This window comes from Flavobacterium daemonense (assembly GCF_007341385.1).
Lineage (GTDB): Bacteria > Bacteroidota > Bacteroidia > Flavobacteriales > Flavobacteriaceae > Flavobacterium > Flavobacterium daemonense.
The window spans coordinates 346,029-403,699 of sequence record NZ_VJYD01000003.1 but is presented as its reverse complement, the minus strand read 5'-3'; the positions used below and the strand labels follow the sequence as shown (position 1 = coordinate 403,699).

Annotated in this window: 47 protein-coding genes and 1 other annotated feature (2 of these 48 cut by a window edge); of the genes, 14 read left to right on the top strand and 33 right to left on the bottom strand. The window is 34.1% G+C overall.

The features are described from left to right. The 22 genes from FND99_RS06220 to FND99_RS06115 form a co-directional block, all read right to left on the bottom strand. On the bottom strand, positions 1-283 hold the 5' portion of the coding sequence (locus tag FND99_RS06220) for a YMGG-like glycine zipper-containing protein (RefSeq protein WP_144337099.1). 146 nt of this gene lie to the left of the window's left edge; the window shows 283 of its 429 coding nt (coding positions 1-283); the start codon lies at positions 281-283; its stop codon lies beyond the left edge, outside the window. A gap of 398 nt (positions 284-681) precedes the next feature. Then, positions 682-1,956, bottom strand: coding sequence for a kynureninase (gene kynU / locus FND99_RS06215; RefSeq protein ID WP_144337098.1), 1,275 nt, complete (start codon positions 1,954-1,956; stop codon positions 682-684). A 335-nt stretch (positions 1,957-2,291) separates the two neighbouring features. Continuing rightward, entirely contained in the window at positions 2,292-3,341 is a 1,050-nt protein-coding gene (queA, locus tag FND99_RS06210; RefSeq protein WP_144337097.1) for a tRNA preQ1(34) S-adenosylmethionine ribosyltransferase-isomerase QueA, read from the bottom strand. Between the two features lie 350 nt (positions 3,342-3,691). Beyond that, positions 3,692-4,921, bottom strand: a complete 1,230-nt coding sequence (locus tag FND99_RS06205; protein ID WP_144337096.1) for a 3-phosphoshikimate 1-carboxyvinyltransferase — start codon at positions 4,919-4,921, stop codon at positions 3,692-3,694. 132 nt (positions 4,922-5,053) lie between these two features. Beyond that, complete coding sequence (locus FND99_RS06200; protein WP_012022600.1) at positions 5,054-5,380, bottom strand: nucleotide pyrophosphohydrolase; 327 nt, start codon at positions 5,378-5,380, stop codon at positions 5,054-5,056. A gap of 2 nt (positions 5,381-5,382) precedes the next feature. After that, entirely contained in the window at positions 5,383-7,374 is a 1,992-nt protein-coding gene (locus FND99_RS06195; protein WP_144337095.1) for a DUF3857 domain-containing protein, read from the bottom strand. Between the two features lie 3 nt (positions 7,375-7,377). After that, on the bottom strand, positions 7,378-9,387 hold the full coding sequence (locus tag FND99_RS06190) for a DUF3857 domain-containing protein (RefSeq protein ID WP_144337094.1): 2,010 nt from the start codon (positions 9,385-9,387) through the stop codon (positions 7,378-7,380). A gap of 28 nt (positions 9,388-9,415) precedes the next feature. Next, positions 9,416-11,323, bottom strand: coding sequence for a DUF3857 domain-containing protein (locus tag FND99_RS06185; RefSeq protein ID WP_144337093.1), 1,908 nt, complete (start codon positions 11,321-11,323; stop codon positions 9,416-9,418). A gap of 63 nt (positions 11,324-11,386) precedes the next feature. Continuing rightward, positions 11,387-11,839, bottom strand: coding sequence for a D-aminoacyl-tRNA deacylase (gene dtd / locus FND99_RS06180; protein WP_144337092.1), 453 nt, complete (start codon positions 11,837-11,839; stop codon positions 11,387-11,389). A gap of 114 nt (positions 11,840-11,953) precedes the next feature. After that, complete coding sequence (rsgA, locus tag FND99_RS06175; protein ID WP_144337091.1) at positions 11,954-12,931, bottom strand: ribosome small subunit-dependent GTPase A; 978 nt, start codon at positions 12,929-12,931, stop codon at positions 11,954-11,956. Between the two features lie 138 nt (positions 12,932-13,069). Beyond that, complete coding sequence (locus tag FND99_RS06170) at positions 13,070-16,714, bottom strand: VIT domain-containing protein (protein WP_246074183.1); 3,645 nt, start codon at positions 16,712-16,714, stop codon at positions 13,070-13,072. A gap of 299 nt (positions 16,715-17,013) precedes the next feature. Next, a complete protein-coding gene (locus FND99_RS06165) occupies positions 17,014-18,096 on the bottom strand; it encodes a bifunctional 3-deoxy-7-phosphoheptulonate synthase/chorismate mutase type II (RefSeq protein WP_035653393.1) in 1,083 nt (360 codons plus the stop codon). 13 nt (positions 18,097-18,109) lie between these two features. Beyond that, entirely contained in the window at positions 18,110-18,967 is an 858-nt protein-coding gene (locus tag FND99_RS06160) for a prephenate dehydrogenase (protein WP_144337090.1), read from the bottom strand. Between the two features lie 90 nt (positions 18,968-19,057). Further along, positions 19,058-20,203, bottom strand: coding sequence for a pyridoxal phosphate-dependent aminotransferase (locus FND99_RS06155; protein WP_144337089.1), 1,146 nt, complete (start codon positions 20,201-20,203; stop codon positions 19,058-19,060). Between the two features lie 167 nt (positions 20,204-20,370). Then, positions 20,371-21,198 (bottom strand): prephenate dehydratase, encoded by an 828-nt coding sequence (locus FND99_RS06150; protein WP_144337088.1) that lies wholly within the window; start codon positions 21,196-21,198, stop codon positions 20,371-20,373. Positions 21,199-21,746: 548 nt separating this feature from the next. Then, positions 21,747-22,916 (bottom strand): DUF1501 domain-containing protein, encoded by a 1,170-nt coding sequence (locus FND99_RS06145; protein WP_144337087.1) that lies wholly within the window; start codon positions 22,914-22,916, stop codon positions 21,747-21,749. Positions 22,917-22,928: 12 nt separating this feature from the next. Next, positions 22,929-24,326 carry a DUF1800 domain-containing protein gene (locus FND99_RS06140; RefSeq protein WP_144337086.1) on the bottom strand — a complete coding sequence of 466 codons (1,398 nt, stop codon included), beginning with the start codon at positions 24,324-24,326 and terminating at the stop codon, positions 22,929-22,931. Positions 24,327-24,681: 355 nt separating this feature from the next. After that, on the bottom strand, positions 24,682-25,326 hold the full coding sequence (locus tag FND99_RS06135; protein ID WP_144337085.1) for a hypothetical protein: 645 nt from the start codon (positions 25,324-25,326) through the stop codon (positions 24,682-24,684). A gap of 136 nt (positions 25,327-25,462) precedes the next feature. Next, positions 25,463-27,853 carry a ribonucleoside-diphosphate reductase subunit alpha gene (locus FND99_RS06130; RefSeq protein WP_144337084.1) on the bottom strand — a complete coding sequence of 797 codons (2,391 nt, stop codon included), beginning with the start codon at positions 27,851-27,853 and terminating at the stop codon, positions 25,463-25,465. Positions 27,854-28,119: 266 nt separating this feature from the next. Further along, a complete protein-coding gene (locus tag FND99_RS06125; protein ID WP_144337083.1) occupies positions 28,120-29,097 on the bottom strand; it encodes a ribonucleotide-diphosphate reductase subunit beta in 978 nt (325 codons plus the stop codon). Positions 29,098-29,433: 336 nt separating this feature from the next. Further along, positions 29,434-30,003 (bottom strand): DUF3109 family protein, encoded by a 570-nt coding sequence (locus FND99_RS06120; RefSeq protein WP_026728413.1) that lies wholly within the window; start codon positions 30,001-30,003, stop codon positions 29,434-29,436. A gap of 286 nt (positions 30,004-30,289) precedes the next feature. Further along, positions 30,290-31,072, bottom strand: a complete 783-nt coding sequence (locus FND99_RS06115; protein WP_144337082.1) for a hypothetical protein — start codon at positions 31,070-31,072, stop codon at positions 30,290-30,292. A gap of 291 nt (positions 31,073-31,363) precedes the next feature. On the opposite strand from FND99_RS06115, the gene FND99_RS06110 reads away from it, so the two are divergent. The 3 genes from FND99_RS06110 (at position 31,364) to FND99_RS06100 (ending at position 32,853) form a co-directional block, all read left to right on the top strand. Next, complete coding sequence (locus FND99_RS06110) at positions 31,364-31,942, top strand: MarC family protein (protein ID WP_144337081.1); 579 nt, start codon at positions 31,364-31,366, stop codon at positions 31,940-31,942. 102 nt (positions 31,943-32,044) lie between these two features. Next, positions 32,045-32,245 carry a hypothetical protein gene (locus FND99_RS06105; protein ID WP_026728410.1) on the top strand — a complete coding sequence of 67 codons (201 nt, stop codon included), beginning with the start codon at positions 32,045-32,047 and terminating at the stop codon, positions 32,243-32,245. A gap of 2 nt (positions 32,246-32,247) precedes the next feature. Next, positions 32,248-32,853, top strand: coding sequence for an FAD-dependent oxidoreductase (locus tag FND99_RS06100; RefSeq protein ID WP_144337080.1), 606 nt, complete (start codon positions 32,248-32,250; stop codon positions 32,851-32,853). Between the two features lie 209 nt (positions 32,854-33,062). Here the strand turns inward: FND99_RS06100 and FND99_RS06095 are convergent, their stop codons facing one another. Genes FND99_RS06095 through FND99_RS06075 form a run of 5 tightly spaced genes read right to left on the bottom strand, consistent with a single transcriptional unit; the run spans position 33,063 to position 36,474 of the window. Further along, positions 33,063-33,434 carry a hypothetical protein gene (locus tag FND99_RS06095; protein WP_246074182.1) on the bottom strand — a complete coding sequence of 124 codons (372 nt, stop codon included), beginning with the start codon at positions 33,432-33,434 and terminating at the stop codon, positions 33,063-33,065. Between the two features lie 48 nt (positions 33,435-33,482). Continuing rightward, positions 33,483-33,848 (bottom strand): nuclear transport factor 2 family protein, encoded by a 366-nt coding sequence (locus FND99_RS06090; RefSeq protein WP_144337079.1) that lies wholly within the window; start codon positions 33,846-33,848, stop codon positions 33,483-33,485. A gap of 12 nt (positions 33,849-33,860) precedes the next feature. Continuing rightward, entirely contained in the window at positions 33,861-35,444 is a 1,584-nt protein-coding gene (locus FND99_RS06085) for a S41 family peptidase (protein WP_144337078.1), read from the bottom strand. Next, entirely contained in the window at positions 35,444-35,875 is a 432-nt protein-coding gene (locus FND99_RS06080) for a deoxycytidylate deaminase (protein ID WP_132987561.1), read from the bottom strand. The genes FND99_RS06085 and FND99_RS06080 overlap by 1 nt, the downstream gene beginning before the upstream one ends. Before the next feature lie 5 nt (positions 35,876-35,880). Further along, positions 35,881-36,474 (bottom strand): HupE/UreJ family protein, encoded by a 594-nt coding sequence (locus tag FND99_RS06075; RefSeq protein WP_144337077.1) that lies wholly within the window; start codon positions 36,472-36,474, stop codon positions 35,881-35,883. A gap of 169 nt (positions 36,475-36,643) precedes the next feature. Between FND99_RS06075 and FND99_RS06070 the strand changes: the two genes are divergently transcribed. Then, positions 36,644-37,075 carry a TerB family tellurite resistance protein gene (locus FND99_RS06070; protein ID WP_144337076.1) on the top strand — a complete coding sequence of 144 codons (432 nt, stop codon included), beginning with the start codon at positions 36,644-36,646 and terminating at the stop codon, positions 37,073-37,075. A gap of 371 nt (positions 37,076-37,446) precedes the next feature. Here the strand turns inward: FND99_RS06070 and fbp are convergent, their stop codons facing one another. Next, positions 37,447-38,451, bottom strand: coding sequence for a class 1 fructose-bisphosphatase (fbp, locus tag FND99_RS06065; RefSeq protein WP_144337075.1), 1,005 nt, complete (start codon positions 38,449-38,451; stop codon positions 37,447-37,449). Between the two features lie 171 nt (positions 38,452-38,622). On the opposite strand from fbp, the gene FND99_RS06060 reads away from it, so the two are divergent. From FND99_RS06060 to FND99_RS06035, 6 genes are all read left to right on the top strand, one after another. Then, the gene (locus tag FND99_RS06060; RefSeq protein WP_144337074.1) at positions 38,623-39,123 is read left to right on the top strand and encodes a GNAT family N-acetyltransferase; all 501 of its coding nucleotides are present in this window, start codon (positions 38,623-38,625) and stop codon (positions 39,121-39,123) included. 131 nt (positions 39,124-39,254) lie between these two features. Beyond that, the gene (locus FND99_RS06055) at positions 39,255-40,514 is read left to right on the top strand and encodes an aspartate kinase (protein ID WP_144337073.1); all 1,260 of its coding nucleotides are present in this window, start codon (positions 39,255-39,257) and stop codon (positions 40,512-40,514) included. Between the two features lie 604 nt (positions 40,515-41,118). Then, on the top strand, positions 41,119-41,703 hold the full coding sequence (locus FND99_RS06050; protein ID WP_144337072.1) for a hypothetical protein: 585 nt from the start codon (positions 41,119-41,121) through the stop codon (positions 41,701-41,703). Between the two features lie 106 nt (positions 41,704-41,809). Continuing rightward, positions 41,810-45,241 (top strand): hypothetical protein, encoded by a 3,432-nt coding sequence (locus FND99_RS06045; RefSeq protein WP_144337071.1) that lies wholly within the window; start codon positions 41,810-41,812, stop codon positions 45,239-45,241. 75 nt (positions 45,242-45,316) lie between these two features. After that, positions 45,317-45,916 carry a hypothetical protein gene (locus FND99_RS06040; RefSeq protein WP_144337070.1) on the top strand — a complete coding sequence of 200 codons (600 nt, stop codon included), beginning with the start codon at positions 45,317-45,319 and terminating at the stop codon, positions 45,914-45,916. Positions 45,917-46,160: 244 nt separating this feature from the next. Beyond that, on the top strand, positions 46,161-47,231 hold the full coding sequence (locus tag FND99_RS06035) for a glycosyltransferase (protein ID WP_144337069.1): 1,071 nt from the start codon (positions 46,161-46,163) through the stop codon (positions 47,229-47,231). Positions 47,232-47,386: 155 nt separating this feature from the next. Here FND99_RS06035 and FND99_RS06030 read toward each other — a convergent pair whose 3' ends face one another. The 3 genes from FND99_RS06030 to FND99_RS06020 all read right to left on the bottom strand — a co-directional run bounded on the left by FND99_RS06030 (position 47,387) and on the right by FND99_RS06020 (position 50,846). Continuing rightward, positions 47,387-48,697, bottom strand: coding sequence for a porin (locus FND99_RS06030; RefSeq protein ID WP_144337068.1), 1,311 nt, complete (start codon positions 48,695-48,697; stop codon positions 47,387-47,389). Between the two features lie 162 nt (positions 48,698-48,859). Next, on the bottom strand, positions 48,860-49,939 hold the full coding sequence (locus FND99_RS06025) for a sensor histidine kinase (protein ID WP_144337067.1): 1,080 nt from the start codon (positions 49,937-49,939) through the stop codon (positions 48,860-48,862). Between the two features lie 223 nt (positions 49,940-50,162). Next, the gene (locus tag FND99_RS06020; RefSeq protein WP_144337066.1) at positions 50,163-50,846 is read right to left on the bottom strand and encodes a response regulator transcription factor; all 684 of its coding nucleotides are present in this window, start codon (positions 50,844-50,846) and stop codon (positions 50,163-50,165) included. A 231-nt stretch (positions 50,847-51,077) separates the two neighbouring features. On the opposite strand from FND99_RS06020, the gene FND99_RS06015 reads away from it, so the two are divergent. The 4 genes from FND99_RS06015 to FND99_RS06000 all read left to right on the top strand — a co-directional run bounded on the left by FND99_RS06015 (position 51,078) and on the right by FND99_RS06000 (position 56,993). After that, on the top strand, positions 51,078-53,870 hold the full coding sequence (locus FND99_RS06015; RefSeq protein WP_144337065.1) for a TonB-dependent receptor: 2,793 nt from the start codon (positions 51,078-51,080) through the stop codon (positions 53,868-53,870). 58 nt (positions 53,871-53,928) lie between these two features. After that, positions 53,929-55,287 carry a hypothetical protein gene (locus tag FND99_RS06010; protein ID WP_144337064.1) on the top strand — a complete coding sequence of 453 codons (1,359 nt, stop codon included), beginning with the start codon at positions 53,929-53,931 and terminating at the stop codon, positions 55,285-55,287. Positions 55,288-55,502: 215 nt separating this feature from the next. Then, the gene (locus FND99_RS06005) at positions 55,503-55,841 is read left to right on the top strand and encodes a T9SS type A sorting domain-containing protein (RefSeq protein ID WP_144337063.1); all 339 of its coding nucleotides are present in this window, start codon (positions 55,503-55,505) and stop codon (positions 55,839-55,841) included. Then, positions 55,840-55,999: a sequence feature (Phe leader region), on the bottom strand. It overlaps the preceding gene by 2 nt. 13 nt (positions 56,000-56,012) lie before the next feature. Next, the gene (locus FND99_RS06000) at positions 56,013-56,993 is read left to right on the top strand and encodes a LuxE/PaaK family acyltransferase (RefSeq protein WP_162615540.1); all 981 of its coding nucleotides are present in this window, start codon (positions 56,013-56,015) and stop codon (positions 56,991-56,993) included. Between the two features lie 50 nt (positions 56,994-57,043). Here the strand turns inward: FND99_RS06000 and FND99_RS05995 are convergent, their stop codons facing one another. Continuing rightward, on the bottom strand, positions 57,044-57,391 hold the full coding sequence (locus FND99_RS05995) for a hypothetical protein (protein WP_144337061.1): 348 nt from the start codon (positions 57,389-57,391) through the stop codon (positions 57,044-57,046). 178 nt (positions 57,392-57,569) lie between these two features. Then, positions 57,570-57,671, bottom strand: the 3' end of a protein-coding gene (gene tyrS, locus FND99_RS05990; protein WP_144337060.1) for a tyrosine--tRNA ligase. 1,194 nt of this gene lie beyond the right edge of the window; only the last 102 of its 1,296 coding nucleotides appear in the window; its start codon lies beyond the right edge, outside the window — the gene reads right to left on this strand; its stop codon occupies positions 57,570-57,572.

The following is a 57,671-nucleotide window of genomic DNA, read 5'->3' as shown; positions in this document are numbered from 1 at the left end:
CAGCGCCTTTAGCAGTTGCACTCCAGCCTTTCTTTTTAGGTGTTTCAGCGGTTGCTGTTCCATCTTGTTGATGAACTACTACAACTTTTTGCTCTTGAGCTTTTGCTTTTTCTGCTTCTAAATTAGCCATTTGTGTTTTCATTGAGTCTATAACACGTTGTTTGCTAATTTCAACTTTCATAGAATCAATACTGGCTTGTTTTGCTATATTGATATCTTTTTTTCCTTGATTTTGACAAGAAACTATAGATAAAGCGGCAAATAATATATATAAGGCTTTCATGATTGTAGTTTTAAAAATTATTACACTACAAAATACGGAATATCTGGTATAAAGTTTATTACAGAATTTTTTGGAAAGTTTATAAGATTAGAAGATTTGGTTGAAATCTCGGAGCGTTTTTATTAAAAGTAGAATATATTAATCTCGCAAAGACGCAGAGGCGCAAAGTTTAATGTTTTAAGTTTAATAGCTTACAGCTTTAGCTGAATAAAACAAATAGTCAAATAAAAGGCTTTAGCCAAACTAGTATAGTTCGGCTAAAGCCTCCTTAAATTTCATCTTTAACATCTCCAGCCAAAGCTAGAGGCAATTCAGAAAAAATCTTTTTAATCCTTATAATCCGTGGCTTTAAATAAAAAAACTTTGCGTCTTCGCGACTTTGCGAGATTAATTCACTCTTACTTCCCTAAAATTCCTTTTTTCAAAATTTGCCCAAAATCATACATATCTTCATATGAGCAATACAAAGGAACTGGTGCCAAACGAATAACATTGGGTTCACGCCAATCTGTAATTACTCCGTTTTTCATTAAATAATCGAATAAACTTCTTCCTTCACCATGCAAGAAAACAGAAAGTTGCGAAGCCCTTTCTTCAGGATTTGTCGGCGTAATGATTTCAAAAGTGCTTTCTACTTCTTTATCAATTTCATGCAGAATAAATTCCAAATAAGAAGTAATATGATCGCGTTTTGCAATTAATGCGTCCATTCCAACCTCAGCAAACATTTCAACAGAAGCTAAATATGGCGCTAAAGACAAGACCGGAAGATTACTGATCTGCCATCCTCCTGCCCCATGAACGGGATCAAAATTTGGCTCCATTTTAAAACGACGCTCTTTATTATGTCCCCACCAACCGGCGAATCTTGGCAAATCGGCATTATGATGTTTTTCGTGAACAAAAACTCCAGAAGCATTTCCTGGTCCTGAATTCATGTATTTATAACTGCACCAAGCAGCGAAATCAACATTCCAATCGTGAAGTTCTAATTTAATATTTCCCGCTGCGTGCGCTAAATCCCAGCCTACTTTTGCTCCGGCTTTTTGCCCTGCTGCTGTAATCGTTTTAATATCGAAAACTTGTCCTGTATAATAGTTTACGCCACCAATTAGAACCAAAGCCAATTCGTCGCCAACTTCTTCAATTTTTGCCAAAACATCTTCAAGACGAATATTATGTTCTCCTTCACGGCGTTTGATTTCTATAATCGCATCTTCTGGTTTGTATCCGTGAAAATTTACCTGACTCTGAAACATATATTGATCTGACGGAAAAGCTTTTTCTTCGCAGATAATTTTATAACGTTTGCCTTTTGGCTGATAAAAAGAAACCATCAATAAGTGAAGATTCACAGTCAAAGTATTCATCACAGTAACTTCTGACGGAAGCGCTCCGACAATTTTACTTAACGGTTCAGCAAATCTTTCCTGATAATCCCACCAAGGTTTCTCTGCATAAAAATGACCTTCAACAGCCAATTCTGCCCAGTCATTCATTATTTCATCCACATAAGCTTTAGTACGTTTTGGCTGTAATCCTAATGAATTTCCTGTAAAGTAAATTACTCGTTTATCATTTACTTTAGGGAAAATAAATTCTTGTTGGTAATGGTTTAATGCGTCTTTCGAATCTAGCTCTCGTGCAAATTCGCGTGTATTTTGAAAAGTCATTGTGTTTTTGTTTTGGGTGCTAAAATAACAAAATTTGTTTGTTTTGTTTCAGATTGATATGCTTTGTGCGTTTTTTAACGCAAAGAGCGCAAAGTCTTTTTTTATCAAGGCTAACGTTTATAAACGCTAAGTTCGCAAAGCTTTGCGTTCTTTTGCATTTGGCAAGCACAAACTGAGCACAAAAACCTTGCGAACTTTGCGTTTAAAATTTCTCAACGAATGTCAAACTTGATCCCGAAGCTTCGGGAGAAACCTAAAACTTGAAACCATTTAAAACCAGAAAACCCGACAGGTTTTTAAAACCTGTCGGGTTTGGATCTGAAAATAATCTCAGATTATAATATTAACATCGCGTCTCCGTAAGAATAGAATTTGTATCCTTCTTTGATTGCTTCTTCGTATGCTTTTTTCATTAGATCGTGACCACAGAAAGCAGAAATCATCATTAATAATGTTGATTTTGGCGTGTGGAAGTTTGTAATCATACAGTTTGCAATACTGAAATCGTGAGGAGGGAAAATAAATTTATTTGTCCATCCTTCGTAAGGATTCAAAGTATTAGCAGAAGAAACTGAACTTTCGATGGCGCGCATTGAAGTTGTTCCTACAGCACAAATACGTTTTTTCTTCGCTTTTGCTTCGTTTACGATATCACAAGCTTGCTGATTGATGATCAATTCCTCTGAATCCATTTTGTGTTTAGACAAATCTTCAACCTCAACTGGGTTAAAAGTTCCTAAACCAACGTGCAATGTAACCTCAGCAAAATTCACTCCTTTGATTTCTAATTTTTTCAAAAGGTGTTTAGAGAAGTGCAATCCAGCAGTTGGCGCCGCTACAGCTCCTTCTTCTTTTGCGTAGATTGTTTGGTATCTTTCAGCATCTTCAGCAGTAACTTCTCTGTTGATGTATTTAGGAATTGGAGTTTCTCCAAGTTCTGTCAATTTGTTTCTGAATTCTTCATAAGATCCATCGTATAAGAAACGTAAAGTTCTACCACGAGAAGTTGTATTGTCGATTACCTCAGCAACTAACGAATCGTCATCACCAAAATAAAGTTTGTTACCAATACGGATTTTTCTAGCAGGATCAACTAGAACGTCCCATAAACGTTGCTCAGAATTTAATTCTCTCAATAAGAAAACTTCAATTCTCGCTCCCGTTTTTTCTTTGTTTCCGTACAAACGTGCCGGGAAAACTTTTGTATTATTAAGAATCAAAACATCTCCATCATCAAAATAGTTGATAACGTCTTTAAACATTTTGTGTTCGATAGTGTTTTTTTTACGGTCAATTACCATTAAACGAGATTCATCTCTGTTTTCTGCTGGAAATTCAGCCAAAAGTTCTTTCGGTAAATTGAAATTGAAGTGTGATAATTTCATATTTGAATTATTGATTTTAGAGTGTAGATTTTAGATTTTTTATCTAAAATTTTAAATCGCTTGCAAATATACGATTGTGAAATAGGCGTTGTCAAGTGTTTTGGCTTTTATTTTCAAAAGTCCTTGATTTTGTGAGGTTTCGAGATGAGTTAAAAAACGCTTTTTTTACCATATAAGTTATATAAGTTTATTTTAGCTGGGTTTTATATACAATTTTAAACCCGACAGGTTTTAAAAACCTGTCGGGTTTGCTCTTAGATGCGCATAAAAAAACCTCTGGCTGAAACCAGAGGCTATGTTTTATGCGCTTTTATTTAATTGAACATATCATTTATATGGTTCAAAAAATTTTATAATTCTGAAATTTGAAAGTTTAAAGCTTTTAAATCATTCCAAAAATCTGGGTATGATTTTGAAACTACTCCTGCATCTTCAATAATAATTGGAACCTTAATTGCTAATGGAGCAAATGCCATCGCCATTCGGTGATCATTGTAAGTTCCGATTTTCACATCGTGGTTAATAGTTGAAGATTTCACTAAAGTCAAACTGTCATTAGTAACCGAAATATTAGCACCTAATTTTGTCAATTCAATTCTTAATGCTTCAAGTCTATCAGTTTCTTTAATTTTTAAAGTATGAAGACCTGTCAAATGACATCCAATTCCTAAACCTAAACAAGTCACAACAATTGTCTGTGCAATATCTGGTGTATTATTCAATTCAAAATTTACATCTTCATATTTAAAATCGGCTACTTTTTCCAAAGTCATTTTATTGTTTTGGAAACTCGTTTTTACTCCCATTTTTTCATAAAGAGAAACTAACTCCGAATCTCCTTGAAGACTATTTTCTTTGTAACTGCTCAACGTAATTTTTGCAGCATCGGCCAAAGCCACAAGACTAAAGAAATAAGAAGCCGAACTCCAGTCTGATTCCACAACCATTTCTTTTGATTCAACAGCTTCTTTAGGGAAAACTTTAATTACGTTTCCTTCAAAACTTGTTTTAATATCCAGATCCGTCAGCAAAGCCAAAGTCATTTTGATATATGGAATCGAAGTAATTTCTCCTTCTAAAGTCAGCTCTAAACCGTTTTCTAGTTTTGAAGCTACTAATAAAAGAGCAGAGATATATTGACTGCTCACATTTGCAGCCAAAGTAACTTTTGAAGCCGTAACTTTTTTTCCTTTAATTCGAATCGGTGGATAACCTTCTTCTTTTTCATAAGAGATTTCAACTCCCAATTGTCTTAAAGTATCAACCAAAATTTTTATCGGACGCTCCTGCATTCTGCTTGAACCTGTCATTACCACTTCTCTGCCTTCGTTTACAGCAAAATAAGCTGTTAAAAAACGCATTGCGGTTCCAGCGTGGTGGATATCAACAATTTCATCATTGCCAATTAATGCTTTCTGCATTACCTCGCTATCGTCAGAGTTTGAAGTATTGGCTAAAGAAATATTTGGAAATAAAGCTTTTAGTAGCAATAAACGGTTCGTTTCGCTTTTTGAACCTGTAATATTTAGTTGCGAATCATCAATTGTAAATGGTGAATTCGTGCTTAATTTTAAATTCATTTTTTTAATTGTAAGTTGTGAATTGAATTATGAATGATGAGAAACATAATTCAGCCCCGCAATTTACCACTCCCCATTCATAATTCAAAATTCAAAACTCATAATTCAAAACTTATAATTGAAATTTCACAATTATTTCAATTTATCATTGTTTTTGTGACGATCTTTATCTCTAACCGATTTTAAATCCATCTTTTTATCAAAAGCCGCTTGCAAATCGATTCCCGTTTGATTCGCCAGACATAAAACCACAAAAACAACATCGGCTAATTCTTCGCCTAAATCTTTGTTTTTATCGCTTTCCTTTTCAGATTGTTCACCGTAACGACGCGCAATAATTCTTGCTACTTCGCCTACTTCTTCTGTAAGCTGTGCCATATTTGTCAATTCGTTGAAGTAACGAACGCCGTGTTCTTTTATCCAAGTATCAACGTCAAGTTGTGCATTTTTCAAATCCATTTCTATATTTTTTTAAGAACAATTTTTTCATTTTGACTGGCAATCATTTTCTGAAAAAGATCTTTCAGTCCGTTGTAATCGCCAGCTGCAAAAATACTATTGTTTATTTCTTTCATACAGACAATCTGAATTTTATTTTCCAGTTTTGAGATGTTTAAAGTAAATGTGATTTCTTTATTTTCTGATGTAATGCGAATTGGGTTTGGCATTGCGGTTACTTCTAATCCTTCTGGAAGCTGTAAATTCAGGCTGATTTTCTCCTGAGTTGGATATCCAAAATAAATTCCCATCTGCCTTTTTTCCTGATTAAAAGGATTTTTCGAACTCGTAAAAAACAAAAGCGGATTAATAAACATTTGTCCTCCAATAATTTCAACCATATTATCAGATGCAAAATCAAAAGTTTCTGTTACCGGATCTGAAAAATTGGCTTTAGCATTTTCGATTTTGTAATTCGAAATTTTCAAATCACCTAATTGTTCTTCATATTTCTCAAGATAATTTTCTTGATTTTTTTCTGAATTTTTTATTCTGAAATAATATGCATCATAATCTGTTCTTTGAATTCTGATCTTGCCGTCAATTTTTCCGTTATCGTCCATTTTAGCCAAAACGCTAGAGGTTTCTCTTGACAATGTTGTTGGATCTAAATTGATTTCCTGCGAAGATCCATCAATTTTGATCAATCTTCCTTTCCAGTTTAAAACGTTCAATGGTAAAATATTCGGACTTGTATATTTATGTGTGGCATCTAGCAAAACTAATTTTCCGTCTATGAGTGCGCCCGCAATTACATAATTAAATCCAGTTCTTGTTGGGTAAACCGGCACGCCATTTTCAATCGTACTTACCAAAACCGGATTTGCGTCAATACCGCCTAATTTCAGCATATTGATCAAAATAAAATTAATTTCGGCTACATTTCCTGTCTGATCACTATATGCTTTTACGACTCCTTTATCTGTATAATAATCATTTTCTTCATTCCAATGCATTTTATTCTGAACATATTTGAAAATGATATTCATTCGATCATTCTGCGATTCAACGCCAGTCAATAATCGTTTGACATCTTCAACAAGAAAAGTCTTTTCGTTAAGTTCTTTTCCAAAATGTTCATTTTTGAAGATATTAGTTGCAACACCTTCCCAAGTTACAGAATAATCTTTGTCTGGCTTATCAGGATAACGAATTCGCTCGATCTCAAATTGAAGAGCACCTCTGTAATTATCCACATTATTTACATAAGGTTCTTCAGTCAAAGCAGGAACATCTTTTCCTTTATAAAAAGTATTGATCTGCTTATAAGAAAGAATTCCAGATTGATTATGCTCATTCTCATAACTTTGACTTTTTCCTACCAATTTAGAATCCGTTTCTATTGGATAATTTCCAATTGAGATCGACTTATAAATGTAATACTCCGGAATTTCTGTTTTGTATTCGAAATAATTGACAGGAATATCGTATTGAAATTCAAAATCAGGCAATTTTAGAAGATTCTCGGATTTCAAAACGTATTTATATTCAATAACCGAACCCACTTTTACATTCGGAAGTGTTATTGTTTTTTCTTTCCAAAATTTATTTACCTTGTTCTTGAACGCTCCCTGATTATCGAGTTTTGTTTTTACAATTGCGCCATTTTCAAGATTATAGGTTATAGCGTTTGAAAACTCTAATCGATCTTCGTTTAAGTTCTCATAACCAATAAAAAATCTCACTTTCTGATCGGCCCATTTAAGCCCCTCTTTTTTATAGATTTTGATTTTAAATTCGTAAACATGATTTGCTGAAAAACCTTTATCGTTACTATAAGTAAAAAAAGTTCTTCCTTTTTTAAACAAAATAGCGGCCGGAGCCGCTGTATCTTTTGGACATGCTTTTTCCTGAAGTTCGGCAATAGTAACTTTTCCCAGTTCGGAATTTTGAGCCTTGACTTTTGAAATTCCCAAAATCATGAAAACCGAGACAATCATTAAACCTAATTTCATTCTTTATATTCTTTTTAAAACTATTTTCTCTGTTTCTTTTGCAATCATTCCTTTGTAATATTCTTTCAGCATTTCATATTTTTCGGCAGAAAAAATAGCTTCATTAATTTGGTTTGCGATGCTTACTTGTAATGTATTTCCGTTTGTTGCAACGTTGAATTTAAAACTTCCCGCATTGTCTTCCATATTTATGATTGCTGGAGCAGGCAATGTTTCAACTGTGAAACCTTCTGGAATTTGGATAGTGATATTGTATTTATCCAGTTGCGGAAATCCAAAATCAACTGGATATTCTCTAACTTCCTGCTTAAACGGATTTTTGTCATTTGCAAAAAACAACATTGGATTAACGTATATTTTACCACCTATAATCTCGCACAAATCATTTCCTGTAAAAGCATATGTTTCTACTGCAGGCAGTAAAATTTCTTTTTCATTAGTTCGAGTATAATCACTGATTTCGATTTTTCCGCTTTTATTTTCTAATTTTTCAAGATAATCTTCCTGCTTAACGCCGTCAATTCTTTCTCTGGTAATCATTGCCATGTGATCTGTGTATTGTCTTCTGGTTTTTCCAGAAACTTTTCCATCAGCATCTATGCTATAACTCAAAAAGACAATATCATTTGATGCTTTTTTTGGTGTAAGCTCAATTTCTTCAGAAGTTCCATCCTTGCGAATCAATCTTCCCGTCCAGTTAATCGTTCTGAAAGGAAGAATATTTGGTGTTGAATATTTATTTGAAGCATCTAATAACAAATTCCCTTGTGGTGTTTCAACAGCCGCTACAACGTAATCAAAAGCAGTTCTGTTAGGAAATAAAGCAATTCCGTTTTCGCGCGTACTCAATAAAACCGGATTTGCAGTCAAACCTGCGTAACGAAGCATGGAAGTCAGCATTAAATTTATATCTCCAATGTTTCCTGTTTTTTCTTTGTATGCTTTTTTAACGCCATTATCGCAGTCATAACCGGTGTAGCCATTCCATTTTACATTTGCTTTCACATGATTTAAGATTGCCCAAATTTTTTCCTCAGGAGTATTTTTATCAGCAAGAAGCACTTTTAGATCATCTTCATAATAGCCAGTTTTATTCAATTCAGGTCCAAAAGTTTCGTAATTGTAAATTGTTTTCACAACAGATTCCCAATCTGTAGAATATGGTTTCATGGGCTCATTTGGAAATTTCACCATAGCTAATTCGTGCTGAATACTTGAAACGTAATTATCCATATTATTCACAAAAGCTTCTTCTTTCATTGCAGGAAAATCTTGTGCAACGTAAGTGGTTTGATTTTCAAAATAATCAATTTTATCACTTGTAAACTCTGTTTTTGAAATATAAAAACCGCTTCTTTCTTTACTATTAATAGTAAATGATTTGTTATTTTTAGTTGTAGAAACTTTTGGTGAAAGATATCCTTTTGCTCTAGAATTAAAAACATAATACTCTGGAATACAAGTAACAAATTCTGAGTAATTTACAGGTATAGTTTCTTGAAAATCCCATTCTCTAATTGAACGGCTAGGGCTTTTAATAGTATAACTGTACTCAATTACAGAACCTTCTTTTACATTTGGCATTGTAATTTTCTTTTGAGCTCTGTATTTATTCAAAACTTCATCAAAAGTTCCTTCAGATTTTAATTTTGTTTTTTCGATTTTACCGTTTACTAAATTATACGTGTAAGCATCCGAAAAAGAAACTTTTTCAACAAAGTTTGGCTGTTTATAATACCAAACGGCTTTATTAGCCCAATCATATCCTTCTTTTTTATAAATTTTGATACGCGCTTCAACATCGGTCACGGTAATAAATCCTTCTGTTGGATCAAACTCAATTCGTGCTTTTCCTTTTTTATACAAAATAGCGGCCGGTGCTGCTGAATCTTTAGGATGCATTTTCTGTTCTAATTCCGCAACAGATACTTTTCCTAATTTAAACTCTTGTGCGGTTGCTTTTGAAACAACTAAAAGCACAATCGAAAGGCTTAAGATTTTAATTAATTTCATTGGGGTTAGGTCTTGGTTAATTTATTGGTTAGTTTTTGGTCAATATAATTTTTGCGTTGTCGTTTTTTGAAATCTGTTCCATAAAAAGACGATATTCATCATATTCTTTATTTGAATATTTTCCTTTGTTTAGAAACATACTTCGTTTGTAGATAAGCTTATTGTTGTCTTTTTTAATGATTTCGGTTTTGTATTCACCAAATTTTCCTTTCAGCTCATAATTTTGAGGAAGAAACTCGATAGCAAAACCAGCAGGAAGATTTACTTCGATTTCATCAGAATCTAAATAACCACGCTGAATCTGGAATGGATTTTTTCTGTTTCTGATACGCTTTACGCTTCCCGTATTTTGATTAAAAGCGTCAATAGCAAAAATCATTTTGTTAGCTGAAATTGAAGCATAATTTATAGCGCTCAACTGTACGTCTTCGGTAAAACGGACATTTTCCTTATCATTTGAAAATGTAATTTTACCTAATTTCAAATTATTGATGTTGTCCCAATATTCTTTATAATGCGCTTCTTTTTCTGTTGGCTGATAATTTTCAATTCTGTATTTCAAACTGTATTGAGAACCTTCAGAAGTTATCGAAATTGAGCCCGAAAAATGTCCATTTTCGTCAATTGTGTAAGTTCCTTTATCTTTTTGGATATTGCCTTTATCATCGTAAATTTTTGTACGAACAATTTCACCGCCATCCGGTTTTATGATCAAAACATCTCTATCGTCAGTAAAAGTTCCTTGGTAACCAAAAGGATTATCTTGACTTGTGCATTCTAGAAAAGTATAATTACCGCCATTTGGAATTGCCAATATCATATGATTTCCCTGCATAGAAACAAAATCTGACTGAATATTAGCCTTATCCGGATCGCCATATAAAATTGTGTTGTAAGAAGGTACATCAACAGCTTGCAAAAGTGCTTTTGTATAATTTGACAATGCCTTGCAATCGCCATATCCTAAACGGTCAACATCGCTGGCCAGCATAGGTTTCCAACCTCCAATTCCGATTGCGATATTTACATACCTTGATTTTTTTTGAACATAGTCATAAATAATTTTCGCTTTCTTGATCGGGTCTTTTTCATCACCAACAAGAGCTTTCATTTTAGATACGGTTTCTTCTGGCAAAGTTGTAGTTCCAGTTAAGATTTTTTCTCCGTACCATTTTCCAAATGCTTCCCACGTAGTTGCGGTTCCATCAACGCCTTCTAGATGAAATTTCTCCAATCCCATCATAACTCTTGGAAACAAATCATCTGAAGATGGACTTAAATCTTCTGATTTCTGAACCAAAATATTTTCGGCCGTATAACTAAGTTTTGTAGCTGATTCTTCCGCTTTTTTTATGTTAAATCCAGCAAACTGAAATTCCTTTTTCTTGAAACCCAAATCGCTTGGAAAAGAAACATTCAGCGCACATTTTTCCACGCTTGTATTATAACCGCCCAAAAAGTACCATCTTGGAATAAATGCCGTATTTGAAGTTTCGGTTTCGCACGTATAGGCAACCGTAAACGGATATGCAATTGGAGTATAATTTAAATAAACGACACGGCTGTCTGAAAAAAGCGTACTGCCGCTTACAGCGCTTTGATCACTAAAATCTTTTCGTTTGATTTTTTTAATTTCATTTCCGGCACCATCATAAATTACTGCTTCAATACTCGTTATCGAAGTAGTTTTATCATAATGTTGGTAGGCATCAATATGACCAAGTCCCTTTTCATTTAAGACTGTAACAACTCTTTGAATTTTGGTAGTCATGCTTCGTTGAGAAGCAATATTAATATCCATTTGATCTAATCGAACAACGGCATTTGCATTTTGTTTTAGACTGTCTGCAATTGAAGTGGCATTATAATTAACCTTTTGCGCAAACGAATTAAGGGCAATTAAACATAAAAATAACGAAAAAAAAGGGCTTTTCATTGGTAAGTAATTTCTTCAAATATATATTTTTTTTAGAAATTCTTAACATTTGTGAAACTTTTTTTAGTCTCGATTTTTGCTGTCCATAACGATCGTTACAGGTCCGTCATTTAAGAGTCTGATTTTCATATCCGCCCCAAAAATTCCGGTTTGTATTTTTTTATTGAACTCTTTTTCTAAAGCTTCAACAAAGCGTTCATACATTGGAATAGCAAAATCAGGTTTTGATGCTTTTATATAAGATGGACGGTTTCCCTTTTTTGTAGAAGCGTGAAGTGTAAACTGGCTAACAACAATTATTTCGCCGTCAATATCCTGAACCGAGCAGTTCATGACATCATTTTCGTCGCCAAAGATTCTCATTTTTATGATTTTACCAGCAAGCCAGTCAATATCTTCCTGAGTATCGGCATCTTCAATTCCAACTAAAACCAATAATCCTTTTTGAATAGCAGCTACTTGATTTCCTTCAACGGTTACTGATGCTTCTGAAACTCTTTGTAAAACAATTTTCATTCTTATTTTGATCTAAATGTAGCATAATTAATTAGCCGCAGATTACACGGATTAAACAGATTTAAAATTCCGCTTCAGATTGGGAATTTATAATTAACCATTTTCAATTCACAATTATTTACGTGTTTCATCACTCGCAGCACGATCTTCACCATAAGTATCAGTTCGATAATGCTCTTCGTCGCCTTCGAGGATTTTTAAGTAACTATTGTAGCGCGACCAAGCGATTTCATCTTTTTCTAAAGCTGCTTTTATCGCACAATGTGGTTCTTCTTTGTGTAAACAGTTGTTAAATTTGCATTGATCTTTTAATTTGAAGAATTCCGGAAAATATCCACTGATTTCTGACGGCTCCATATCAACAATTCCGAAACCTTTAATTCCCGGCGTATCGATAATTCGTGCATCAAAAGACAAATCGTACATTTCGGCAAAAGTCGTTGTATGTTGACCTTGTTTGCTTTGTTCTGAAATTACAGTCGTTTTTAAATGAAGACTTGGTTCCATCGCATTGACCAAAGTCGATTTCCCAACTCCAGAATGTCCTGAAAACATACTCACTTTTCCGATCATCATTTCTTTCAGTTTATCAACGCCTTTATTTTCTGTAGATGAAATTCGGAGACACTTATATCCAATTTCCTGATAAATATGCTGCAAGTAAAGCTGATCGTCTAAAGTTTGATCGTTCAGCGTGTCAATTTTATTAAAGATAAGGATTGCTTCAATTCCGTATGCTTCGGCAGTTACCAAAAAACGGTCAATAAAACTTGTTGTTGTTGGCGGATTATCAATAGTAACCAATAAAAAAACCTGATCAATATTGGAAGCAATAATATGAATCTGCTTAGACAAATTAACCGATTTACGAACGATATAGTTTTTTCTTTCGTGAATGTTATGAATCATTCCGGTAACAGCATCCGATGTTTCCTCCAATTCATAATCAACAATATCGCCTACAGCAATAGGGTTGGTACTTTTTATACCTTTAATTCTAAATTTCCCTTTCATACGGCATTCTATAAAATCTCCTTTTTCAGATTTTACAGTGTACCAACTTCCTGTAGATTTATAAACGGTTCCTGTCATTCTTTAATTTTAGATTGCTTATTTCAGATTTTAGATTGCTCTTTAACCTGAAAAATAAAAGGCAAAATTACGTTTTTAGAATTGAACAACGCAATTTCGCCTTTTAAATTTGAAAGACATTCTCTTAATTGGCAGACTTTACCAGATAATTTCGGCTAAAACTTCATTCTCTTTAATTTTCCCTATCTGAATTGTTTTCAAAGTTCTGGATGTTTTTCCGGCTCTAGTCGTATAAATTTCGACCATAATTGTTGCCGGACCGTTTTCCGTCAATTGACTTTCGCCAAAGAAATTCGTTTTAATTTGATATTTCCCTTTTACTGCATTTCGAATTAAATATTGTTCTGGGCCATAACCTTGCGTAAAATCTTTAGAAAATCGGCCACCAATTGCAGTGCTTTTATGGCTGTAATAACATTCTTCACCCGTTGGTTCAATTACGTGCAAATCCAAATCAACATCCATTTGATTCCAATTCATGATGATTCTGATATCAACAGGCATTTTTTCAATATATTTTTTGTCCAATTTTCCGGTTTTCAATCCTGGATGCGCGGCCATTAGTCGGTTAATATCCATCAAAACAATATCTTCAACACCTTCATATTGTCCGCTCATTTCTCCATAATAATTTACCTCAAGCGATTTTACCAATTCATTAAACGCTTCTTGGTACTTTCCTGCATCTTCTAGCGCCAAGGCATAATCTCTCAAACTTTGCGGTTCATGTTCTCTCCATTTTGCAACTTGTTTTGCTGTAAAAAGTGCATCATTAAAATCTTTCCATTCACGCAAAGTATAGGTTAATGTTTTATAAAGCTGATGATTTTCTAAGCCTAGATCAGCAACATTGCTAATGATCAACAACGCTTTTTTCATATCTCCTTGATTGTAGAAAAAGTGCGCCACATCAAAATAAAAACTTGGATTTCTTTCCTGTGCTTTTCTTAATTCTAAATACAAATCATATTGTTTTTCTTTTGGTGCCGATGCCAAAGCCTTTAAATACAAACGATCTGGATTCCAACTTTTTGTTTGGACAACTCCATTATTTGAAGACTTCTTTTTTGTTGTTATAATAATAACGCCATTTGCTCCTTTTGGGCCATAAGCAGCAATTCTCGAGGCATCTTTCAAATCTTCTACGCTTTTGATATCATCTGACTCTAGATCAGTCAGTTCACCTTCATAAAACTGACCATCAACTATAATTAAAGGCTTTCTCGAATCTCCTGTTGAATATCCTCTTTCTAAATTTGCATTTTGCAAAAGATCTTTATTTTTTGAAATACTTTCCGAAAGTGCACCAACGACATCAGATTTTTTTTGAGTTCCAGGTCCAACAACAGCAACTACTTTTACTTCTCCAGAACTTTCATTTATTACTTCACTTCCAACTTTTTTATCTTTTATATCAGTAATTACTGGTATATCTTCGGTAACTTCTTCTGATTTTGCTACTACTGGCGCAACAAATTTTACCTGATCAACTTTTGGTGCTGTTGGCGGTGGTGGAGTATTATACACATTGTTGTCTTCTTCAATTACAGTGGTAGCTGTTCCTCTGCCAACAGGCTCATCAACCGTCAGTACGGCATCAGGATCTCCCTTTATAGTGCCGTAGCCAAAAGTAACTACTTCCTCTAAATTCTGTGAATTCTCTCTCAATCTTATAGAAACTAGATTATTTCTGCCAACATTAACACGAGCAGGTTCGAAACCAATATAGGTGATATCAAGAACAGTGTTCTGAGGTGCTTTTATGCTAAATTTTCCATCAAAATCAGTTTGAACTCCCGATGTTCGCCCACTAATAATAATACTCGCTCCCGGCAATGGCTGACCATTTACATCTAAAATTACTCCAGAAATAAATCCAGCTGGGACTGTTTGACTAGTTCTTAAAATTGTACTTGCAACATTATTATTATTTGCTCTTTGGGAATTCTTGCCCTTAGATTTTGATGCTAATTTAGATGCCGAATATTTTGTATCTTTTCTCCACCAACTATTTATGCTCGCAAAATAACTTTCAATGCTTTCCCAATTGTTCTTTTGCTGTGCCAATCTAGAATCATGTTCCTGTTTTTTAATTCGGTCATACTCGGCGCGCAATTCTGCCGGCGGTACAATGTCGTATAAAATATAATCACTCACATTTTCAAGAACAATCAACGAAGTATTTTTAGTTACAATCCCAAATTTCTTTCCAAGAAGTTCGATTTCATCTGCATTTTTCGTGTACTGCAATTCAAGATTGGCGATTTTTTTCTGTGCCCAAAGTTTTTCCACATTTATGTCTCCAGCATTTTGGGCAGCAACATCAAGCGTAATTTTTCGTTCCAAAACTGCTTCATTTCCATAACCAAAAAGAAGCGTAATCTCATTTTTAGGATTCAAGGAAATACCCGAAAAACTGAAATTTCCCGAAACTGAAGTTCCTTCCATCGGAAATAAATCAGTCACAGTCAAATTCTCTTTTATTCCGAGAAATTTCAAACTAGAATTTGTCAATTTATCTAAAGCTGTTTCCGAATTTACCTGATTTAAATTGATGAAATTTCCACCGGTTTTTGTTGAAGAAAAATTCAGAAAAGCAAAATCTGCAGAAACTGAAGACGTAATGGTGTAAAGAGGTTTTCTAGTTTTTGGTAACAAATTTTCACTCAACGAAGATAATCCGTCAGAGAAAAATAAAAATTCATCCTGATTTTCAAAGCTAATTTGCGAATAACGCGTTCCGCCATCATATTTTGTGTTTTCTAAGACCGTTTTCAATTCCGACCAATTTCCGTTAGAAATCACAAATTCTTTTTGTTTTTCAAAAGTGTAGTTCAAAAAGTACAAAGTCACTTTTGTGTTTTTTATTTTTTGGAAATAAGCATCCAGCAAATCCAATTCTTTTTTTAAATCACGGTTTTTACAGCTCAAAGAATTATCCCAGATCAAACCAATTGAAGCTGGCGTTTTTTTAGCAACTTTGTTTCCTTCGACAAAAGTATTTCCATAAAAATAATATTGACCTCCGGCATTCTGCATCACAACACTTGGACTATTTTGCTGAATTGGAATTTTAAAAACCAATTTTTCTTCAGGCTGATAATTATCTTTTTTTACCGAAGCTTGAAAAGATTGATTCCACTTCGAAAAAGCAATTTCGTTGCCCGAATTCTCTGTAACAACTGGCGCTGTTGAAGTTCCTAAAACCGAAACATTAATTTCAAAGTGATCTAATTTCTTCGGAAATCGGCTCACCAATTGATACACCAAATTATCCTTGTCAAAAGCCGAAAGTTCTTCTTCATAACCAATAACAACAGTGCGTTCGCCATTTGGCATCAACGGATAAATTCTCGTTTTAAAATTATTTCCATCCACTTTCTCCAATAATCCCGGATCAACACGACGATGTTCGATGGCCTCAAAAACCTGTTTTCCTTTATTTTTATTCACCGGAACCGCTTCACGCAATTTCCCGTTTATGTCAATCGCGTATCGAGAAACCGAAACATTTTCTGGCAACGGAAAAATAAGTTCTGCTTCCATTTGTCGTGTCCCCGAATTGAAAAAATGCATTTCGGCAGTTGTATAAGCAATATTGCCCACCACTTTTACATTGACAAAAAGTTTATTCATTCGCACTTTTTCAGCTTCTTCTCCTTTTACGGTTAATTCTGGACTTTGTGCAAAAGTTTTTGTTCCAATAAAAAGCAGACAGAAAAACAATACATTCAAATTCATTTGAAAAATACTCGGCGCTGACGAAAACAATTTTAGTTTCATGACACAAAAAATTAAGGTTTATATTGTTATAGAGAACAAAAAACTTCAAAAGGTTGGGAAGATAATTATTTTATTTTTATCTGTTCAATCTTCAAAATTTGCTAGCGATTATTTTTCTCGCAGATTAGCAGTTTTATTTTCTATTTAAAAGAGCATAAAAAAATCTCCAAAGCCCGAAAGCAATGGAGATTTAATATAAAAAAACAATCTAATTTTAAATTCGTGATATAATAAAATTTGAGAACTACTTTAAGTCATGCTTAAATTCTCTTATATCACTTATATGGTTTAAGACAAAATTATGCGTTGAAAATTTTCTCTTGGTGACCAATACTTTCTTGGTGAATTGCTTTGAACATTCTCAAAACAAACTCTTCCGTAAGACCTTTTTTCTCACCTTCTAGAATCATTTTCCCTAAGATTTCATTCCAACGGTTGTTTTGAAGAATCGCAACGTTCGCATCTTTTTTCACTTGACCAATTTCGTCAGCTACTTTCATACGTTTTCCTAATAACTCTAATAAGTTAGCATCAAGAACATCGATGTTAGCTCTTAGTTTTTTCATTTTTTGACTGTACTCATCTGTAGTATCATCCGTTTTTCTGATAGTCAAATCTTTGATGATTTGTTTCAAAGCGTCTGGAGTAACTTGCTGAGCAGCATCAGACCAAGCGTTGTCCGGATCGTAGTGCGTTTCGATAATCATACCATCGTAATTCAAATCTAAAGCTTCTTGTGTTACTTCGAAAATCATTTTACGATCTCCAGTAATGTGAGATGGATCGATGATTAAAGGTAAATCAGGGAATTTATTTTGCAATTCGATAGCAATTTGCCATTCTGGAATGTTTCTGTATTTTGTTTTTTCGTAAGTAGAGAAACCTCTGTGGATAACTCCTAATTTCTCGATTCCAGCCATGTGTAAACGCTCAACACCACCTAACCATAAAGCTAAATCTGGGTTTACAGGGTTTTTAACCAAAACGATTTTATCAGTTCCTTTTAAAGTATCCGCAATTTCTTGAACTGCGAATGGATTTGCCGTTGTACGAGCACCAACCCATAAAACATCGATATCATGTTCTAAAGCCAGTTTACAGTGCGCTGCAGTCGCAACTTCAGTTCCCATTAATAAACCAGTTTCAGCTTTTGCTTTTTGTAACCATTTTAATCCAATTTCTCCAACACCTTCAAATCCTCCTGGACGTGTTCTTGGTTTCCAGATTCCAGCTCTGAAAACACTAACTTTTGAATCTTTTAATTCGTGAGCAATTTTTAATACTTGATCTTCCGTTTCTGCACTACACGGTCCAGCTATCACAAGTGGGTGATTTAAATTGAAATCTTCTAACCACTTTCTCATTTCTTTCTTATTTTCCATTGTTTTATAGTTTTTACTTTTTTATTGTTAATCCGTTTAATATCTCTTTTATTTTATTTGTGCTTTCCATTTCTTCAAAAATGGCATTGTAATTTTCGTCTTTCAACAAATCCCTAAACCGACTGAGATTTGAAATATATTCTTCTAATGTTTCCAGAACGTGTTCTTTGTTTTGCTTAAAAATCGGCGTCCACATCGCTGGCGAACTTTTTGCTAAACGAACAGTACTTTCAAATCCACTTCCCGCCATATCAAAAATATCCTGTTCGTCTTTTTCTTTATTCATTACCGTTTTCCCGAGCATAAACGAACTAATGTGCGACAAATGCGAAACGTAAGCAATGTGTTTATCGTGCGAAGTCGGGTCCATATATCGAATTCTCATTCCGATTTCGCTGAAAAGCTTTAACGCCTTTTCCTGCAATTTAAAAGTGGTTTTTTCCACTTCACAAATAATGTTTGTTTTTCCTTTAAACAAACCTTTTATCGCCGCCGAAGGTCCTGAAAACTCTGTTCCTGCTATCGGATGCGTGGCAATAAAATTTCTTCTTTTCGGATGATTGGCAACGGCATCACAAATTGGCTTTTTAGTTGAGCCCACTTCAAAAACAATTGTTTTGTCTCCAACCAAATCCAGCACTTTTGGCAAAACCGTCAGCGCCACATCAACCGGAACCGAAACGATCACAAAATCGGCTTCAGCCAAATCTTCAAAACTTCCGGCTTCATCGATAACTCCTAAATCAATGGCTTCCTGCAAATGTTTTTCGTTGCTATCGATTCCAAAAATCGTTGAATCAGGATGTTGGTCTTTGATGTCCAGCACCATCGAGCCGCCTATTAATCCTATTCCTATTACGTATACTTTCATATTTCTTTTTTTTTGTCATTGCGAGGAACCAAGCAACCTCATTAACAATTGATTCAGCAACTGAGATTGCTTCGTTCCTCGCAATGACTTCTAAAATCGGTCAATTGCTTCCTGTACTTTTTCTTCCTTCACACACAATGAGAATCTGATATATCCTTCGCCGTTGCTACCAAAAATGGTTCCCGGTGTAATGAAAATATGTTTCTCATATAATATTTCGTCAATGAACTTTTCTGCTGATTCGATTCCTTCTGGCAATTTTGCCCAAACAAAAAGACCAACTCCTTCTTTATATACTTTACAGTTTAGCTTTTCAGCTAATTTCTCCGTTAATTCTCTACGGCGTCTGTAAATTTTGTTTTGGTCTTCGAACCACGATTTGTCACATTTTAAAGCTGCAATTGCACCTTTTTGGATTCCGTAATACATACCGCTGTCCATGTTGCTTTTTACTTTCAGAACCGCATCGATAATTTCAGGATTTCCTAAAACCATTCCGACTCTCCAGCCAGCCATGTTGAATGTTTTACTTAATGAATTCAGCTCTAAAGCCACATCCTTCGCGCCTTCAACCTGCAATAAACTCATCGGATTATCATTCAAAACAAAACTATATGGATTGTCGTTGATCAATAATATATTGTGTTTTTTAGCAAAAGCAACCAATTTTTCAAATAACGCTAAACTTCCTCTCGCCCCTGTTGGCATGTGCGGATAACCCAGCCACATTATTTTTACTTTCTCCAGCTCCAGTTTTTCAAGAGCTTCAAAATCTGGTTCCCATCCATTTTCTTCTTTTAAATCATAATAAACCGGAACTGCCTGAACCAAATTGGTTACCGAAGTGTAAGTTGGATAACCCGGATTCGGAATTAAAACGTGATCGCCTTCATTTAAAAAAGCCAGCGAAATATGCATAATTCCTTCTTTTGAACCCATCAAAGGCAAAATCTCATTATTCGGATTCATTTCAACACCAAACTGATCTTTATAAAAATCGGCCATAGCTTGTCTCATTTCTGGCAATCCCTGATAGCTTTGATAACCATGCCCGTTTTCGTCTTGAATTGCTGCGGCAACCGCTTCAATTACTGCTTTTGACGGACTCAAATCAGGGCTTCCAATTCCCATATTGATGATCGATTTTCCTTCAGACATCAGCTGTCTCACTTCTCTCAACTTTGATGAGAAGTAGTATTCTTCAACTGTATCTAATCTTTTTGCTGTTGTAATCATTTTTTTTTATTTTTTACTTTAAGCTTTAAGCCTTAGGCTCTATGCTTTTTCTTTTTTGATTTGTCACCCTGAGCGAAGTCGAAGGGCTTTCCAATTGGAACGTGGGCTTCGACTTCGCTCAGCCTGACAATTGGAATTTGGAATTTTAAAAAATTGAAATTTCCTCTTTATGGCTTTGTATTCTTATATTCTCCCAACACTTTAAAATATTCTGCCATGATGTTTAATAACGTTTTGGCTTTTGCAAAATCTTCATATTTGTCAAATGTTACATCTACGAAGAATGAATATTTCCAAGGTGTTTCAATTTTTGGAAGCGACTGGATTTTTGTCAAATTCAGTTTGCAGTCGCTCATTACATTCAAAACTGCTGCTAAACTTCCTCTTTTGTGATCCAATTCAAATTTGATTGACGCTCTATTAATTTCGTTTTCTGGCAAAAATGAATTTTGCTTTTTGATAATCACAAAACGAGTCATATTATTTTTGATCGTTTGAATTTCTGGCGCGATGATTTCTAAATCATACATTTCAGAAGCCGTTTTGCTTGCGATTGCTGCAATTCCGGTTAATTGTTTTTCCTGAATTCTTCTGGCAGTTTCAGCTGTATCTTTATCCTCAACCAATTTGATATTTGGATATTGTTTCAAGAAATCCATGCATTGCAAAATGGCCATTGGGTGCGAATGAACTTCTTTTATGTCTTCAATTTTCTGACCTTTTAGAGCCATTAAATTTTGATGAATGCTTAAATAATGCTCTCCAATAATGTGTAAATTATTCTTGTCAATCAAAGCATAATTCGGGATAATTGGGCCTGCAATCGAATTTTCAATCGCCATAACTGCCTGATCAGATTTTCCTGAAAGAAGACTGTCGATTAATTCTTCAAAAGACAAGCATTCATCAATAGCCACATTTTCAGAGAAATACTCATTCACAACTTGATGATGGAAAGATCCTTTTATACCTTGTATTGCAATTTTCGTTGTCATATATTCAAAAAAAAATCCTGATTTGCATCAGGATTGTATATTAGTTTTATTTGTCTTAAAATTTTTCTCAAATAACCATAGCACAATCCTGACTTCTACTAAAGAAGAAATAAAAATTGTTGCTAAAATAAAAACGGTTACTTGCCATTTTGTTTGTATTTTGTTTTAAATTCTCTGCGAATGTATAAATTATTTTTAGCGCACCAAAAAAAAGATTGCATTTTATGAAACAAAAAGGGATTTCTTAACAAATTTAGGACGATTTGTATGATAATATAAAAATATCGGCTTAAAATGAGATATTTACAATGGCAATTTTTAGATTCTAAGGTTCTGAGATACTAAGGCGCTAAGGTTTTTTTGCCACGAATCCACGAATTGGTGTAAATCATTGTGGTTATTTAATTCGAATTACACAGATTACTTAGTGTAATTGTCATTTAGACCGAAGGTAGAAATCACACTCGTAAATCGACAAAGATTGGCGATATACTATGTGGAATTTCTAGTGCGATTTCTCCTTTCAGTCGAAATGACAAAGATTGTGATTATGAAAACAGTCCAGAAACCGGTTTATTCACAATTCCGATTTTAGTATAATCGAAGTTTAGTTTCTCTTTTAATAGAGAAGCATAGACACTTCTAAAGTCAATTTGGTATTTTAAATCGCCATTATCTAAGTCGGATAAATTTGGATTGTTTCCTAAAATCGTTCCTTTATTATTTCCTCCAATGATGAACATTGGCGCCGCAGTTCCGTGGTCTGTTCCGTTTCCGTTGTCTTTAACACGTCTTCCAAATTCAGAAAAAACTACGATTGTAACATTCTGTAATAATTGCGCTTGTTTTAAATCTTGATAAAAACTGTATAAAGCGTCGTTCAAATCAGCCAACTTTTTCTCGTGAATTGCAATTTGGTTGTCATGTGTGTCAAATCCGCCGAGCGAAGTATAATAAACTTTCGAATTCAGATTTCCTTTTATCAATCTTCCAATCCATTCCAAGTTTTTGGACAATTCAGTTTTCGGATAGCTAATTTCACTTTTTGATTTTGCCAAAGCTTTCTGAATTTCATCTGAACCTTCGGTAACCGAATTGGCAATTTTTCTAACAAAATCCAAATGCGGATTATCAGACAAGGTTACATTTTCTTCTTTATCTGATTTTACCTTAAATCGATTTGGATCTTTTACCGTTATAAAATTAGGTTCAACACCTTTTAAAGCCAAATTATCAATGGAATCCAAATTGATTCCGGCTGTCGCCTGATGTCCGTTGCATTGAAGATCTAAATATCTTCCGAGCCAGCCTTCATTTATATATTTATTTGAATCGGTTGCTGTCTGCCAAATTTCCTGACTTCTAAAATGCGACCGAATCGGTTCTGGATATCCCACATTTTGAATTACCGTCAAATCTCCGTTTTGCTGCATTTGGGCAAAATCTTTCAACGAAGGATGAAAAGCCATCCCTTTATTTTTACTTATAACCAAATCTTTATTTAAAGCTATTTTGGTTCTATAATTATAATATAAAGGGTCGTCGTACGGAATAAAAGTATTTAGTCCGTCATTTCCTCCGTTCAATTGTACAAAAACGACACATTGTTCACCAATTACCAAATTATTCTGTGAACCAAAAGCGTGTAAAAAATCAGGAAGCACAAGCATTCCGCCTGTAAAAGTTCCTGTCAATGTTAGAAAATCTCTTCTGTTCATGATTTCTCTTTTCTAAATTAATTGATATTCTGGCAATTTTGTAATGTAATTGAAGAGTCTCGTTACGGCAAAATTGGCGTGAGGACTTTTTGGATCAAAATCGTATTTGAGCAAATTCTCCATATCTTTTTGCATCGAGTCATTTACATCAAATAACAATCGGTTTGACAATTCGGCAATGATTGTTTTGTTGTTTCCTTCGGTATCAAAATCAATTTTCACATCAATTTTGTCAAATTCTACTTTTGGCTTTTCCTCTTCTCCCGTCATTGTGTTTAACACTTTTTTTGAAATACTTCTTCCGCTGCAAAGCAAATCAGATGTATTATTTCGCTGTAAATAAATTTGAGAAGTCAGCCAAGAGTTTCCGCCGTCCCAGCCTTTTACATTTACTTGATTGTACAAATCCATACCTTGTTGGCGAAGAAAAAGCGCTATCATCGCGTCATCAAAATCTTTTACTTCCAATTCATCAATCAACTGAATAATGTATACTAATGGATCTTTGATTTTGTTTCCCGAATTTTCTTTGGCATATTCTTCGGTAAAAATTTTTGTCAGCAAAGGTTGAATTTCGAAGTTTTTCTTTCGAAAATAATCGCCATAAAAAGTCACCAAATCTTCAGGCGGAGTATCATAAATAAACCATTTCAGAATTTTTCTAGTAATGAGATATGGAATGTTTTTTTGTTCGAAAATGATATCTACAAGATCATCAACTTTCCAATTTCCTGTTTTTCCGAAATAGGTTTTATCACTATTATCTTCAGGAATTTTTCTATAAAGACCTCCGTCATCGCCATAATTTAAACCTGCGAGTGCTTTTGCGCCTTCTTTGATGTCATTTTCAGAATAATTTCCAATTCCGATAGTAAATAACTCCAACAATTCCCGACTTAAATTCTCGTTGTATTTACCTTTTTTATTATCGACATTGTCCAAATACTTTATCATCGCGTTTGACTTTACGATTTGCTTTGTTAGCTCTTTAAAATTTCCAAAAGCATGTTCGCGCAAAATCATATTGTGTTGATAAATCCAGTAATTGACTTTTACTTTTTGCGAAGTAGAAACGAAATGGTTGTGCCAAAAAACGACCATGTTTTCCCGAAGCGGAAATTCATCGGTTCGCATTTTATTAATCCACCATCTTCTTAATTCGATGCCTGAATAAATTTCTTTTTTTAGAATTTTCTTTTTAGCATCAGAATCAGCATCTTTTATGGCTTGCTTAAATTCTTTTAATTCGATAAGTGTTTTGGGATCATCTTCTAAAAAAGCAGGAAGTTGTTTATCGAATTTTGAATCATAGGAATGTTTTAGAAACTTCTCTAATCCTAGTTTTTCAATTTTATCAGATTCTTTTCCAGAAAAACCCAATCGTAATGACCAAAGATTGCTTTTTTTCATAATTCAGAAATTATTACAATAAGACTTTCCTTTCTCTTAAAGGTTTAATTTAGAGAAAGATTATGAGTTACTTAGTTACTGAGATGCTAAGTTTTAAAAATCTTTGGTAATAATTTAAACGGGGAATTTTTGAGGATATTGTAATCACTAAGATTATCGGCTTTGTGTAGAATGGATTAAAATCCATCCCTACAATATAATTTGTTCCTCGGAACGCTATTCACAAAGCTCCAGTAATTAAATAGCCCAATTGAAGTGAAAATCCTTTTTATTTTTTTTCTGTGAAAAATAAAAAGATTGTAACGAAAACCGGAAAATAGCTTCTAAAAGACAGAGCTGCGATATTTTCAAAACACTACCAAATAACACTCCAATAAATCAAAGTTTTTCTTTCTCTGCTAACAGCTATTCCTTTTGAATATCCATTTTTCCAATTTGCAGGCATTTGTGGATTTGGCATCATTTTAAACTCTCTCAAACAATTCCCTTTTTTAGCCTCTAAAACATAGATATCAAAATTATTTTCTAAATAAATCTCATTCTTTCCTTTAGCAAATTCATATTCTATAAAATTAGGTATTGGATATAAATCCTTAAAACAATCTTGATTCATTTTAGTACTATCAGCAATAGTAACATCTTCTCTATTTTTGTAAGTCTTAAGTGTTTCAAAGCGATTAACAATTAACAAACATGAATCATTTGAACTATACTTTGCCAATGATTTCTTTTCCAAGCTTCTAACAACTGAATCTATACTTCTTAAATCTTTTTCATATTCATATAACATAAAACAAACATCACTTTTTGATTTGTTCTTGCTATTAACAGTTTGAAATGGATATGATGTCAGCATTTTAGGAAAGTGATCTACAAGCTTTCTGCTAAAGCTATTTTTAGCCTCAATATATTTTTGATTATCTAAAAAATCTACGGTTCTATTATTACAACTCAAGATACAAATCATAATCACATTCAACAAAATTATCTTCTTTATCATCTATATTTTATTATTTTAAAAACCTATTAAATTGGGAAATAACTCCAAAAAAAAAGCAGCTATCATTACAATAACTGCTTTCTATAAATTAAGAATAAATCTTTCTTCTTTACTCTATTTTCTTTCTTCTAAAAAATTAAGACCCACACATCTCACAATCCTCAGGACCTGCCGCTTGTGCTTTAAGCAACATCGCTTTGTAATCCTCAACACTGATTGCTTCCGTTTCTTGAACTAAAGATGGAGTTTCTTCTTTTTTATCGTTGTTTAATGTGAATTTAATCGCATCAACAGCCGCTTTTGTTCTTAAGTAGTACATTCCTGTTTTTAAACCAGACTGCCAAGCGTAGAAGTGCATTGACGTTAGTTTAGAATAGTTTGCATCTTGCATGAACAAGTTCAACGATTGTGATTGGTCAATGAAATAACCTCTTTGACGAGACATATCGATAATATCTTTCATCGACATTTCCCAAACTGTTTTATAAAGATCTTTCAACTCTTGCGGAATTTTATCAATATTTTGAACAGATCCGTTATGACGCATAATTTCTTGTTTCAAATCTTCGTTCCATAAACCTAGTTTTACTAAATCTTCTAGTAAATGTTTGTTTACTACGATGAACTCTCCAGACAACACACGACGTGTGTAAATGTTTGATGTATATGGTTCGAAAGCTTCGTTGTTTCCAAGAATCTGAGAAGTCGATGCAGTTGGCATTGGCGCTACTAACAATGAGTTACGAACTCCGTGCTCTACAACTTCTTTTCTTAGTGAAGCCCAGTCCCAACGACCTGATAATTCTTCATCTTTCATTCCCCACATATTGTGTTGGAATTCTCCTTGAGACATTGGCGAACCTTCAAAAGTTGAATACGGTCCTTCTTCTTTTGCCATTTCCATAGAAGCAGTAACAGCCGCGAAGTATAATGTTTCGAAAATCTCTTGGTTCAATGCTTTTGCTTCGTCGCTTGTAAACGGCATACGCAACATAATGAAAGCATCTGCCAAACCTTGCACACCTAAACCAACCGGACGATGACGCATGTTTGAGTTTTCGGCTTCTTTTACTGGATAGTAGTTTCTATCGATTACTTTGTTCAAGTTACGCGTTACACGTTTTGTCACATTGTAAAGTGCTTCGTGATCAAATTTTCCGTTCTCGATAAACATTGGCAACGAAATAGAAGCCAAGTTACAAACTGCGATTTCATCTTTAGAAGTGAACTCCATAATCTCTGTACACAAGTTTGAAGAACGAATTGTTCCTAAATTCTTATGGTTCGATTTACGGTTTGCTGCATCTTTGTACAACATATATGGTGTTCCAGTCTCGATTTGAGATTCTAGGATTTTCTCCCATAATTCACGAGCACGGATAGTTTTTCTTCCTTTTCCTCTAAATTCATAATCCGTATATAATGCTTCGAATTCTTCTCCGTAAACATCATATAATCCTGGACATTCGTTTGGACACATTAAAGTCCAAGTTGAATCTTCCTGAACACGTTTCATGAATAAATCTGAAGTCCACATAGCGAAGAATAAATCTCTCGCACGCATTTCTTCTTTTCCTGTATTTTTCTTTAAATCCAAGAATTCGAAGATATCAGCATGCCAAGTTTCAATGTAAATCGCAAAACTTCCTTTACGTTTTCCTCCACCTTGATCTACGTAACGAGCGGTATCGTTGAAAACTCTTAACATCGGAACAATTCCGTTTGAAGTTCCGTTTGTACCACGAATGTAAGATCCAGTCGCACGAACGTTATGAATAGAAAGTCCGATTCCTCCCGCAGATTGCGAGATTTTTGCTGTTTGTTTTAACGTATCGTAAATTCCATCAATACTATCGTCTTGCATTGCCAAAAGGAAACAAGAAGACATTTGAGGTTTTGGAGTTCCTGCGTTGAACAACGTTGGCGTTGCATGTGTAAAGAACTTTTTAGACATTAAATCATAAGTTTCAATAACCGATTTTAAATCTTCTAAGTGAATACCAACAGAAACACGCATTAACATGTGCTGCGGGCGCTCAACGATTTTTCCGTTTATTTTTAACAAATACGAACGCTCCAAAGTTTTAAATCCGAAGTAATCGTAATTGAAATCTCTAGTATAAATGATATGAGAATCTAAAAACGCCGCATTTTCCTGAATCACTTTAAATACGTCATCAGCAATTAACGGAGCTTCTTGTCCATTTCTTGGATTAACGTAGTGATACATATCTTTCATCGTTTCAGAGAACGATTTTTTTGTATTTGAATGTAGGTTCGAAATTGCCACACGCGCTGCTAATTGTGCATAATCAGGATGCGCAATCGTCATAGAAGCCGCCGTTTCTGCCGCAAGATTATCCAATTCAGAAGTAGAAACCCCATCATACAATCCTTCGATAACTCTCATCGCTACCTTAACCGGATCTACAAGCTCGTTCAAGCCGTAACACAATTTTTTGATTCTTTCTGTAATCTTATCAAACATTACGGGCTCTCTGTGGCCATCTCTTTTTACTACATACATAAGCTTACTATTTATAGTTATTGAAAAAATGAAAGCATCTAGAAAACGAATTCCAGCACTTAAACATTGCGTGTTTTTAAATTATTTTTCGAGAATTACAGGATTCTCAATAGTTGTCCTTTTCCAATTTGAATATCAAACCGAAAAGCCGTTAAAATTGCTATTAAATCTCCGATTTGGGTGATAGAGATCTAACCTAAAAAATGTTCTGTAAAAATTAATTATAGCTTTAGATAAAATCGGCTAAAATTAATGCTGTTGTTGTTCTAAAAATCTGCGTCAAATGAAATTTTCTGAGCATCACTATCAGTGTTCATTACACCAGATTTTTGATACTCGGCAACACGTTTTTCAAAGAAATTAGTTTTTCCTTGAAGAGAGATCATGTCCATGAAATCAAACGGATTCGCTGATCCATACACACGCTCGCAACCTAATTCTACTAATAATCTGTCGGCAACAAATTCTAGGTATTGCGTCATTAAAGTAGCGTTCATACCAATCAAACTTACCGGAAGCGATTCTGTTACAAATTGTCTTTCGATATCAAGAGCATCAACAATGATTTCTTTGATTCTCTCTTTTGGCACTTTGTTAACTAAATGATGATTATGCAAGTGAACTGCAAAATCACAATGTACACCTTCGTCACGAGAAATCAACTCATTAGAGAAAGTCAAACCTGGCATCAAACCACGTTTTTTCAACCAATAAATTGAACAGAAAGCGCCAGAGAAGAAAATACCTTCAACTGCAGCAAAAGCAATAAGTCTTTCAGCAAATGAATCAGACTCGATCCATTTTAAAGCCCATTCTCCTTTTTTAGCAATAGCAGGGAAAACTTCTAAAGCATTAAACAATTCTGTTTTCTCAGCTTCGTCTTTTACATAAGTATCGATCAACAAAGAATACGTTTCACTGTGAATGTTTTCCATCATAATTTGGAAACCATAGAAAAACTTCGCTTCAGCATATTGAACTTCATTTACAAAATTCTCAGCAAGATTCTCATTTACGATTCCGTCAGAAGCCGCAAAAAAAGCAAGTATGTGTTTGATGAAATATCTTTCATCATCATTTAATTTGTTGTTCCAGTCTGTCAAATCTTGGTGCAAGTCGATTTCTTCCGCAGTCCAGAAACTAGCTTCCATCTTTTTGTACCATTCCCAAATATCATGATGTTTAATTGGAAAAATAACGAAACGATTTTTATTTTCTTGTAATATTGGTTCGACTTGTGACATGACAATTTTATTTAATTTTTATGCTGAATTTTTACTTATTCAGAACGATTACAAAGATTGTCATTTGTTGCCAAAAATGAAAGCCAAACTTATTCACAATTCGATGTAGTTTTTAACAAAGGGCAAAAAATGCGGTCTTTTTCAGACAATAATTAAATAGTTGCAAATGAGTATTTTAAGACCTCATTTAACCCTCGCAAGTGCTGTAGAATATAGACTTTTTGAAATAAAAAGCAAGAAATTCTAAATTGTTTTTAAAAGTTTTTTTTGAGTCAAAACTTAATTTTTTGAGTTAAAACTTCCCCATTAAAAGGGTGCTTTTTACACTTTAATTTCTTAAGAGTTTTTAAGTTCTTCGGCGACTTTTTCAAGCTCCAAATACCAGTCTTCGCCAAAGCGTCTAATCAAAGCTTCTTTCACAAATTTGTAAACCGGAACTTCTAATTCTTTACCTAAAGAGCAGGCATCATCGCAAATATCCCATTTGTCGTAATTAACCGCAGCAAATTCTGTAAAATCTTTTACTCGGATTGGATACAAATGACAGGAAACAGGTTTTTTCCAGTCAACAATTCCTTGATTGTATGCTTGCTCGATACCGCAAAGTGCAGTTTTTCCGTCAAAAATAACATATGCGCAATCTTTATTATCAATCAAAGGCGTTTCAAGATCACCGTCTGTACCTTTTACCCAAGTTCCTTGAGCTTCAATCGCAGCAATTCCTTCTTTTCTTAAAAAAGGTTTTACTTTCGGATAAATCTCCTCCAAAATTTTAGTCTCAGCTTCATTCAAAGGCGCGCCCGCATCTCCGTCGACGCAACAGGCCCCTTTGCATGCTGATAAATTACAAACAAATTCTTTTTCGAGGATATCCTCTGATACTATGGTTTTTCCTAATTGAAACATTTTGCAAAGGTAACTAAAGATTCAGGAAATAAAAACCGCACATCAATTTATGTTTGCAAACGCAACTAATTTAGAATGTTGCCATTTTATCTATAACATTAAGGCTAATTATTCTAACACATAGAAACATAGAATTAGTTCTCTAAAAAAGGCGTTTCACTTATTTAAAACAAACATAGCTGGCTATGTGAAAGAAACATGTTTCTTTTTTTTACTCTTTATTAAAAAATAAATCTATGTCTCTATGTGTTTAAAAAAAACCAATTGTATCAGCGGGTTATTTTATCTACATAAATTTATAGTCCGATTTGTTGAATGTATAAGCGCTTTTTTCAAGGCTGAGGCATTTCATAGTGGTCACTTTTTTGCTTTTCAAGTCTTTCATTGTCATATCCATCAACAAAGTGCGATCTTCGGGTTTAAAATAATCAGACAATCCTTCCGGCATTTTCCAGCCTTTTTGGTTTTTGAACATATCTCCAAAACTCACTTTTGCCTCACTCGTGTAATAACAAATAATATCATATTCGTCATTTGTCATTTGAATTCCTTTGCAGTTATAGCCTAAAAAAGTTTTATTGGGAAGTGTCTTATAAATAAATTTAGACTTCTCCCCTTCTTTTTTTGCCATTCCCGAATAATCAGGCATTTTTGATGCCGACGCCATTTTCTCTTTGCCGTTTCCAAAAGCAGTCACCGTTATACTATTTTTAGAATCCATAATCATAAACATGTCCTGGCCTTGCCCCTGCGAAATATTCATACCAAAATAAGCAGCATTAGGCTCTAAAAGATAATTTGCATTCATCGCTTTTCCCTCATCCGTCTTAATTTCCATAACATATTTCCAACTGAAATTATAAGAACTTGGAACTACCGATGGATCTACCTTATTTTTGCCATAGCTCAAAACGGCATTTTCCATACTTACATTTTGATCAGCCACATTCCCAGTTCCCTGTCCTTTTTGTTGCGCAGCTTTTTTAATTTGTTGCCAGATTTGGGCTTGTGAACTGTTGAACGAAAACAACATACACAAGAAAACGATAACAAAAACTCTCTTTTTCATAACCTTCCCATTTTAAGTTATACAAATTTAGCAATTGATTTTCAGTAAGTTATATTTTTTAACTTTTGATTTTCCATCATTTTTTTTCTAGTCAAACAGCAGAATAAATTAAGTTCAAAATAAACCGATTTCTCTCCCTGAATCACTAATTATGACATTATAATGTTACAAATATCACATTTCACATTAATAAACAATGCTTTTATAACAAAAATACAAGCTATTAAAAAATCACCTAACTTTATTACTTACTTTTGCAGCAAATTTTTAATCACTAAAAATCAGAAAGATATGTTAGAAATCGACTATAAAGAAATTATTACAGTTGGAATGGTACTTTTTGCCGTGATTGATATTGTGGGATCAATTCCGATTATTGTCAATTTGAGAGCAAAAGTCGGACATATTGATTCTGAAAAAGCTTCTATAGTTGCCGGATTAATTATGATTGTTTTTCTATTTGTTGGAGAAGGACTATTGAATTTAATTGGCATCGACGTGCATTCGTTTGCCGTCGCTGGATCTTTTGTTTTATTTTTTCTTGCTCTAGAAATGATTTTAGGAATCCGAATCTATCGTGACGAAGAACCTGGTTCAGCTTCAATTGTTCCTTTGGCGTTTCCGTTAATTGCAGGAGCCGGAACTATGACAACTTTATTGTCTCTGCGCTCTCAGTTTCATACAATCAACATTATTATTGCCATTTTACTAAATATTGTACTGGTTTACATTGTTTTAAAATCATCAAAAAAAATTGAAAACCTGCTTGGGGAAAACGGTCTCGGCGTGGTTCGCAAGACATTTGGAGTCATACTTTTAGCAATTGCTGTTAAATTATTTGCTGCTAATGTTAAAGGTTTGTTTGTCTAAGATTAATTTTTATACTTTTACCCCATAAAATTTCTAAAAACAAAACTTTAAGCCCTTTTTTAAAGTTTTAGTTTGATTATTTTAGACACAAAAACAACCAATATGAAAATTTTTACTTCAATATTAGTGCTTTTAGCATTAGCTTTAATTGTTTTTAATATTACGCTATTAGACTTTAAAAACCCATTTCAGGGTGATAGTATGGTAGCTTTTATTGGAATCGCCGCTTCTTTCTGCGCCGTATTGATTCTTTTGATTTTTAGAATTTCGAAAAGAATTGAAGAAAAAACAAACGGCAGATAATAATGTTCGACGTTCTAATTATTGGCGGAGGCGTATCAGGAATTTCTTGTGCACTTGTTCTGGGCTCTGCTAAAAATAAAGCTTTTGCTGCCGATAAAAAAATCGGAATTTTTACACATCAAAAAAATTCTTCTCTTCAAGAAGCAATTTTCTACAATGCTTATGGCATAACGCCAGGAAAACTAGGCTCTGAATTACTTACAGAAAGCACACAAGATTTAGCTGCATCTTATCCGCATATTACTCAAATTGCAAACGAAAAAGTAATTAAAGTCGAAGGTCAATATCCTGAATTTACTGTAATTACAAATAAAAACTCCTATAAAACAAAAAATATAGTTGTCGGAATTGGTTCTGCCAATACTTTTGACATTGAGGGTTTGATGCAATTTGTTGAACCGCACAAAAAAGCACTTCCAGAAAAACAACGTATTCAGTTAAAAAACGAAGACCACAAAGTTGCTGAAGGAATTTATGTAATTGGAACTTTAGCGGGTTGGAGAAGCCAATTGGCTATTGCCGCAGGAAGCGGTGCCGCTGTTGCCACAGATATTCTTACTTTATGGAATAATGGCGTACAAACACACTCACACGATAGTACACGATAAAATTTAAAAATAAGTTTTTTTATTTTCAACCATTAAGAAATTAAGGTAAATTAAGTTTTTGTACTTAATAAACTTAATTTTGAGCTATCACAAGAAATTATGCATATAAAAAAAGTTTAAACATATAAAAAAACCATTAAGGGATTAAGTAAAAAGCTTTGAAGCTTAATAAACTTAATCCCTTAATGGTTTAAAATTTTATAATGCGATTATTTCACCGAAATTATCTGCGTAACCTTGATGTGATTTTCGTCTTCGTTTTTCCAGAATTCTCCTTTTACTGAAACTACATCACCAATTTTGACTTGCTTATAGTTTTGCGGCCCGCCAAGATTTACGATACTGATTGTGGCAAAATATACTTCTTTTTGATCTGTATCGATTTTTACCGTGTAGCCGTCCTTGCCACCTTCAATTGATGTTACTTTTCCTGTAATTATCTTGTTGCTGTCTTTTGCAGTTGCGCAAGAAATTAGAAAAGCCATTACAACTAGAAGAAAACTTATTCTTTTTAAATTTTTCATATTCTGAATGTATTTAACCGCAATCCCGGTAGCTATCGGGAGTGAAGAATTACGCATCGATCGCTACGTTTGATTTTATGCTACTATTAAATTTCTTGTCAAAATTTATGCCAATGGAACACAGCTTCCGGCAATGACTTTTAAATTTTCATCAAACTGCTTCCAAACTCTGATATACTTAAAAACTCCTTGTATTGACTCCTTTTCGTACGTTCCTTTTAATGAAACTGCTACGGTTACTATCGCCAAATCATCAATTATATTGATAATTTGATCGAAAGCCTCTAATGACTCGATTTTCATTTTTCCGGAGCGATAAGAATCAAGATCAAATGCTTTTGTAATCGTATTTCCGTCAGGCAAATTGAAAAGCAAATCGTCGTGAAGGGCTTTTTCTAAAGTAGAAACATCAGCATTTTTAATAGCAGTCAAAAGTTCGATTTCAGCATTTACAACGGCTTCTGTTTTCATATTTTAAAATTTTCAGGATTGTTTCTTTGGACTCAAAACCGATTTTATCATAGCATCATCTTTCAAAACTATATTGTAGTAATATAATTCCCCAAATAGTTGTCGGGCAAATTCAGCTGTGATATAACGGTTCACAAGCGATTTGGTTTTATCTAGTTTCAAATCCAGGCCGGTCATTGCAATATAGTTTTTGAACTTCTTGAAATAAACATCAGAGTTTTTCATTTCATCTAAAAACTCATTAAAATGAAGTCCCACAAAGGCTTTTCGGTTTTTATCCAATTCTTCAAAAACAAAATGTCCGACAATTCCAGTTTGCAGTAAATAAGCAACATTTTCATTTCCGTGCTCTGCTTCCATAGGAACAAAAATATCGGGAACAATGCCGCCACCGCCGTAAACGATTTTACCTTTTGGCGTTTTAAATTTCAATGAATCGGCTACTTTTATACTGTCTTTGGCATAAAGCTCACCTGATTTTATTCTCAATTCAGATTCTTTGAAATACTCTTCGTTTCCTTTTTTATACGGTTTCTGAATCGATCTTCCTGTTGGCGTGTAATAGCGCGCTACAGTTAATCGCACTGCAGAACCGTCGTTGAAATCCATTTCTCTTTGTACCAAACCTTTTCCAAATGAACGACGACCAACGATAATACCGCGGTCATTATCCTGAATTGCCCCAGCTAAAATTTCACTCGCCGAAGCGCTGTTTTCATTTATCAAAACATACACCTTTCCGGTTTCAAAACTTCCAGATTTTGTTGCATATGTTTTTTCGGTCGTTCCGTTTTTATTTTTAGTAAAAACGATCAACTGTTTGTCTTTCAAAAGTTCATCGGCAATAGCAACGGCTTCTTCCATATAACCGCCCCCGTTATCACGAAGATCAATTACCAGCGATTGAATACCGCTTTGTTTCAATCTCGTTAAACCCGTTTTAAACTCGTTATAAGTAGTTTCGGCAAAACGATTGATTTTGATATAACCCGTATTATTCCCAAGCATCAAAGAAGCATCGACGCTTTTAATCGGAATAACATCTCTTTTTATTCTAAACTTCAGCTTTTTTTGTTCCGATTTTCTAAAAACGGTCAATTCGATTTCTGAACCTTGAAGCCCTTTTAGTTTCGAAAACAAACTATCAGAAGGAAGTTTTCGTCCGTATAATTTTGTTTTTCCGGCGAATAATATTCGGTCACCCGATTTTAGTCCTGCTTTCGCAGAAGGCCCGTTTTCAATTGGTTTTATAATCGCAACGGAATCTTTATACATATAAAAATTAATCCCGATTCCCACGAAATCACCTTTCATGCTTTCAGCAACTTCGGCTTGTTCGCTCGGCGGAATATAAACTGAATGTGGATCTAATTTTGACAAGATATTATCAACTGTAAGATTTACAATTGAATCGGTATTGATACTGTCGACATATTCATTATTAATAAAGTCGATCAGTTTATTTAATTTGGTTTTAGAGTAATTTTTGGCCAAAAGCTGATCATCTGCGGGAGCATTCATCAGGCTTCCCAGAACAGTTCCCAGAGCAAAAGTAGCTCCGATAATAATTGGCAAATATTTTGAATCGAATTTCATTACTCTTCTAAAACAGGAATATGTTCTACTTCGATGCCTGCTTTTATTAAAAATTGAATTCCAGAATCATCACGATATCCATCTTTATACACCACTCTTTTGATTCCGGATTGATGTATCAATTTACTGCATTCTTTGCATGGCGAAAGCGTGATATACAATGTTGCGCCTTCGCAGGATTGCGTCGACCTAGCGACTTTCAAAATTGCATTTGCTTCGGCATGAAGAACATCCCATCTGGTCAATCCCTCTTCATCTTCGCAACAATTCTCAAATCCTGATGGCGTTCCATTATAGCCATCAGAAATGATCATTCGGTCTTTTACGATAATTGCGCCTACTTGTTTTCGTTTGCAGTAAGAAAGCAAACTCCATTCTTTTGCAATTCTCAAATAAGCTTTATCGTATTTGTTTAATTTTTTTATCTCCATTTATTTTATCTGTTCCAAATTGGGCTTTCAATAATCATCGGAATTACAACTCCAACGATAAAAGCCGACATTACAAGTGCCCAGTCGCGTTTTGAAAAACGAAACACGGTTTGCACTATATATGATAGTATCAAAACTACGAAAACCACCACTAACTGTGCCGCTTCAATTCCTAATGCAAATTCTCCTAAAGGTAGTAATTTTGACGTTGCCGAACCACCTAAAATTGTTTTAAAATAATTCGAGAATCCGAGTCCGTGTATAAGTCCGAAAAAAAGCGTCACTATAAAAATTAAATTTACGCCCTCATTTTTAGTCGCTTTTCCTGCCGTAAAGAGGTGATACAAAGCGGTAACTAAAATGGTTATTGGAATCAAAAATTCAACAAGATTTACTTTTACGGCGATTATTCCGAAAACAGAAAGTATTAATGCTACTGTATGACCGATTGTAAAAACCGAAACCAAAAGTAAAATTCGTTTCCAATCTTTAAAAGAATACGGAACTGTTAGTGCGATTAAAAAAAGAACGTGATCGTAGGCGTTGATATCTAAAACGTGTTTTAATCCTATTTGAAAATAAATCCAAAACTCTGACATAGGGCTAATAATATTAAATGATTAGGGGATGTAAACTTACGACTTATTTTGAAAATTTCATGAAGTCCATCTCTAAAACAACGCAGAAAAATAAGTTAAATTTTATGAGAAATTTAAAAATATAAATTAAAATAACTTTTATCTTTGTTTAACAAAAACCTTATAAATTATGTCATTTTCAGAATTATTTGATAGCGAATTCAAACAAAGAAACAAAGGTCATTTTTCAGCAATTGTTCGCGTAGCCTTAGCAGATGGAATTGTATACCCAGAAGAAAAAGCCTTTTTAGACAAACTAGCTGCTCGTCTAGAAATCACAGAATCTGAGTATGAAGAAATTCTTAGCGACCCATTAAAATACCCAATTAATCCTCCTTATTCATATGTACAGCGTTTAGAGCGTTTGTATGACTTAACAAGAATGGTTCATGTTGACCATCATCTTGAAGACAAACAAGAAGTGTTATTGAAAAAAATAAGTGTTGCCCTAGGATTTACTCCAAGCAATGTGGATTATATTATTGCTAAAGCGCTGTCGCTTGTTGACAATAAAGTTGATGCAGATACTTTTATCTACGAAATGCAACATATGCATAAATAGTATTCCGTTTTTAGTATTCAGTCGTGGTTTGCAGTTTTGTAACGAAGATTGAAATTTAATTAAAAACGATAAAATAAACCCGACAGGTTTTCGAAACCTGTCGGGTTTGCTGTTTATTGTCAAAAGCATATCGTAATTACAAATTCAACTGGACTGAAGTCCAGCTCTACAATATAAGTCGTTCCTTCGGAACTTTATAAAGAGCCTTTGGCTCGATTCATATTGTATGGTCGGACTTTAGTCCGGTTTGACATGTGAGAATCTACAAAATAACAAACCCGACAGGTTTTTGAAACCTGTCGGGTGTAATATTGTAACTGAACACTATCCCGTCCCGAAGTTTCGGGATCGGGACTGCTCACTGAATATTTTTATTCAGCTGCCATAAATTCCTCAGCTTTTTCGACCATATTTTTGCTTCCGCAGAAAAACGGAACTCTTTGATGCAGTTCTGTCGGTTGGATTTCCATAATTCTTCCAAAACCATCTGTGGCTTTTCCGCCAGCTTGTTCAGCAATAAAAGCCATTGGGTTACATTCATATAATAAACGCAATTTACCTTTTGGCGCTTTTGAGCTTGTTGGATAAATATAGACACCACCTTTAATCATATTTCGATGAAAATCGGCTACTAGACTTCCAATATATCGTGAAGTATAAGGTCTGTCCTCCTCTTCACGCTGGCAATATTTAATATAATTTTTCACTCCCTGCGGAAAATGAACATAATTTCCTTCGTTCACCGAATAGATATTTCCACTTTCTGGAAATCTCATATTTGGATGTGAAAGATAAAATGTACCAATTGCCGGATTTAGCGTAAAACCATTAACTCCATGCCCTGTGGTATAAACCAGCATTGTCGAAGTTCCATAAATTACATATCCTGCTGCCACTTGATTGATTCCCGGTTGTAAAAAATCCTCGCTAGTTACCGGAGTTCCTATTGGTGTAATTCTTCTAAAAACAGAAAAAATACTTCCCACAGAAACATTTACATCAATGTTTGAAGATCCGTCAAGCGGATCCATTAAGATCACGTACTTATTATTATGACTGTTGTCGCTCCCCTGAACAGTTATAAAATCGTCGTTTTCTTCTGAAGCAATACCACAGACAATCTCACGGTTTATTAACGTCTGGATAAATACTTCGTTGGCATAGACATCTAATTTTTGCTGGTCTTCTCCCTGAATATTCTGCTCGCCTACAGCGCCAATAATATCCACAAGTCCTGCTTGGTTGACTTTATAGTTCACGACCTTTGCCGCCAAACGTATAGAGTTGATAATTCGGGAAAGTTCTCCCGACGAATACTGAAATGCTTTTTGGTTCTCAATAATAAACTCTCCCAGTGTTTTATTGCGTTCTTCCATTGCTAAATCGTTATAGTTTTAATTTTAAGTCACAAATATCGCTTATTTTGTGAGAATGATTTAAAAATTATTTTGTTAGTTTGCTACTATTGTATATTTGCTAATTAATAGCAAAAAGTACCTTGTAAATAAATGCTTTTTTAGCTAATAAACACTTAATAATACGAATAAATGAATATTAGAAAAGGAAATCCCGAAGACATGAAATCGGTTTTAGGATTAATTCAGGAGCTGGCAATATTCGAAAAAGAACCGGAAGCTGTTGTTGTTACAGTAGAAGATTTAGTTCGTGACGGATTTGGAGAAAAACCGCTTTTTCAGGTTTTTGTGGCAGAGATTGAAAGCGAATCAGAAGAAAGTAAAAATGGAAAAGAAATAGTAGGAATTGCATTGTACTATTACCGCTATTCGACTTGGAAAGGAAAAACAATACACCTTGAAGATTTGATCGTGAAAGAGAAAATGCGTGGAACTGGCCTAGGATCTGCACTTTATGCTGAAATCATGAAACAAGGAAAAAAAGATGGTGTTCGAAGAGTAGAATGGAATGTTTTGGCATGGAACACTCCAGCAGTTAATTTTTACAAGAATTCTGGCGCAAGAATTCTGGAAGATTGGCAAGTTGTACAAATGGACGAAGCGGGAGTTAATGCCTTCTTAGAAAAATTATAAAAAATAGTTTGCCACGACCCGACACAGATTGTAAAATCATTTTAATCCTAATAATCTGTGGCAAAAAATACAAAATATACTAGGTTTCGATTTGAATCTGAAATCTAAAATCTAAAATCTATTAATTAAAAATGAGAGTATTTAAATTTGGTGGAGCATCGGTAAAAGATGCAGATGGAATTAAAAACGTTTATGACGTTTTACAAAAAGTAGGTTATGAAGATGTAATTCTGGTAGTTTCGGCTATGGGAAAAACAACAAATGCTCTTGAAGTCGTTATCAAGAATTATTTTGATAAATCGGCTGAGTTGAATTCTTCGGTACAAGAAATCAAAAAGTACCACAATCAAATCTTATTGGATTTATTTGATGACGAAAATCATGCTGTTTTTGGAGCTGTAAATGCACAATTTGAAGAATTAGAATATTTTTTAGCGCATAATAAATCTCCAAATTACAATTTTGTTTACGATCAAGTTGTAAGTTTTGGTGAATTAATTTCGACTAATATTTTAAGTCATTATATGAATTTTAGAGGAATTCAAACACAATGGCTTGACGTTCGCAACTTCATCAAAACTGACGCAACTTATAGAGATGCTGAAGTTGATTGGGAAGCGACACAACAATTGATCAGCAAAAATGTACCACGCAAAATTTTGAATATTACACAAGGATTTTTAGGTGCTGACGAAAACAATTTCACAACAACTCTTGGTCGTGAAGGTTCTGATTATACTGCCGGAATTTTTGCTTATTGCTTAAATGCCGAAAGTGTTACGATCTGGAAAGATGTTCCTGGAGTTATGAATGCCGACCCACGTTATTTTGAAAATGCGAGTTTGTTAAACCAAATTTCGTATCGCGAAGCAATAGAATTGGCGTTTTACGGAGCAACGGTTATTCACCCAAAAACATTACAACCTCTACAGAAAAAAGAAATTCCGTTGTACGTAAAATCGTTCATTAACCCTTTATTAAAAGGAACTTGCGTTTCTAAAGGTGTTGATTTAGAGCCACAATATCCATGTTTTATTGTAAAAAGAGAACAACTTTTGATTTCGCTTTCTTCAATTGATTTCTCTTTTATAATGGAGGAAAACATCAGCGAGATTTTTGGATTATTCCACGAATTTAAAATCAAAGTAAACTTGATTCAAAATTCAGCGATTAGTTTCTCTGTTTGCGTGGAAGATAAATTTGGAAATTTCAACGAATTGAATGCCATTCTTTCTAAAAAATTCAAAGTGGAATACAGCGAAAATGTAACACTTTATACCATTCGTCACTTTACAGAACAAGCGGCAGAAACGGTTGAAAAAAACAAAGAAGTTTTATTGAAACAAGTAAGCCGTGAAACGATGCAAATTGTGACAAAAGAGCTCAACTAATATTGCTTTATAAAAGGTAATTATTTCAATTCAAATATATTTCAGAAAGGCTTCACTTTAATGTGAGGCCTTTTTTGTTTAGTCAAAAATTTCTTAAATAATTTGACTAAATTTACTTATGAAGAAAAACATTTATGTTTGATTCAATTGTTTTTAAAAGAATACCATGCTAAAAAAATACAACTCATTAATTATTTTCATTCTAACAGAAATTACCCTTGCAACATTTGGCTTTAGTAATTTCATCAGAAAAAATGAGGATTTTTTATCTTTAACAACTGGTTTATTTCTAATAGTTGTGCCTTTCCTATATTATTTAGCAACAAGAAAAAAACAAACTGAATTTACTTTTTGGTTCATATTTTACTCTGTTTTCAAAATAACGCCTTATGTATTTGCAATGGAAAACAATGTTTTCAGGTTCATTTTTCAATGGAAAATTTACTTCAACATCGCTTTTTTTCTTTTTATATTATGGAAGACTATTCTATTCTTTCAAGAATTTAGAAAAACTCTAAAACACAAAGAAAACCCGGAACACGACGACCATTTTATTATATCAAATTTTTTAAAAAATTCGATTCAATTTAAAAAACTAGGAAACATGATCGCTTTTGAAGTGTGTTCTTTTTATTACTGCTTGCTGAAATGGACTAAAAATGAAAAAACTGAAAATAGTTTTTCAGGTCATAAAGAAAATGGAATTACTGCTTTATACATCGGATTAATGTTGGTTTCTGTATTTGAAGCAATTGGTTTTCATATGCTGCTAATCTCCCGAAATAAAAACCTCGCGTTGTTGCTCCTTGCCTTTCACACCTATTTATTAATAAATTTAATTGGCCAGCTAAAAGCAATTATCTATAGAAATCACACGATTTTATCACAAAAAATTGTCCTTCGTTATGGACTTTTTGAAACTATAGAAATTCCTATTCATTCTATTCTTTCTATCGATAAATTTGAAGGCGATTATGAGAAAAGCCCAGAACTTTTGAAATGCGCTTTATTAGGCAAACTAGAACCACATAATATTTCTTTAGAATTAAAAGACAGCCAAAGTTTTAAACTTCCTTTTGGAATAACTAAAAACTCAAAAAAAGTATTATTCTATATTGATAATGCAAATGATTTTATAGAAGAAACCAAACTCAAAATAGAAGAAATTCAAAGTCTTAAAAATGTTTAAATGCTAAAATCTTAGAACTCTAAAGCAATACATTACAAACAAAATAAGCAGCCAAACATTTCACAATTATAAATACTACTTTTGGCTTTTTAGAGTTAAAGTATTTATGTTGAAAAAATTACTTTTTTTAACGGTTTTCATATGGTTTTCTGCGCTACAGGCTCAGGAAACGGAATCATCGTACAAAACAAAAAAAGTAATTGCCACACGCGACACCATTCATCTGGAAAAATTCAGCATAAATCCGAGTTATTTTCAGCTTTTGAATACTAAAAACGAACCTATTGATTCTACTTTTTACAGAATCGATTTTCAAAAAGGAACGCTTCTTTTAAATGAAAAATTCACTTCGGTTTCAGACACTTTAGTTGTCAACTATTTAAAATATCCCGATTTTATTACCAAAGAATACAGTCTTTACAAAGCAGATCAAGTAGTCAGCAATGAAGCCGGTTCTGAAAAACTGTATAAAATTGATAATGCCAACACTAAAAAAGTGGTTCCGTTTGACGGCTTGAATACTTCCGGGAGCATCACGCGAGGCGTAACAGTTGGAAACAATCAAAATACGGTTTTAAATTCCAATTTAGATTTACAGATTACCGGAAAAATCTCAGATAAAGTCAGTCTTCGGGCTTCGCTTCAAGACAATAATATTCCGCTACAAAATGGCGGTTATTCGCAAAAACTCGATCAGTTTGACAATATTTTCATGGAGCTTTTCAGCGATGATTGGAACATTCGTGCAGGTGATGTTTTTCTGGAAAATCACAAAACGCAATTTCTTAATTTCAATAAAAAAGTTCAGGGGCTTTCTGCCAATTTTGATTTTGATACTGAAGAAAGCAAAACCAATATTTTTGCCTCTGTTGCTTTTGTAAAAGGACAATATGCCAAGAGTACTTTTACAGGACAAGAAGGAAATCAAGGTCCGTATAAATTAAAAGGTCAAAATGGCGAATTATACGTTTTAGTTATTTCGGGTTCAGAGCGTGTTTACGTAAATGGTGTTTTGCTGAAACGTGGTGAAAACAATGATTATGTGATCGATTATAATGCAGGTGAAATTGTTTTTACGTCACTTTTTACGATTACTTCTGAAATGCGTATCAACATTGAATATCAATATTCTGAACGAAATTACAACAGACTTGTGACGTATGCTGGCGGTACGCATGAAAACAAAAACTGGAGTTTTGGTGGTTATATTTATTCGGAAAGCGACTTAAAAAACCAGCCTTTGCAACAAAACCTTTCAAAAGATCAAGTTCAGATTTTAAGTCAAGCCGGCGATAATCCCGATTTGATGAAAGCGCCTTCTGCGTATGAAGATAAATATGCCGACAATAAAATTTTGTACAAAAAAACGCTTATCAATTCGGTTGAAGTTTATGAATATTCAAACAATCCTGCCGATGTTTTGTATAATGTAAAATTCAGTCTTGTTGGCAATAATGCTGGGAATTACATTATTCAAAATAATAATTCAGTTGAACGAATTTATCAATATGCGCCACCTGTAAACGGAATTCTGCAAGGAAATTACGAACCAATTGTTCAATTGGTTCCGCCAATAAAATTGCAGGTTGCCACCTTTTTAGGAAAATACAATCCGAATGAAAAAACACTCGCCGATTTTGAACTTGCGGTAAGCAACAACGATAAAAATTTATTTTCGGGAATTGACGATGCAAACAATGAGGGAATTGCTTTTAAGACCAATCTCAAAAAACGCCTTTTTACCAAAAGCTGGACTCTGGATGCATTTGCAAATTATCAATATGTTGCAGAAAATTTCAAATCTGTTGAGCGTTTATATAATATTGAATTTAGCCGTGATTGGAACTTGAATTCTACTCTTTTAGGAAATCAGAGTCTACTCGCAACTGGTTTTAATTTTGATTTATTTGCAAAGAAGAAAACTTCAAATGTTGGATTATTAACGTATCAATTTGAAAAATTAGACTTTAGCGAAAGTTACGCTGGAATGCGCCACACAACAACCGCATTCTTTAAAATAAAGAAATGGACTTTTGAAAACCAAGGAAGTTTTTTGAATTCTGATGCCACGACTTCAACATCAAAATTCATTCGAAATCAAACCCGAACGAAATATCGTTTTGACAAAAACTGGATTGGCGCCAGCATGCAGCTTGAGGACAATCAGGAAAAAGATAAAGTTACCAATCAGTTTTCGGCCTTGAGCCAACGATTTTCTGAATATGGGGCTTTTATTGGGCGTGGCGACAGCACAAAAGTTTTTGTAGAATTGGGTTTTCTTCAACGTAAAAATGACAGTTTGCAAAACGGATTATTACAGCATGTGAACAATTCACAGACGTATTATTTCAAGTCAAAACTGATTCAGACCAAAAAGACGAATTTGGCAGTATATGCGAGCTATCGAAACTTAAATTTTACAGATCCAAATCGAAGCAACGAACCTTCATTGAATTCGAGGGTTTTATATAATGACCGTTTTTTCAACCAATTAATGCAAATTGGAACTGCTTACGAAACCAGTTCAGGAACAATTGCACAACAAGAATTTACTTATATTGAAGTCCCGACTGGACAAGGAGTTTATACTTGGAACGATTACAATGGCAACGGAATTCAAGAATTGGAAGAATTTGAAATTGCGCAATTTCCGGATCAGGCTCGATTTATCAGAATCTTTTTGCCGAATCAAGTTTACATCAAAACCAATCAGAATAAATTTTCGCAATCACTGATTTTAAATCCAATGCAATGGCAAAATGAAACCGGATTTAAAAAATTTGCTTCGTATTTTTATAATCAAACATCCTTTATTATGGATCGAAAAGTGAAAAGCAAAGGAGAACGATTGGAATTAAATCCGTTTGATTCTTCTGAAGAAAATATTTTGGGATTAAATTCGAGCTTAAGAAACAGCTTGTATTTTAATCGAGGCAAACAAAAACATTCGGTTACTTATTCTTATTTGGTCAACAAAGGTAAAAATCTGCTTTCTGTAGGTTCACAAAATGTTACGAACAATTCGCATCAATTACAGTATATGCATTTGCTTCAAAAAACGTGGCTATTTAATTTTTTCACCAAAACCATAAAAACAAATTTAGTTTCAGAAGATTTTGCCGAGAAAAATTATGATTTGAAAGGCTATCAAATTGCGCCAAAAATCAGTTATTTATTTTCGAAAAATACGAGTTTGGACTTCTTTTATGAATTTCAGAATAAAGAAAATCAAATTGGAAATTTAGAAACCTTAGTTCAAAACAGGCTCGGAACTTCATTTTCGTTTGCGGGCGAGAAAAAAATAACCTTGAATGGTGAATTTTCTTTTTATCAAAATAAATTCAACGGTAATGAGTTTTCATCAGTAGGATATCAAATGTTGGAAGGGCTTCAAGCGGGACAAAACTTAGTGTGGAAATTGCTGCTTCAAAAAAATATTACATCATTTTTAGACATTAATTTAAACTATCAAGGTCGTAAAAGCGAAACTGGAGCGACCGTTCATACAGGAAATGTAAACCTTCGCGCATACTTTTAATAATTTAAGGAAAAAACCTACGTTTAAATAAAAATAAATTGATTAATTTTAATTGAAATTTAAACATGTAACCTTATGAAAAAATTAGTATTACTTTGTTTTATAGTGGCTTTCTCCACTAATTTTTATGGCCAGGACGCTGCTGCAAAAGCATCAAAGAGCCAGACCGAAGCGGCAGCTAAAAAAGCTAGCGCTGATGCAAAAAAAGCAAAAGCTGACGCAAAAAAAGAAGCTGACAAGTCTAAAAAAGCAGCAGATGACGCAACTGCATCGGCAACAAAAGCGAAAAAACAATCAGCAAGCGATGCCAAAAAAGCAGCAGACAAATCTAAAAAAGCTGCTGATGACGCAACTTCTGCAGCAACAAAAGCAAAAAAAGAATCAGCTAGCGATGCTAAAAAAACAGCAGACAAGCAAAGCGCAAAAGCAAAAAGCGAAGCCGATAAAGCTGCAAAAACTGCCACAAAAGCTGATGCTACAAGCAAAACTGCAAAAACTGAGGCCGACAAAGCTAAAAAATCAGCTACTAAGACTGTAAAAGAAACTAATGAAAAAGCGCCAAAAACACCGGACAAAGTTACTGGTGAATATAATGGCAAAAAAGTATATACTGGACCAAAAGGCGGTAAATACTACATCAACAAAAATGGAAATAAAACTTATATTCAGGATTAAAAAGTTTCTAAGATTCTGAGATACTAAGCTTCTAAGTTTTTTTAGGCGCTCCATTTAAAACCGAACTTCTGTTCGGTTTTTTTATTTAACCATTTCCAAAAACTTAGCATCTCAGAAACTTAGTATCTCAGTAACTTAGAAACTTAGTACCTTAAATAAAATATTCCGTTAATAATTTAGTAATATGTCCGAAATATCATCAAAAACATATTTCTTTATATTCGCTTTTAAAAAGCGTTAAACTATGAGCATTGACTATTCTGCGAACAAAACAATTTTAGTTGCTCCATTAAACTGGGGATTAGGCCATGCCACAAGATGTATCCCGATCATTAAAGCGCTTCAAGAGAATAACTTCATTCCGATTATTGCTTCTGATGGGATTGCGCTTGCCTTATTGCGCAAAGAATTTCCGTATATACAAACTTTAGAGTTGCCTTCTTATCATATTGAATATGCTAAAAATGGCAAAAATTTTAAATGGAAGCTGATTCAAAATCTTCCAAAAATGATCACAGCCATTTTAGACGAGAAAAAAATCGTGAACAGCTGGATTAAAAAACATGGAATTGACGGCATTATTTCGGATAATCGTTTGGGCGTTTTCAGCAAAAAAGTTCCATCTGTTTTTATGACCCATCAATTGAATGTAATGACAGGAAACACAACTTGGTTTACAAGTAAATGTCATCAATATATTATCAAAAAATATACAGAATGCTGGGTTCCTGATACCAATGGAGAAACTAATCTTACGGGCGAATTAGGGCATTTGAAAACCAATGATCTGAACTTAAAATACATTGGGCCTTTAAGCAGAATGCGCCAAAAGGAGACTCCAAAACAATACGATTTGATGATTATTTTGTCTGGACCTGAACCTCAGCGAACATATTTGGATGAGAAACTTCAAAAAGAAGCCGCTAATTACAAAGGAAAAGTGGTGTTTATTCAAGGTCTTGTCGAGAAAGTGCAAACCAAATGGCAAGCCGGAAATGTCACCTATTACAATTTCATGAACTCAAAACAGTTGGAACAAACTTTTAATGAAAGTGAATTTGTTCTTTGCCGTTCTGGATATACAACCGTTATGGATTTGGCTAAGCTGGGCAAAAAAGCCTTTTTTATTCCAACTCCTGGGCAATACGAACAAGAATATCTAGCAATAAAACTTCAAGAAGAAAACTTGGTGCCGTATGCAATGCAAAACGACTTTACCATTGAAGATCTTTCAAAAGTAAAGTCGTTTAAGGGATTGTCCCAATTTAAAAATGATATTGATTGGGATAAATTATTTTCTGTTTTTGAAGAATAAATCTCAACAATAAAAAACGCAACAATAAAAAATCCGTGTTGATCCGCGTCTTCACGATAGTGAATCCGTTTAATCTGCGTCTAAATCGTGACACAGATTAAACGGATTTGCATTTGCAAAAACGCGGATAAACACGGATTTTCACTCTTATTTTTTTAGAAATTAAACTGCATTTGCAAACGCAATAAATTACCTTCTTGTCTGTTGATTGGGCGGGCGCTGTCTTCAAAAGTTCTATCGGCAACTACATATTCTGCAGTCAATTCAAGTGCTTTGATTGGTTGCCATTCGATACCAAATTGATAATCTCTAACTAAATAACTTCTGGCATCTTTTTCATATTTTTTCCCTCCGTCATAATATTGAAATTGGGCAAAAGGATAGATATGCTGTTTTTTAAAATCAAGTTTGTAATTTAATAAAACATAACCTCCATTCAAATCTTTTACCTCAACCGAATTGGTCGCAGGATTATAGCGCGGTCCTGTTCCGATGTTATATTCTGTCTGGATTCCGAATGGTTTTGGATACAATACAAAAGTCGCTCCTACTCTTTGATCTTTTACATATTTTGGATCATTAACCGAAACTCCCGTTGAAATTTCATCTGTAAAAGCCCATTTTCCAGTATAAGCTTGAATTCCAGGTTCAATAATTTGGTTGCCAATTACAAAAGGATAACTTGCTCTTGCCACCACATTCAAATCTCTGTTTCCATCTAATTTGTTTGCGATCTGACCATTGTAAACTCCAAAAGCAAAAACTCCAAAATCGCCTGAACCTTTGTAACCATCTCTTACTAACATTGCAAAACGTTCTCTGATTTCGGCAGGTGCCCAATAAAAGAAAAGACCTAAATCACGCTCATTCAAAATTGAACTATTGACTGCATCAGGACGATCCAAAGTTAAACGTTGCGAGCTTGACTGCATATTTGCAAACCCGTAAGGTATTTTACTTTGTCCAATACGAACTCTATATTCTCTTAGTTTATCAAAAGAAACATCAAAATACAAATCACGAATTTGAACAAAATTCTGAACTCCAGTTACAGGAGAACTTGCAAAATCTGGCTGAAAATAGAAAAATACGTTTGGATGCACTTGACCCGAAAATACTAAACGGGCACGGCGAATAAAAAGTCCGTTGTTTGCTTTTGCATCTGGAGCTGTCGAGGTTGTTCCCCACGATTTATCACATTGTTCGCAGACTACTTTATCATTTGTAGAAAACAACCCATTGTAACGTATTTGCGCATAACCTCTTAAGGAGATTTTATCGTACCAATGTTCTTCAACTCCTCCTCCAGATTTAGTTTCTGGAAGTTTTGCTTTGTTGATCGAATCTAAAATACGAAGCACTTCGTTTTTTACTTCTTGTTTATTTACATTTTGCTGATTTACATCTTGAGCGTTCATTGCTGCTGTCAGCAATAGTGTCATCACAAGAATTAATTTTTTTATCATTTCTTTATCCTTAGTTTCAGGATGCAAAGATGACTCACCTATGTTAAGAAATCATTAACAAGATGTTACTATAATAAAAATTTAATGTTATGCGATGAAACCGTATGTTGATTTATTGTTAAAACCCTCGTTTTACGGCTTCTACAAAAACTGCTGTTACAATTATTTAACCTCAGATTTTGTCACTTTATTTGCTTTTTCGAGTGTAAAAGAGAACTCAGATCCGATTCCGAATTCACTTTCTACATAAACTTTTTCTTTATGCGCCTCGATAATATGCTTTACAATTGCTAATCCTAAACCAGAACCTCCTTCAGAACGCGTTCCGCTTTTGTCAACACGGTAAAAACGTTCAAAAAGTCTTGAGATATTCTGTTTTTCAACACCTTCTCCGTTATCACTGATTCGGATCAAAACTTTCTTCTTGGTAAGATTTACAACGCCAACCTCCGTTAGACCACCTTCTTTACCATATTTAATCGAATTCACAATCAGGTTTTCCAGAACTTGTTGAATTCTGTCTTGATCTCCGCGAATAATTACGGATTGGACATTTTTACTTTCAAAAGCCAATTTGATTTTCTTCTTATCGGCCTTCATTTCTAATAAATCGAAGACATTCTGAATCAATTCCACAATATCAAAATCGGTCATATTTAAATCTAAATCACCTGATTCTAATTTGGTAATCATATCCAAATCTTCTACTATATATATAAGACGCTCTACACCTTTTTCGGCACGCTTCAAATACTTTTTTCGAATGTGTTTATCGTCCATTGCCCCGTCAAGCAAAGTCGACACATAACCTTGAACGGTAAATAATGGCGTCTTTAATTCGTGTGAAACATTCCCAAGAAACTCTCTTCGATATTGTTCACGAATTTCAAGCATTTCGATTTCAAGCTTTTTATCTGTCGCAAACTTTTTCACTTCTCGGGAAAGCGTTTCCATGTCGGTTGTTATGGGCTGATTGATAAGCGGTGTCGATTCAAGAAGCGAAACCTCATCATAAATCTTTTTGACTCTTCGATAAATAAAGCGTTCAACACGATATTGAAGCACTAGAAAAGAGAAGATATAAATTGAAATTATGAATATTATTCCAAAAGCAATTTGATGCTTCAATTGATTTTTATAGAATAATGACATCAACATCAGCACAAAGCCAGTTGAAAACAGACTTATATATAATGCCGACTTAATTGCAAATTTGTATGTTTTTTTAAAATTGATTTTCATTAAAAATAGTGAACCATTAAGAGATTATTTTTTTTCCATATAAGTTATATAAATTCATTTAAGTGCAAAACTTAATTATATGAATTTACATTAGAACATAAAAAAGGAAATCTTTGTCAAAGCACAGAACTTTAACAAAGATAAACTTTGAATACAAAAATATGTATGCTATAATTTAAATGAACTTATATAATTTATATGGTTCAAATTTATATTACAATGCTTAGACTTCAAACTTGTAACCAACACCTTTTATAGTCTTAAAAAGGTCTTCGCCGATTTTTTCTCTAAGTTTTCTAATGTGAACATCGATAGTTCTTCCGCCTACTACAACTTCATTACCCCAAACTTTATCAAGGATTTCATCTCTTTTAAAAACTTTTCCTGGTTTAGAAGCCAATAAATAAAACAATTCGAATTCTTTTCTTGGCAAAGCGATTTCAAGGTTGCCTTTGATGATTTTGTATTCTTCGCGGTTGATTTCGATTCCGCCAACATTTATAGTGTCGGTTACGACTTCTTGTTCTTTTAACCTTCTTAACAACGCCTTTACTTTGCTGACCAATAATTTTGGTTTTATTGGCTTTGTGATATAGTCATCAGCACCTGCGTCGAAACCGGCAACCTGCGAATAATCTTCGCTTCTCGCGGTTAAGAATGTAATGATCACATTATTTAATTCTGGAATTTTTCTGATGTGTTCGCAAGCTTCCATCCCGTCCATTTCGGCCATCATTACATCCATAATGATTAGTTCCGGCAATTCTTTCTGAGCCTTTGCTATAGCTTCTTTTCCATTAGAAGCTGTTACAATTTGATAGCCTTCTTGGGAAAGGTTATAGCCAACGATTTCTAAAATATCTGGTTCATCGTCAACTAATAAAATCTTGGTCTGTGTTTTTTTCATAAATAGCAAGAATTGAGATTTTTACATCAAATTTTCATTGTTTTAATTCGATGTTTTTTATTTCGCAGCGTAAATATAGCAATAAAACAACCGTTAAAAATTGCGGTTAACGGTAATTTAATTTGGTAACAATTTGATAAACTTCACAACACAAAAACATAACAAGTGGCTAACACGAACTTTACAATGCGTGTCTTTCTTTGCCAAAAATAAATTAAACACAACACTGAAATGAAATTCAATTTAAAATTTCTATTTATTACATTATTTTTCTGCACGATCTCGATCGCGCAAAACAAAGGTACGATTTCTGGCGTATTAACCGACAAAGAAACCAATAATGCTGCACTTCCTTTTGCAAATGTTTTAATAAAAGGAACAAACATTAGTGCCAATACAGACATTGACGGAAAATATTCATTGACCGTAAATCCAGGAAATTATACTATCATTTTCAGCTTCGTAGGATACGAATCTGTAGAAAAACCAGTTACTGTTAAAGCTGGTGAGACTGTTACTGTTAACCAAGTGTTATCATCAGGAAGTTTTACTCTTAAAGATGTTGTTGTAAAATCGGCAACAGTCAATAAAGAAAAAGAGTCGGCACTTTTATTAGAGCAAAAAAATGCTATCGAAATGAAACAAGTTATTGGTGCTCAAGAGCTATCAAGAAAAGGAGTTTCTGATGCTGCTGGTGCAGTTGTAAAAACTACTGGAGTTTCTAAACAAGAAGGTGTAAACAACGTTTTTGTTCGCGGACTTGGTGACCGATACAATTCGACTTCATTAAATGGCTTGCCTCTTCCATCTGAAGATCCAGTTTACAAGAATGTTTCGTTAGAGTTTTTTGGTGCTAACATTATCAAAAACATAAACGTAAACAAAACGTTTTCTGCCGATTTATTTGGTGATAATGCAGGAGCAAACATTGATATTTCATCAAAAGAATTAGACAAAAATTCAATGTTAAGTTTATCTGCTCGTACTGGTATCAACACAAATGCTAATTCATCTAATGGATTTGCTGTAGCAAATGGAACTTATAGCTATTTTGGTTTCCTTCAAAATGGAAGATACAGCCCTATTACAAACTTGAACAGTTATGATTTTCAAACAAACTTCAAAACTGACAATGTATCAAACACAATCAATCAAAATTTCAACATTATTGGTGGTGGAAAGTTTAACATTGGTAAAAACAAACTTTCTCTTTTTGGTGTAGCTGCAAGCAACAACGAATACTTTTATCGCAAAGGTTTTATTGGTCAAGCAACATTTTCAGGAGATTATACTCGTCGCGATGATTTAGATCGTTGGGATTACAAATCAACACAAACCCTTTTAGGAAATGCAAAATACAAATTCGACAAAGGAAGTGTATCGGTTAACTCTCTTTACATTCACAACAACTCGCAATATGTAAACAAATTAATCGGTTTTGATGATGATATCAACGGAGACATTGGTACGCCTGGTGCCGAAAAATCATTAGTAATACGTCAGCAAAACGATGACAACAACCTTTTCTCAAACCAACTTTTGGCTGATTACAAATTTAGCGACAAAATTAGTGTCAATGTTGGAGGAGTTTACAGCAAACTAAAAGGTACAGAACCAGATCGTAAAACCAATACGTATGCTTTCAATGACGCAAATAACTCCTACAATGCGGCATCGGACTCAGCTGGACAAACCAATCGTTATTTTTCGACACTTGATGAAAATGATGCAAGTGCAAAAGCAGAAGTAAACTACACTTTTAATCCAGAATCAGGTAAGTCTCCTGTTTTGACTGCGGGAGGAAATTATCGTACTACTGACAGAACATTTAATTTTACAGAATTATTGTATAAATTCGGTTCAGGGCCAACTATGGATCCACTAAATCCAGACTTGGTTCTTAATCAAGCGGGACTTGATTCAGGTGTTTTCCAACTTAATACAGGACGTGGAGGAGCAGACAACCCAAATGCACTTTCTCCTTTCTACTACCTTGCAAATCGTGATATTTTAGCAGGATATCTACAGTTACTATATCCGGTTAACGAAAAATTGACTGTGCAAGTAGGCGTAAGATCTGAGCAGATTAAACAAACTATCAATTGGGACACCAACCTTACAAGCAGTGTTAACGACTTGACGGTAAAACCTTCTAAAATTGACAAAAACTTTGTTTTGCCAAGTGTAAATTTAAAGTACGCTCTAAACGAGAAAAATGCAGTACGTTTTGCAGCGAGCGAAACTTATACAATGCCTCAGTTTAAAGAAATGGCGCAATTTTTATACTCTGATGTAAATAGCAACGAGTATGGTAACCCATATCTTATCGCATCAACTGATTACAATGTTGATTTGAAATATGATTATTATTTATCTAAAAAAGAGATTATTTCGTTAGGCGGTTTCTACAAATACATTCAAAACCCAATAAGCCGTACGCAAATGAACTCACCTGCAATCGAATATTCATATGTGAATACAGACAAAGCATTTGTTGTTGGAGCTGAGCTAGAAGTTCGTAAAACTCTTTACAGCTTTGATAGCGAAGCACGCTCAAGAGATTTCTCTTGGGGTTTGAATACATCTTATTTGTATAGTGAGCAAACACAAAACAACCAAACAACAGGTGTTATTTCTACTTATTTCACAAATGCGAAAGGAAAAATGCAAGGAGCTTCACCTTTGTTAGTTAATTCTGACTTGAGTTTTTCTACTGGTAATGACGAAACATCTCTTTTATCAACTTTGGTTTTTAACTATTTCTACGACAAAGTATATACTGTAGGTACATCTCTACGTGAAAATACTATCGAAAAAGCAGTTCCAACACTTGATTTCATAAACAACTTTGAATTTAAAAAATACAAATTGGGAATCAACTTTGGAGTAAGAAACATCTTAAATGCAAGATATTGGCTTACGCAACAAACGACCTCAACAGTTACAAACGAAACTAAAGACACGCTTATTAGTAGTTACCGAAAAGGATCAACTATTGTTTTTGGTCTTAACTGGCAATTATAAAAATTCTTAACCTAAATAATTTTAAATCAACACAAATACTAATATTAAAATGAAACAAATGAAAAAAATGCTTATGCTTGCTATTGCAGCAACAATGGTAGTAGGTTGTAGTAGTAACGACAACAGCGACACCACCCCTACAGAAGGAACTAAAGACGGGTTAATCACTTCATTAACTGATCCAGATTATAACCCAAATTCTTTAAAAGGTACTGTTGCAGGTAATATTACTTTACCAGCTGGAAATTATGTTTTAGATGGTGCTTTAGTTGTTATTGACGGATTTACTTTAACACTTGATCCAGGTGTTAAATTTACTGCAAATACTTCTGGTGCTCAAGGTGGTACAAACGTACGTGTACAAGTAAACATGGGTGGAAAATTAAAAGCTGTTGGTACAGCTGCTAAACCAATTGTTTTCACATCTGACAGAAAATTACCTGGTGACTGGGCTGGTGTATTTTTATGTGGTAAAGCAACTCTTGTTTCTCCAAACGGATCAAGAGATGGTAGCTACACTCAAGCAACTGAAATTGGAGATGCTACATACGGTTCTAATAAAGATGACGATTCATCAGGAGAATTACAATACGTAGAGATTGCTTACGCAGGTGCTCGTATCAACGGTACAAAAGAAGGAAACAACCTTTCATTATATGCACAAGGTACAGGAACAATTCTTAAAAACCTTTGGTTACACGACGGTGCAGATGATAACATCGAATTCTTTGGTGGAACTGTAAATGTTGAAAACCTTTTAGTTGTAAACTCTGCAGATGATACTTTTGACTGGTGTTTAGGTTGGAAAGGTACAGCAAAAAACGTAATCGAAATTCGTGAAGCTGGCTTTAACGACATCACTAACGGTTCTGGTATGATGGAAGGTGATGGTTTCTTCTCTGATCTTGGCTCAACTCCTTCTAATACAGCAAACTTGTCTAACCCAACTATGACAAACTTCTCAATTGGTGTTTACAATGGAGCTGGTAAAGATTCTGGTGATGCAAACAACACTGCTTATAAAATTCGTGCTCTTGCAACTTACAGAACAGGTTGTAAAATCAACTTAACAAATACAAAAGTAGTTTGGGGTGATGCAACAAACTTGCCTACAAACGGTTTGTTTAAATTTAACGATGCAACAGGTACTGCTATTGCTGCTAATGTTACTATCGATATTAACTATACAGGCCCAACTTTCAGCGGTCAACCAGGTGTAACTACATCTCCTGATAGTCCAGCTCCTGGCGCAAACTACAACGCAGTAATTGCTAACGGAGTTACTACTTATCCAGCTTTTCTGTCTACTGATTTTGCAAAACTTGTTTTCAACAACACTGCTGCTGTTGGTGCTGACAAATCTGTTTTCGCTTGGACAAACTATGACTTCGCTACTAAAGCGCCTGGTCTATTCTAAAAAGTTCCTAAAAGCAAACTTTATATTAAATCCTTCGGAATATTTTCGAAGGATTTTTTTGTTTGATATAATGTTAGAAAAAACAATATCCAAACTTTATTAAAAATAAGAAAAGACTTATAAAATGTTAAAATCATCCTAAATTCTACGGATGATTTTTTTTGGCGTAGTTTTTGTAATTTTTTTTGTATATTTACAGTAATCAAATACATGCGATGGCAAAAAACTACTTTTATATTACATTCTTATTGGCTTTTTTCTTTACTGTGAGTGTTTCGGCACAAGACAGTAAACAATTACCAAAAACTCAAGAGACAACTGCCATTGAGGGACTAAGCTTGTACCCTAACCCGGTCACTAATGGTAAGGTTTACATCACATCTAAAAATGATTTAGAGAAAGAAATTATTGTATTTGACCTTCTCGGTAAAAAAGTACTTCAAACACATATAGCTACCAGAGAATTGAATGTCTCAGATTTAGTTCCCGGTGTTTACATCATTAAAATAAGTGAAGAAAACGCATCAGCAACACGAAAGCTGATTATACGATAAAAAAAAAGCTCCTTTGATGGAGCTTTTTTTTTTAGTGTTCGGTGTTCAGTTTTTTAGTGTTCAGTTGCCGTTTGCGAACTTTGGTGCAAACTTTAAGCCGAAACTGAATACTGAACACTAAAAAACTGAACACCGAACACTAAAAAATAAATATCTTTGCAAAAAAAAGTTTTGATCACAGCCAGCGATATATTTACGATTTCGAGTCAGAAACAATTTGAAAAAATAGCCTTAAAGGTTTTTCGTTTTCAGCACGAGAACAATAAAGTGTATCGTGATTTCTGTGATTATTTAAACGTAAATCCACAACAGGTAAAATCGCTTAAAGAAATTCCGTTTTTACCCATTCAATTTTTCAAATCCCACGAAGTCGTTTCCAATACTGATTTTCCTCAGGTTACTTTCACCAGCAGCGGTACAACCGGAATGGTTACAAGCCGTCACTTAGTTACCGATGTTTCGCTTTATGAAGAAAGTTATCGTCAGGGGTTTTCTCAATTTTACGGCAATATAGAGGATTACGTTGTTTTAGCTCTTTTGCCGTCTTATTTAGAGCGCGACGGTTCATCGTTGATTTATATGGTCGAAGATTTGATAAAACTGTCAAATCAGCCTGAAAGTGGGTTTTATTTGCACAATCACGATGACTTAATCAAGAAACTTACAGAACTTGATGAAGCCGGCCAGAATGTCATTTTAATTGGCGTTACTTATGCATTGCTCGATTTAATCGAAAAACACCAATTTCAGCTTCAAAATACCATTATCATGGAAACTGGTGGCATGAAAGGAAAGCGAAAAGAAATGATCCGCGAAGAGCTTCATGAATTGCTTTGCAAAGGTTTTGGCGTAACCTCTATACATTCAGAATACGGAATGACCGAACTTTTGGCGCAGGCCTATTCACTAGGTGACGGCGTTTTTGAATGTCCCGCATGGATGAACATTCTTGTTCGCGATCCAGAAGATGCTTTAACTTATGTAAACAACGGAAAAACTGGCGGTATTAATGTTATTGATTTGGCAAACATCAATTCATGTTCATTTATTGCAACGCAGGATTTAGGCAAAAAAAATCCCAACAACTCTTTTGAAGTCTTGGGACGTTTTGATAATTCTGATATTCGCGGATGCAATCTGATGGTTCTTTAATTGTTGATTCGTTTAATCGGTTATTTGTTTAACCGAAAAATCTAATTAAATCAACTTTGAATGTCATTGTTGATTCCGATATTTTCTATACTGTCTTCTTGCGAAAGCTCTCTTTCTTTTTCGCCTTTATGTTCTAAAAGCTTATAAATTCCATAGCAAGCTAAACCACCGAAAACTATAAAAAGCAAACTCCAAGCTGGATTTACAGTGTCCTCATTTGCAAAATCTTCAAATCCAAGCAAAGCAGAAAAAAGACCTATAGCAAATCCGGAAAAAATTACCCCTGCATAATAAGACACAATTCCAATGAAAAAATAAAGCCACTTGTTCTTGCCGTTTTCTTCGGCCAAATTGGCAAATGCTTTCCAAATCCAGTAAATAAATAAAAATCCAATCATTAGTTTTTAGTTTTAGTTAGGGAATAAACTTACTAAAAAAAACATTCGATTTTATTTCTCTAAAAATAAAAAAAATCCCAACAGCTCTTTCGAACCATTGGGACGTTTATATTTTTTTGTTTAATTATCTCTTTAAAAATCGATTAAACAATTAACCGATTAAACGGTTAAACAAACTTTAAACCACTCTTATCACAAAGTAATTTTTCTTTCCACTTTGCAACAACACAAATTGATTGTTGATCAAATCATTTGCTGTCAAAACAAAATCTTCTTTGAT

Bases quoted from the DNA above. Each gene is read 5' to 3' on its own strand.
- FND99_RS06055 (WP_144337073.1), top strand. From the start codon at position 39,255: ATGAGAGTATTTAAATTTGGTGGAGCATCGGTAAAAGATGCAGATGGA.
- FND99_RS06170 (WP_246074183.1), bottom strand. From the start codon at position 16,714: ATGAAACTAAAATTGTTTTCGTCAGCGCCGAGTATTTTTCAAATGAAT.
- FND99_RS06075 (WP_144337077.1), bottom strand. From the start codon at position 36,474: ATGTCAGAGTTTTGGATTTATTTTCAAATAGGATTAAAACACGTTTTA.
- FND99_RS06190 (WP_144337094.1), bottom strand. From the start codon at position 9,387: ATGAAATTAATTAAAATCTTAAGCCTTTCGATTGTGCTTTTAGTTGTT.
- FND99_RS06015 (WP_144337065.1), top strand. From the start codon at position 51,078: ATGAAATTCAATTTAAAATTTCTATTTATTACATTATTTTTCTGCACG.
- FND99_RS06010 (WP_144337064.1), top strand. From the start codon at position 53,929: ATGAAAAAAATGCTTATGCTTGCTATTGCAGCAACAATGGTAGTAGGT.
- FND99_RS06120 (WP_026728413.1), bottom strand. From the start codon at position 30,003: ATGTTTCAATTAGGAAAAACCATAGTATCAGAGGATATCCTCGAAAAA.
- FND99_RS06025 (WP_144337067.1), bottom strand. From the start codon at position 49,939: ATGAAAATCAATTTTAAAAAAACATACAAATTTGCAATTAAGTCGGCA.
- FND99_RS06130 (WP_144337084.1), bottom strand. From the start codon at position 27,853: ATGTATGTAGTAAAAAGAGATGGCCACAGAGAGCCCGTAATGTTTGAT.
- FND99_RS06030 (WP_144337068.1), bottom strand. From the start codon at position 48,697: ATGATAAAAAAATTAATTCTTGTGATGACACTATTGCTGACAGCAGCA.
- FND99_RS06035 (WP_144337069.1), top strand. From the start codon at position 46,161: ATGAGCATTGACTATTCTGCGAACAAAACAATTTTAGTTGCTCCATTA.
- FND99_RS06145 (WP_144337087.1), bottom strand. From the start codon at position 22,916: ATGAACAGAAGAGATTTTCTAACATTGACAGGAACTTTTACAGGCGGA.
- FND99_RS06105 (WP_026728410.1), top strand. From the start codon at position 32,045: ATGAAAATTTTTACTTCAATATTAGTGCTTTTAGCATTAGCTTTAATT.
- FND99_RS06140 (WP_144337086.1), bottom strand. From the start codon at position 24,326: ATGAAAAAAAGCAATCTTTGGTCATTACGATTGGGTTTTTCTGGAAAA.
- FND99_RS06200 (WP_012022600.1), bottom strand. From the start codon at position 5,380: ATGGATTTGAAAAATGCACAACTTGACGTTGATACTTGGATAAAAGAA.
- FND99_RS06125 (WP_144337083.1), bottom strand. From the start codon at position 29,097: ATGTCACAAGTCGAACCAATATTACAAGAAAATAAAAATCGTTTCGTT.
- FND99_RS06185 (WP_144337093.1), bottom strand. From the start codon at position 11,323: ATGAAAAGCCCTTTTTTTTCGTTATTTTTATGTTTAATTGCCCTTAAT.
- FND99_RS06100 (WP_144337080.1), top strand. From the start codon at position 32,248: ATGTTCGACGTTCTAATTATTGGCGGAGGCGTATCAGGAATTTCTTGT.
- FND99_RS06040 (WP_144337070.1), top strand. From the start codon at position 45,317: ATGAAAAAATTAGTATTACTTTGTTTTATAGTGGCTTTCTCCACTAAT.
- FND99_RS06050 (WP_144337072.1), top strand. From the start codon at position 41,119: ATGATCGCTTTTGAAGTGTGTTCTTTTTATTACTGCTTGCTGAAATGG.
- FND99_RS06160 (WP_144337090.1), bottom strand. From the start codon at position 18,967: ATGAAAGTATACGTAATAGGAATAGGATTAATAGGCGGCTCGATGGTG.
- FND99_RS06045 (WP_144337071.1), top strand. From the start codon at position 41,810: ATGTTGAAAAAATTACTTTTTTTAACGGTTTTCATATGGTTTTCTGCG.
- FND99_RS06135 (WP_144337085.1), bottom strand. From the start codon at position 25,326: ATGATAAAGAAGATAATTTTGTTGAATGTGATTATGATTTGTATCTTG.
- FND99_RS06205 (WP_144337096.1), bottom strand. From the start codon at position 4,921: ATGAATTTAAAATTAAGCACGAATTCACCATTTACAATTGATGATTCG.
- FND99_RS06165 (WP_035653393.1), bottom strand. From the start codon at position 18,096: ATGGAAAATAAGAAAGAAATGAGAAAGTGGTTAGAAGATTTCAATTTA.
- FND99_RS06080 (WP_132987561.1), bottom strand. From the start codon at position 35,875: ATGGAGATAAAAAAATTAAACAAATACGATAAAGCTTATTTGAGAATT.
- FND99_RS06155 (WP_144337089.1), bottom strand. From the start codon at position 20,203: ATGATTACAACAGCAAAAAGATTAGATACAGTTGAAGAATACTACTTC.
- FND99_RS06060 (WP_144337074.1), top strand. From the start codon at position 38,623: ATGAATATTAGAAAAGGAAATCCCGAAGACATGAAATCGGTTTTAGGA.
- FND99_RS05995 (WP_144337061.1), bottom strand. From the start codon at position 57,391: ATGATTGGATTTTTATTTATTTACTGGATTTGGAAAGCATTTGCCAAT.
- FND99_RS06020 (WP_144337066.1), bottom strand. From the start codon at position 50,846: ATGAAAAAAACACAGACCAAGATTTTATTAGTTGACGATGAACCAGAT.
- FND99_RS06150 (WP_144337088.1), bottom strand. From the start codon at position 21,198: ATGACAACGAAAATTGCAATACAAGGTATAAAAGGATCTTTCCATCAT.
- FND99_RS06115 (WP_144337082.1), bottom strand. From the start codon at position 31,072: ATGAAAAAGAGAGTTTTTGTTATCGTTTTCTTGTGTATGTTGTTTTCG.
- kynU (WP_144337098.1), bottom strand. From the start codon at position 1,956: ATGACTTTTCAAAATACACGCGAATTTGCACGAGAGCTAGATTCGAAA.
- rsgA (WP_144337091.1), bottom strand. From the start codon at position 12,931: ATGACAGGAACCGTTTATAAATCTACAGGAAGTTGGTACACTGTAAAA.
- FND99_RS06005 (WP_144337063.1), top strand. From the start codon at position 55,503: ATGGCAAAAAACTACTTTTATATTACATTCTTATTGGCTTTTTTCTTT.
- queA (WP_144337097.1), bottom strand. From the start codon at position 3,341: ATGAAATTATCACACTTCAATTTCAATTTACCGAAAGAACTTTTGGCT.
- dtd (WP_144337092.1), bottom strand. From the start codon at position 11,839: ATGAAAATTGTTTTACAAAGAGTTTCAGAAGCATCAGTAACCGTTGAA.
- FND99_RS06195 (WP_144337095.1), bottom strand. From the start codon at position 7,374: ATGAAATTAGGTTTAATGATTGTCTCGGTTTTCATGATTTTGGGAATT.
- FND99_RS06095 (WP_246074182.1), bottom strand. From the start codon at position 33,434: ATGCGTAATTCTTCACTCCCGATAGCTACCGGGATTGCGGTTAAATAC.
- FND99_RS06110 (WP_144337081.1), top strand. From the start codon at position 31,364: ATGTTAGAAATCGACTATAAAGAAATTATTACAGTTGGAATGGTACTT.
- FND99_RS06070 (WP_144337076.1), top strand. From the start codon at position 36,644: ATGTCATTTTCAGAATTATTTGATAGCGAATTCAAACAAAGAAACAAA.
- FND99_RS06090 (WP_144337079.1), bottom strand. From the start codon at position 33,848: ATGAAAACAGAAGCCGTTGTAAATGCTGAAATCGAACTTTTGACTGCT.
- FND99_RS06085 (WP_144337078.1), bottom strand. From the start codon at position 35,444: ATGAAATTCGATTCAAAATATTTGCCAATTATTATCGGAGCTACTTTT.
- fbp (WP_144337075.1), bottom strand. From the start codon at position 38,451: ATGGAAGAACGCAATAAAACACTGGGAGAGTTTATTATTGAGAACCAA.